54 protein-coding genes and 1 pseudogene (1 of these 55 cut by a window edge) are annotated in these 55,297 nt (G+C 72.7%); 35 read left to right on the top strand and 20 right to left on the bottom strand.

Annotation, left to right across the window (positions count from 1 at the left end):
- Nucleotides 1-431, bottom strand: partial view of a Zn-dependent hydrolase gene (locus tag ACLBXO_RS20100; protein WP_447686453.1) — the 5' portion only. It extends 826 nt beyond the left edge of the window; 431 of the gene's 1,257 nt are visible here — the first part of the coding sequence; it begins with the start codon at nt 429-431; its stop codon lies off the left edge, out of view.
- Nucleotides 432-862: 431 nt separating this feature from the next.
- Here ACLBXO_RS20100 and ACLBXO_RS20095 point away from each other — a divergent pair, with 431 nt between their 5' ends.
- From ACLBXO_RS20095 to ACLBXO_RS20070, 6 genes are all read left to right on the top strand, one after another.
- Complete coding sequence (locus ACLBXO_RS20095; protein ID WP_447686452.1) at nt 863-1,669, top strand: amino acid ABC transporter ATP-binding protein; 807 nt, start codon at nt 863-865, stop codon at nt 1,667-1,669.
- A gap of 34 nt (nt 1,670-1,703) precedes the next feature.
- Nucleotides 1,704-2,387: an amino acid ABC transporter permease gene (locus ACLBXO_RS20090; RefSeq protein WP_331312229.1), complete on the top strand. Its 684-nt coding sequence runs from the start codon at nt 1,704-1,706 to the stop codon at nt 2,385-2,387.
- 63 nt (nt 2,388-2,450) lie between these two features.
- Nucleotides 2,451-3,260 carry a transporter substrate-binding domain-containing protein gene (locus ACLBXO_RS20085; protein ID WP_447686487.1) on the top strand — a complete coding sequence of 270 codons (810 nt, stop codon included), beginning with the start codon at nt 2,451-2,453 and terminating at the stop codon, nt 3,258-3,260.
- Between the two features lie 68 nt (nt 3,261-3,328).
- Nucleotides 3,329-4,009, top strand: coding sequence for a GntR family transcriptional regulator (locus ACLBXO_RS20080; protein WP_447686451.1), 681 nt, complete (start codon nt 3,329-3,331; stop codon nt 4,007-4,009).
- Between the two features lie 37 nt (nt 4,010-4,046).
- On the top strand, nt 4,047-5,213 hold the full coding sequence (locus ACLBXO_RS20075; RefSeq protein WP_447686450.1) for a M24 family metallopeptidase: 1,167 nt from the start codon (nt 4,047-4,049) through the stop codon (nt 5,211-5,213).
- Between the two features lie 181 nt (nt 5,214-5,394).
- Nucleotides 5,395-6,987 carry an ABC transporter substrate-binding protein gene (locus ACLBXO_RS20070; protein WP_447686449.1) on the top strand — a complete coding sequence of 531 codons (1,593 nt, stop codon included), beginning with the start codon at nt 5,395-5,397 and terminating at the stop codon, nt 6,985-6,987.
- A 19-nt stretch (nt 6,988-7,006) separates the two neighbouring features.
- Here the strand turns inward: ACLBXO_RS20070 and ACLBXO_RS20065 are convergent, their stop codons facing one another.
- The gene (locus ACLBXO_RS20065; protein ID WP_447686448.1) at nt 7,007-8,470 is read right to left on the bottom strand and encodes an amidohydrolase family protein; all 1,464 of its coding nucleotides are present in this window, start codon (nt 8,468-8,470) and stop codon (nt 7,007-7,009) included.
- Nucleotides 8,471-8,639: 169 nt separating this feature from the next.
- On the opposite strand from ACLBXO_RS20065, the gene ACLBXO_RS20060 reads away from it, so the two are divergent.
- Both ACLBXO_RS20060 and ACLBXO_RS20055 read left to right on the top strand, forming a co-directional pair.
- Complete coding sequence (locus tag ACLBXO_RS20060) at nt 8,640-9,320, top strand: aspartate/glutamate racemase family protein (protein WP_331312628.1); 681 nt, start codon at nt 8,640-8,642, stop codon at nt 9,318-9,320.
- 13 nt (nt 9,321-9,333) lie between these two features.
- A complete protein-coding gene (locus ACLBXO_RS20055) occupies nt 9,334-10,653 on the top strand; it encodes a dihydroorotase (RefSeq protein ID WP_447686447.1) in 1,320 nt (439 codons plus the stop codon).
- Between the two features lie 11 nt (nt 10,654-10,664).
- Here the strand turns inward: ACLBXO_RS20055 and ACLBXO_RS20050 are convergent, their stop codons facing one another.
- On the bottom strand, nt 10,665-11,951 hold the full coding sequence (locus ACLBXO_RS20050) for a hydantoinase/carbamoylase family amidase (RefSeq protein ID WP_447686446.1): 1,287 nt from the start codon (nt 11,949-11,951) through the stop codon (nt 10,665-10,667).
- Between the two features lie 226 nt (nt 11,952-12,177).
- Between ACLBXO_RS20050 and ACLBXO_RS20045 the strand changes: the two genes are divergently transcribed.
- From ACLBXO_RS20045 to ACLBXO_RS20035, 3 genes are all read left to right on the top strand, one after another.
- On the top strand, nt 12,178-13,194 hold the full coding sequence (locus tag ACLBXO_RS20045; protein WP_447686445.1) for an LLM class flavin-dependent oxidoreductase: 1,017 nt from the start codon (nt 12,178-12,180) through the stop codon (nt 13,192-13,194).
- A 162-nt stretch (nt 13,195-13,356) separates the two neighbouring features.
- Nucleotides 13,357-13,875 carry a nuclear transport factor 2 family protein gene (locus ACLBXO_RS20040; protein WP_447686444.1) on the top strand — a complete coding sequence of 173 codons (519 nt, stop codon included), beginning with the start codon at nt 13,357-13,359 and terminating at the stop codon, nt 13,873-13,875.
- Nucleotides 13,872-14,351, top strand: a complete 480-nt coding sequence (locus tag ACLBXO_RS20035; protein WP_447686443.1) for a YidB family protein — start codon at nt 13,872-13,874, stop codon at nt 14,349-14,351. Before ACLBXO_RS20040 ends, ACLBXO_RS20035 begins: the two co-directional genes overlap by 4 nt.
- A gap of 48 nt (nt 14,352-14,399) precedes the next feature.
- Here the strand turns inward: ACLBXO_RS20035 and ACLBXO_RS20030 are convergent, their stop codons facing one another.
- The 4 genes from ACLBXO_RS20030 to ACLBXO_RS20015 form a co-directional block, all read right to left on the bottom strand.
- Nucleotides 14,400-14,738 (bottom strand): MmcQ/YjbR family DNA-binding protein, encoded by a 339-nt coding sequence (locus ACLBXO_RS20030; protein ID WP_331318976.1) that lies wholly within the window; start codon nt 14,736-14,738, stop codon nt 14,400-14,402.
- Between the two features lie 128 nt (nt 14,739-14,866).
- Nucleotides 14,867-15,532, bottom strand: coding sequence for a dihydrofolate reductase family protein (locus tag ACLBXO_RS20025; protein ID WP_331318975.1), 666 nt, complete (start codon nt 15,530-15,532; stop codon nt 14,867-14,869).
- Nucleotides 15,525-16,025, bottom strand: a complete 501-nt coding sequence (locus tag ACLBXO_RS20020) for a VOC family protein (protein WP_447686442.1) — start codon at nt 16,023-16,025, stop codon at nt 15,525-15,527. The genes ACLBXO_RS20025 and ACLBXO_RS20020 overlap by 8 nt, the downstream gene beginning before the upstream one ends.
- Before the next feature lie 13 nt (nt 16,026-16,038).
- Nucleotides 16,039-16,830 (bottom strand): VOC family protein, encoded by a 792-nt coding sequence (locus tag ACLBXO_RS20015; RefSeq protein WP_447686441.1) that lies wholly within the window; start codon nt 16,828-16,830, stop codon nt 16,039-16,041.
- A gap of 99 nt (nt 16,831-16,929) precedes the next feature.
- On the opposite strand from ACLBXO_RS20015, the gene ACLBXO_RS20010 reads away from it, so the two are divergent.
- Nucleotides 16,930-17,622: a winged helix-turn-helix transcriptional regulator gene (locus ACLBXO_RS20010; protein ID WP_331318972.1), complete on the top strand. Its 693-nt coding sequence runs from the start codon at nt 16,930-16,932 to the stop codon at nt 17,620-17,622.
- Nucleotides 17,623-17,731: 109 nt separating this feature from the next.
- On the opposite strand, the gene ACLBXO_RS20005 is transcribed toward ACLBXO_RS20010, so the two are convergent.
- From ACLBXO_RS20005 to ACLBXO_RS19995, 3 genes are all read right to left on the bottom strand, one after another.
- Nucleotides 17,732-19,771 (bottom strand): YgiQ family radical SAM protein, encoded by a 2,040-nt coding sequence (locus ACLBXO_RS20005; protein ID WP_447686440.1) that lies wholly within the window; start codon nt 19,769-19,771, stop codon nt 17,732-17,734.
- A 141-nt stretch (nt 19,772-19,912) separates the two neighbouring features.
- Nucleotides 19,913-22,225 carry a CHASE domain-containing protein gene (locus tag ACLBXO_RS20000; RefSeq protein ID WP_447686439.1) on the bottom strand — a complete coding sequence of 771 codons (2,313 nt, stop codon included), beginning with the start codon at nt 22,223-22,225 and terminating at the stop codon, nt 19,913-19,915.
- A 97-nt stretch (nt 22,226-22,322) separates the two neighbouring features.
- Entirely contained in the window at nt 22,323-22,970 is a 648-nt protein-coding gene (locus tag ACLBXO_RS19995; RefSeq protein ID WP_447686438.1) for a hypothetical protein, read from the bottom strand.
- A 237-nt stretch (nt 22,971-23,207) separates the two neighbouring features.
- On the opposite strand from ACLBXO_RS19995, the gene ACLBXO_RS19990 reads away from it, so the two are divergent.
- Nucleotides 23,208-23,453, top strand: coding sequence for a hypothetical protein (locus ACLBXO_RS19990; RefSeq protein WP_447686437.1), 246 nt, complete (start codon nt 23,208-23,210; stop codon nt 23,451-23,453).
- A gap of 27 nt (nt 23,454-23,480) precedes the next feature.
- Here ACLBXO_RS19990 and bhcR read toward each other — a convergent pair whose 3' ends face one another.
- Nucleotides 23,481-24,329 (bottom strand): HTH-type transcriptional regulator BhcR, encoded by an 849-nt coding sequence (gene bhcR / locus ACLBXO_RS19985; protein WP_447686436.1) that lies wholly within the window; start codon nt 24,327-24,329, stop codon nt 23,481-23,483.
- Between the two features lie 188 nt (nt 24,330-24,517).
- Between bhcR and bhcA the strand changes: the two genes are divergently transcribed.
- The 4 genes from bhcA to bhcD all read left to right on the top strand — a co-directional run bounded on the left by bhcA (nt 24,518) and on the right by bhcD (nt 28,972).
- Nucleotides 24,518-25,708 carry an L-aspartate--glyoxylate aminotransferase BhcA gene (gene bhcA, locus ACLBXO_RS19980; RefSeq protein WP_447686435.1) on the top strand — a complete coding sequence of 397 codons (1,191 nt, stop codon included), beginning with the start codon at nt 24,518-24,520 and terminating at the stop codon, nt 25,706-25,708.
- An 11-nt stretch (nt 25,709-25,719) separates the two neighbouring features.
- The gene (gene bhcB, locus ACLBXO_RS19975) at nt 25,720-26,679 is read left to right on the top strand and encodes a beta-hydroxyaspartate dehydratase BhcB (RefSeq protein ID WP_447686434.1); all 960 of its coding nucleotides are present in this window, start codon (nt 25,720-25,722) and stop codon (nt 26,677-26,679) included.
- Nucleotides 26,680-26,698: 19 nt separating this feature from the next.
- Complete coding sequence (gene bhcC / locus ACLBXO_RS19970; protein ID WP_447686433.1) at nt 26,699-27,856, top strand: 3-hydroxy-D-aspartate aldolase BhcC; 1,158 nt, start codon at nt 26,699-26,701, stop codon at nt 27,854-27,856.
- Between the two features lie 150 nt (nt 27,857-28,006).
- The gene (gene bhcD, locus ACLBXO_RS19965) at nt 28,007-28,972 is read left to right on the top strand and encodes an iminosuccinate reductase BhcD (RefSeq protein ID WP_447686432.1); all 966 of its coding nucleotides are present in this window, start codon (nt 28,007-28,009) and stop codon (nt 28,970-28,972) included.
- Between the two features lie 137 nt (nt 28,973-29,109).
- Here bhcD and ACLBXO_RS19960 read toward each other — a convergent pair whose 3' ends face one another.
- Nucleotides 29,110-30,468 (bottom strand): 8-oxoguanine deaminase, encoded by a 1,359-nt coding sequence (locus ACLBXO_RS19960; protein WP_331319105.1) that lies wholly within the window; start codon nt 30,466-30,468, stop codon nt 29,110-29,112.
- Nucleotides 30,469-30,908: 440 nt separating this feature from the next.
- Here ACLBXO_RS19960 and ACLBXO_RS19955 point away from each other — a divergent pair, with 440 nt between their 5' ends.
- The 6 genes from ACLBXO_RS19955 to ACLBXO_RS19930 all read left to right on the top strand — a co-directional run bounded on the left by ACLBXO_RS19955 (nt 30,909) and on the right by ACLBXO_RS19930 (nt 39,176).
- Nucleotides 30,909-32,300, top strand: a complete 1,392-nt coding sequence (locus ACLBXO_RS19955; RefSeq protein ID WP_447686431.1) for a nucleobase:cation symporter-2 family protein — start codon at nt 30,909-30,911, stop codon at nt 32,298-32,300.
- 11 nt (nt 32,301-32,311) lie between these two features.
- Entirely contained in the window at nt 32,312-35,164 is a 2,853-nt protein-coding gene (locus tag ACLBXO_RS19950; protein ID WP_447686430.1) for a xanthine dehydrogenase family protein molybdopterin-binding subunit, read from the top strand.
- Nucleotides 35,161-35,706 (top strand): (2Fe-2S)-binding protein, encoded by a 546-nt coding sequence (locus ACLBXO_RS19945; protein ID WP_012329913.1) that lies wholly within the window; start codon nt 35,161-35,163, stop codon nt 35,704-35,706. Before ACLBXO_RS19950 ends, ACLBXO_RS19945 begins: the two co-directional genes overlap by 4 nt.
- Nucleotides 35,703-37,046, top strand: a complete 1,344-nt coding sequence (locus ACLBXO_RS19940; RefSeq protein WP_447686429.1) for a cytochrome c — start codon at nt 35,703-35,705, stop codon at nt 37,044-37,046. Before ACLBXO_RS19945 ends, ACLBXO_RS19940 begins: the two co-directional genes overlap by 4 nt.
- A 25-nt stretch (nt 37,047-37,071) precedes the next feature.
- A complete protein-coding gene (locus ACLBXO_RS19935) occupies nt 37,072-38,088 on the top strand; it encodes a hypothetical protein (RefSeq protein ID WP_331313818.1) in 1,017 nt (338 codons plus the stop codon).
- Between the two features lie 158 nt (nt 38,089-38,246).
- Nucleotides 38,247-39,176, top strand: a complete 930-nt coding sequence (locus tag ACLBXO_RS19930) for a LysR family transcriptional regulator (RefSeq protein ID WP_331313819.1) — start codon at nt 38,247-38,249, stop codon at nt 39,174-39,176.
- 10 nt (nt 39,177-39,186) lie between these two features.
- Here ACLBXO_RS19930 and uraD read toward each other — a convergent pair whose 3' ends face one another.
- From uraD to ACLBXO_RS19915, 3 genes are read right to left on the bottom strand one after another with little or no spacing between them, the layout of a single operon-like run.
- On the bottom strand, nt 39,187-39,696 hold the full coding sequence (uraD, locus tag ACLBXO_RS19925) for a 2-oxo-4-hydroxy-4-carboxy-5-ureidoimidazoline decarboxylase (protein WP_447686428.1): 510 nt from the start codon (nt 39,694-39,696) through the stop codon (nt 39,187-39,189).
- Nucleotides 39,693-40,649, bottom strand: coding sequence for an allantoinase PuuE (puuE, locus tag ACLBXO_RS19920; RefSeq protein ID WP_447686427.1), 957 nt, complete (start codon nt 40,647-40,649; stop codon nt 39,693-39,695). Before puuE ends, uraD begins: the two co-directional genes overlap by 4 nt.
- Nucleotides 40,650-40,689: 40 nt before the next feature.
- Entirely contained in the window at nt 40,690-41,955 is a 1,266-nt protein-coding gene (locus ACLBXO_RS19915) for a urate hydroxylase PuuD (protein ID WP_447686426.1), read from the bottom strand.
- Nucleotides 41,956-42,229: 274 nt separating this feature from the next.
- Between ACLBXO_RS19915 and uraH the strand changes: the two genes are divergently transcribed.
- Entirely contained in the window at nt 42,230-42,595 is a 366-nt protein-coding gene (gene uraH, locus ACLBXO_RS19910) for a hydroxyisourate hydrolase (RefSeq protein WP_331315960.1), read from the top strand.
- 51 nt (nt 42,596-42,646) lie between these two features.
- Here uraH and ACLBXO_RS19905 read toward each other — a convergent pair whose 3' ends face one another.
- Nucleotides 42,647-43,546: an AraC family transcriptional regulator gene (locus ACLBXO_RS19905; RefSeq protein ID WP_447686425.1), complete on the bottom strand. Its 900-nt coding sequence runs from the start codon at nt 43,544-43,546 to the stop codon at nt 42,647-42,649.
- A gap of 165 nt (nt 43,547-43,711) precedes the next feature.
- Between ACLBXO_RS19905 and ACLBXO_RS19900 the strand changes: the two genes are divergently transcribed.
- The 9 genes from ACLBXO_RS19900 to urtA all read left to right on the top strand — a co-directional run bounded on the left by ACLBXO_RS19900 (nt 43,712) and on the right by urtA (nt 51,894).
- On the top strand, nt 43,712-44,293 hold the full coding sequence (locus tag ACLBXO_RS19900) for a DUF308 domain-containing protein (protein WP_331315962.1): 582 nt from the start codon (nt 43,712-43,714) through the stop codon (nt 44,291-44,293).
- 160 nt (nt 44,294-44,453) lie between these two features.
- Nucleotides 44,454-45,248 carry an ABC transporter permease gene (locus ACLBXO_RS19895; RefSeq protein WP_447686424.1) on the top strand — a complete coding sequence of 265 codons (795 nt, stop codon included), beginning with the start codon at nt 44,454-44,456 and terminating at the stop codon, nt 45,246-45,248.
- Between the two features lie 156 nt (nt 45,249-45,404).
- Nucleotides 45,405-45,869, top strand: coding sequence for an urease accessory protein UreE (gene ureE, locus ACLBXO_RS19890; protein ID WP_331315965.1), 465 nt, complete (start codon nt 45,405-45,407; stop codon nt 45,867-45,869).
- Complete coding sequence (locus ACLBXO_RS19885) at nt 45,863-46,546, top strand: urease accessory protein UreF (protein ID WP_447686423.1); 684 nt, start codon at nt 45,863-45,865, stop codon at nt 46,544-46,546. Before ureE ends, ACLBXO_RS19885 begins: the two co-directional genes overlap by 7 nt.
- 10 nt (nt 46,547-46,556) lie before the next feature.
- Complete coding sequence (locus ACLBXO_RS19880) at nt 46,557-47,252, top strand: urease subunit beta (protein ID WP_331289182.1); 696 nt, start codon at nt 46,557-46,559, stop codon at nt 47,250-47,252.
- Between the two features lie 10 nt (nt 47,253-47,262).
- The gene (ureC, locus tag ACLBXO_RS19875; protein WP_447686422.1) at nt 47,263-48,975 is read left to right on the top strand and encodes an urease subunit alpha; all 1,713 of its coding nucleotides are present in this window, start codon (nt 47,263-47,265) and stop codon (nt 48,973-48,975) included.
- A 43-nt stretch (nt 48,976-49,018) separates the two neighbouring features.
- Nucleotides 49,019-49,645, top strand: coding sequence for an urease accessory protein UreG (gene ureG, locus ACLBXO_RS19870; protein ID WP_447686421.1), 627 nt, complete (start codon nt 49,019-49,021; stop codon nt 49,643-49,645).
- A 2-nt stretch (nt 49,646-49,647) separates the two neighbouring features.
- A complete protein-coding gene (locus ACLBXO_RS19865) occupies nt 49,648-50,484 on the top strand; it encodes an urease accessory protein UreD (RefSeq protein WP_447686420.1) in 837 nt (278 codons plus the stop codon).
- A gap of 177 nt (nt 50,485-50,661) precedes the next feature.
- Nucleotides 50,662-51,894 (top strand): urea ABC transporter substrate-binding protein, encoded by a 1,233-nt coding sequence (gene urtA / locus ACLBXO_RS19860; RefSeq protein WP_447686419.1) that lies wholly within the window; start codon nt 50,662-50,664, stop codon nt 51,892-51,894.
- 89 nt (nt 51,895-51,983) lie between these two features.
- Here the strand turns inward: urtA and ACLBXO_RS19855 are convergent, their stop codons facing one another.
- The 4 genes from ACLBXO_RS19855 to ACLBXO_RS19840 form a co-directional block, all read right to left on the bottom strand.
- On the bottom strand, nt 51,984-52,403 hold the full coding sequence (locus ACLBXO_RS19855; RefSeq protein ID WP_331315989.1) for a RidA family protein: 420 nt from the start codon (nt 52,401-52,403) through the stop codon (nt 51,984-51,986).
- A 269-nt stretch (nt 52,404-52,672) separates the two neighbouring features.
- Nucleotides 52,673-53,608 (bottom strand): site-specific integrase, encoded by a 936-nt coding sequence (locus tag ACLBXO_RS19850; protein ID WP_447686418.1) that lies wholly within the window; start codon nt 53,606-53,608, stop codon nt 52,673-52,675.
- A 133-nt stretch (nt 53,609-53,741) separates the two neighbouring features.
- Nucleotides 53,742-54,047 carry an efflux RND transporter permease subunit gene (locus tag ACLBXO_RS19845; RefSeq protein WP_447686417.1) on the bottom strand — a complete coding sequence of 102 codons (306 nt, stop codon included), beginning with the start codon at nt 54,045-54,047 and terminating at the stop codon, nt 53,742-53,744.
- A complete protein-coding gene (locus tag ACLBXO_RS19840) occupies nt 54,047-54,331 on the bottom strand; it encodes a hypothetical protein (protein WP_447686416.1) in 285 nt (94 codons plus the stop codon). The genes ACLBXO_RS19845 and ACLBXO_RS19840 overlap by 1 nt, the downstream gene beginning before the upstream one ends.
- Nucleotides 54,332-54,370: 39 nt before the next feature.
- On the opposite strand from ACLBXO_RS19840, the gene ACLBXO_RS19835 reads away from it, so the two are divergent.
- Both ACLBXO_RS19835 and ACLBXO_RS19830 read left to right on the top strand, forming a co-directional pair.
- Nucleotides 54,371-54,493: a hypothetical protein gene (locus ACLBXO_RS19835; protein ID WP_447686415.1), complete on the top strand. Its 123-nt coding sequence runs from the start codon at nt 54,371-54,373 to the stop codon at nt 54,491-54,493.
- A gap of 109 nt (nt 54,494-54,602) precedes the next feature.
- A pseudogene (locus ACLBXO_RS19830) lies at nt 54,603-55,297 on the top strand (hypothetical protein); the annotation flags it as partial.

Here is a 55,297-nt window from a genome sequence, read left to right as displayed (position 1 = left end):
CCGAGCGCGGCCCGGCTGCCGACATAGGAGGCGGGGAACCACACGCTCTCCTCGGCCCGGAACACCGCCACCGTCACGGGACGCGCCGGCACGATCCCCGCCCGGCGCAGGGCCCCCACGGCCGCGAGGCCGCCGATCACGCCCGCCGCCCCGTCGAAATTGCCGCCGTGGGGCACCGTGTCGACGTGCGACCCGACCATCCAGGGCGCCAGCGCCGGGTCGCGGCCCGCCATCGTCAGGAACAGGTTGCCGGCCGCATCGGTCTCGGCGGTCAGCCCGAGCGCCTGCCCGGTGGCCCGCATCAGGGCGTGGGCGCGCTCCTCGCCCGCGCCGTAGGCCGCCCGCGTCACGCCGGGGGCGTCCTGGCTGAAGCTCAGGAGCTCGGCGAACAGGCCGGCACAGAAATTCGGGTCGATCGCGAGGCCGGTCATGCCGGCCGTCCGCTGCGCGCGGCGCCCGACCGTCGCCGATCCCCGGCATCCAATTCGGCGCGGATCGCGGGACCGCGGCCGGTGCCGGCCCGGGATTCCACGGCCGCAACCCGCCGACGCGCCGGTCCGACCCGGTCCAGCGGCTGAACAATGAGGCACGCGCCCGGCACTGTCGCGAAGGGAATACCGGGATCCAGGGGGCGGATGACCATGTCGGAGGCAGCCATGCTCAAAAATGCCGCTTGAATGCCGGCGGTATACCGGTTTTGCTAAGACATCGCGCCAGTCTTGGCAACGCAAAACATCACCGGACCTGAAATAAAAATCTCCTCCTCGAGAGATTTTATGAGTCCATAGCCAGATATTGACGGCATTCGCGCGCGGTTCCGAGCGAAGATCCGCGAGATGATCGCATCACATCAGGTTCGACGATGGCTCAGATCGAGACGGCCGCGCCTCCGCTCCTGAAGATCAGGAAGCTGCACAAGAGCTACGGCGCCAACGAGGTCCTGAAGGGCATCTCCCTCGACATCCACGAGGGCGAGGTCGTGTCGATCATCGGCGCGAGCGGCTCGGGCAAGAGCACGTTCCTGCGCTGCCTGAACCTCATGGAGACGCCGACCTCCGGCTTCATGGATTTCGAGCGCTTCGCCTTCGACTACGAGCAGGGCGCCCGCCGGCAGCCGACGCCGCAGCAGCTCTGCGAGCTGCGCGCGCGGATCGGCATGGTCTTCCAGAGCTACAATCTCTGGCCGCACATGACCGTGCTGGAGAACGTCATCGAGGCACCGATCCGGGTGCGCCGGCTGCCGCGCCGACAGGCGGTCGCGGAGGCCGAGGCGCTGCTCCAGCGCATCGGCCTCTACGAGAAGCGGCACGCCTACCCGTCGAAGCTCTCCGGCGGGCAGCAGCAGCGCGTGGCGATCGTGCGCGCCCTGGCGATGGCGCCCAAGGTGATGCTGTTCGACGAGGTGACCTCGGCCCTCGACCCGGAACTGGTCGGCGAGGTGCTGGCGCTGATGGGTTCCCTCGCGGCAGACGGGATGACGATGCTGCTCGTCACCCACGAGATGGCGTTCGCCCGGGATGTCGGGACCCGCACCCTGTTCTTCGACGGCGGCGTGATCGCCGAGGACGGGCCGCCGGACGACATCATCGGCGCGCCCCGGAGCGAGCGGCTGCGCCAATTCCTCCGGCGCGTGCTGCATCAGCCCGCCGTCAGCGGACAGACGGCGTGAGCCGCCGACCCATCCTCGAGGAGATCGGACGGCGATGAGCGGCACGGCGTTGCAGGAGTGGTGGCTCACCCTCTCGGACGAGGTCGTCACCTACGGCCCCGGCTTCCTCTCGGCGACCCTGGTGGTGCTCGGCGTCACGGTGGCGAGCATCCTGGTGAGCTGGGTCTGCGGCCTGCTCGGCGCGCTGGGCAAGCGCTCGTCCTTCGCGCCGTTCCGGGCGCTGGCCAGCTTCTACGTCTGGTTCATCCGCGGCACGCCGACCCTGATCCAGGTCTTCATCGTGTATTTCGGCATGCCGCAGATCGGGGTGAAGCTCTCGCCGATCACGGCCGGCATCATCGCGCTGGGCGTCAGCAGCGGGGCCTACGTGGCCGAGACCATCCGGGCCGGCCTCGCGGCGATTCCCCGGGGCCAGATCGAGTCGGCGCTCGCGCTGGGCATGAGCCCGCGGATCATGATGGTGCGGATCGTCCTGCCGCAGGTCTTCCGCATGATCCTGCCGTCGCTGACCAACGAGGCGATCTCGGCGGTCAAGAACACCTCGCTCCTGTCGACGATCACGGTCGTGGAGCTGACGCTCTACGCGCAGCTCATGATCGCCACGACCTTCCGGCCATTCGACTTCTACATCGCGGCGGCGCTGATCTACCTCGGCCTCACGTCGATCCTGTCGCAGCTCTCCGCCTATTTCGAGCGGCGCTACGCCCGCCTCTCCTGAGCCCCCGCCGCGGGACGGGCCGCGGCCGACCCCTTCAGCCCCGTCCCGAGACCGGAGATGACCATGAACCGCCGCCACGTCCTCGCCCTCGCCGCCCTCTGCGCCAGCCTCGGCACCGGGCTCCTCGCCGCCCCCGCGACCCGCGCGGCCGAGGGCAAGCTGGAGCTGATCGAGCCCGGCAAGCTGATCGTGGCGACGGACAGCACTTTCGCGCCCTTCAGCATGCGCACGCCGAGCGGCGAGCTCGACGGCCTGGAGGTCCGGGTGATGCGCGAGGTCTGCCGGCGGATCGGGCTCGCGTACAGCCCGGTCAACATCAAGTTCGACGCCCTGCTGGTCGGCCTGATGGCCGATCAGTACGACATCACCAGCGAGTCGATGGACATCACTCCGACCCGGCAGAAGCAGGTCGCCTTCGCGGACGGCTGGCTCGAATCCGGCGCGCGGATCGTCACCCGCAAGGATACCGGCATCAAGGGGCCGGAGGATCTTAAGGGCCGCAACGTCGGGGCCCTCTCGGCCTCGACCTTCGGCAAGCTCGCCGAGGAGCACGGTGCCACCCTGAAGAGCTACAAGACCGCCGCGGACGCCATGCAGGATCTCGTCGGCGGCAACATCGACGCGGTGATCAACGACGCGGTGGCCGGCAATTACGCCATCCAGGCGCGCAAGCTGCCCCTGGTGATGATCGAGACCCCGCTGAGCACGGTCCAGAAGGGCTTCGCCATCAAGAAGGGCAAGCCGAACCTGCACGCGGCCGTCAACAAGGCCCTCGCCGAGATGGTCGCGGACGGTACCTACGCCAAGCTCGTCACGCCGCTGATCGGCTATGACCCGGCCCCGAAGGCGCCGATCCACACGCCCGCCATGTAGGCGGCTGCGGCGGACGCCGGAGAACGAGAAAATGGGGGCGGCCCGGGCGGCCGCCCCGGGAGGACGCCATGAAGAACCTCGACGCATCGTCGTACACGACGGCGCTCAGTGCCCGGCGCGAGCAGAGCCTGGGCCAGATGGCCTACGACCGGCTGCTGGACATGCTCGTCCGCCGCGACCTTCCGGCCGGCACCGTGCTGCACGAGCGCCGCCTCGCCGAGATGCTCGACATCTCCCGGACCCCGACCCGCGAGGCGATGTCGCGGCTGGAGACCGAGGGGCTGATCGAGCGGCAGCCCGGCGGGATGCTCGTGGTCAAGGAATTCTCCCTGCGCGAGCTGATCGAGATCCTGCATGTCCGCCGCCTGCTCGAGCGGGAGAGCGTCGCGCTGGCCACCGGCCGGATCGCCGACGCGGTGCTGGCGGACCTGCAGCGGCAGATGGAGGCGCTCCTGGCGGCGGGCGACCCGGACGCTCCGGGCAACTGGGAGGTCGACCGGCGCTTCCACGACCTGATCGCCGACCACAGCCACAACGCGATCCTCGCCAAGACGATCAAGGACCTGCGGCTCAAGACCCAGATGTTCAACCTGAGCCGGATGCCCGAGCGGTTCGAGGCGGTCCATCGCGAGCACCTCGCCGTGGTGGCCGCCCTGCGGGCCCGGGACGCGGCGGCCGCGGCGGACGCCATCGCGGCCCATCTCGAGAATTTCAAGCAGGGCATCATCCGGCGGCTGAGCGAAGTCTGAGCGGAGTCTGGCCGGGATCCGGGGCGAGGGCGGCGCGATGCACGAATTCACCCACCTGCGCGGCCGCGAGGCGGCCTTCCCGGAGGCGGAGTTCGCCGCCCGGCAGGCGGCGGCCCGGACCGCCATCGCGGCCGCCGGCCACGACGCCCTCGTGGTGACCGGCCCGGAGACGATCTACTGGCTGACCGGCCGCCAGACGGCGGGCTACTTCGCCTTCCAGGCGCTCCTCGTGCCGGCCGAGGGCGACCCGGCCCTCCTGGTCCGGCAGCTCGAACTGCCGGGGGCGGCCGCCAACACGTGGCTCGACGACATCCGGGCCTATCCGGACGGCGCCGACCCCGCCGAGGTCCTGGCCGCGCTCGTACGCGGGCGCGGGCTCGCCCGGCCCGCCCTGGAGCGGGACGGCTGGTTCGTCGCCCCGGCGCTCGCGGCGCGGATCGAGGCGGCCCTCGGATGCGGCCCGCTGCCCGACGGCTCCGGCCTGCTCGCCCCCTTGCGGGCGGTGAAGTCGGCGGCCGAACTCGCGGCGATCCGGGCCGCAGCCCGGTACGCGCAGGCCGGACTCGCCGCGGGGCTCGACGCCTGCGCGGCGGGCACCGACGAGAACGCCGTCGCGGCCGCCATGCTGGCCGCGGCGACGGCCGCCGGGTCCGAGGCCATGGCGATGGAGCCCCTGGTCGCGTCGGGACCGCGCAGCGGTCTGCCGCACATGACGTGGCGGCGGCGCCGGCTGGAGCCGGGCGACGCGGTCTTCCTCGAGCTCGCCGGCAGCCACGCCCGCTACCACGCGGCGCTGATGCGCAGCGTCTGGATCGGCCCGCCGCCGGTCGAGGCGTCGCGGATGATGGACTGCGCCCTGCGCGCCCTCGACGCGGCGCTCGCCGCGATCCGCCCCGGCCATCCCTGCGCCGCCCCGCACGCGGCGGCGCAGGCCGTCATCGACGCGGCGGGCTACGGCCCGGCCTTCCGCAAGCGGATCGGCTACTCGATGGGCATCGCCTTCGCCCCGGACTGGGGGGAGGGCGCCCTGCTCTCGCTCTTCACCGGACAGGACCGGCCGATCGAGCCCGGCATGGTCTTCCACCTGCCGGCCACCCTCCGCCGCTACGGCGCCTGGACGGTCGGCGCCTCCGAAACCGTCATCGTCACCGCCAGCGGGGTCGAGCCCCTGTCCGACCTGCCGCGCACCCTGTCGCTGCGGTGAGGCGTCGCTTTCACAAGCCGGAGTTGGACCGACGGGCCACCCCGACCGCGTCCGCGGACCCGGCCCGCCCGGCGGCCCCGAGCGGGAGCCGGCCCCGTTCCTGCAAGCGATACCTTGCCGGGCTCCTCGCGGGGGCCCGGCCCGCCGTCGCGCGGTGCTGGAGCGGAGCGGGAGGTCTCGGATGAAGCGACGCAGGCTGTTGCAGGGAGCCGGCGCCCTGGTCGCCGGCGCCGTCGCGACGCCGGCCCTCGTCCGCGCGGAGGCCGCCCGGACCCTGCGCTTCATCCCGCAGCAGGATCTGGTCACCCTCGATCCGGTGACGACCTTCGCGTACATCACCCGCAACCACGGCTACATGGTCTTCGACACCCTCTACGGCATGGACGGCGCCTATCGCGCCACGCCGCAGATGGTCGAGGGCCACCGGGTCGAGGCCGACGGGCGCCGCTGGGACCTGACCCTGCGCGAGGGCCTGCGCTTCCACGACGGGACGCCGGTGCTGGCCCGCGACTGCGTCGCCTCCCTCCGGCGCTGGGCGAAGCGCGACCCGTTCGGCGGCTCCCTGATGGACGCGACCGACGAGCTCGCCGCGCCCGACGACCGCACGATCCGGTTCCGCCTGAAGCGCCCGTTCCCGCTGCTGCCGATCGCGCTGGGCAAGGCGTCCGTCCCGGTCTGCGCCATGATGCCGGAGCGCCTCGCCGCCACCGACCCGTTCCAGCAGGTGCCGGAGCTCATCGGCTCGGGCCCGTTCCGCTTCAAGGCGGACGAGCGGGTACCCGGCGACCGGGTCGTCTACACGCGCTTCGAGGGCTACGTGCCGCGCCCGAACGGCCCGCCGACCTGGACCTCGGGTCCGAAGGTCGTCCACTTCGACCGGGTGGAGTGGCGCGTGATCGGCGACACCGCGACGGCGACCTCCGCGCTGATCGCCGGCGAGGCGGACTGGCAGGAATACGCCTCGCACGACCAGCTCGGGCTCCTGCACGCCGCCAAGGGCGTGAGCACCCGCGTCCTCGACCCGACCGGCTACGTGACCATGCTGCGGGTCAATCACCTGCAGCCGCCCTTCAGCAACCCGGCGATCCGGCGGGCGCTCTGGGGCGGGATCGACCAGACCGCCTGCATGCAGGGGATCGTCGGCGCCGAGGATCCCGGCCTGTTCCACGTGCCCCTCGGCTTCTTCTGCCCGGGCACGCCGATGGCCTCGACGGACGGGCTGGAGCCGCTCACACGTCCGCGCGATCCGGCGCGGGTGCGCGCCGATCTCAAGGCGGCCGGCTACAACGGCGAGACCGTGCTGCTGATGGTGCCGTCGAACTCTGCGCCGCTGCTGGCGCTCGGCCAGGTCGCGGCCGACCTGCTGCAGCGCGTCGGCATGACGGTGGAGGTCTACGCGGTCGAGTTCAACGCGATGCTGCAGCGGCGCAACCGCAAGGGGCCGGTCTCCGAGGGCGGCTGGAGCGCCTTCGTCACCAACTGGTCCGGCATGGATTGGCTCAACCCCGCGGGCTACATCGCCCTGCGCGGCACCGGCGAGACCGGCTACGCCGGCTGGGCCACGACCCCGCGGATCGAGTCCCTGCGCGACGCGTGGCTCACCGCCCCGGACGAGGCGACGCGCGCCGCCCTGTGCCGGGACATCCAGCTCCAGGCGATGCAGGACGTGCCCTACTACCCGCTGGGCCAGTACCTGCAGCCGACCGCCTACCGCTCCCGCCTCACCGGGATCCTCGACGGGTTCCCGACCTTCTGGAACGTCCGGCCCGCCTGAGGATCACGACGCGGGGACCTCACAGCCCCGGGAAGGTCGGCGGCGCGATCGCGTCGGGGCCGCGCCCGGCCCAGTCGAGCTGCCGGATCTGCGCCAGGGCGCGGCCCTGCGCCTCCTCCAGCGCCGCCGCGGCGGCGGCGTAGTCGATGGTGAGGGCGCGGCCGTCGCGCACGATCTCACGGCCGCCGACGAAGACCTGCCGGACCGCGCGGTCGCCGGCCGAGTAGATGAGCGACTGCACGGGATCGCGGCACGGGCGCATGGCCGGGTGGGCGCAGTCGACGAGGACGAAGTCGGCCTTGCAGCCCGGCGCGAGCCGCCCGATGTCGGTGCGCCCGAGCGCCCTGGCGCCCCCCACCGTGGCGGCGTGGAACACGTCCGCCGCGCGGGTATCGCGCGGGCTCTCGGCCACGACCCGGGCGAGGTACGAGACGAGGCGCATCTCGTCGAGCATGTTGTGCGGGTAGACGTCGGTGCCGATGCCCATGTTGACGCCGGCCTGCAGGTAGCGCCCGAAATGGTGGAGTGCGATGCCCCGGCGGGCGAAGACCGTCGGGCAATGGGCGACCGTGGCGCCGCGCTCGGCCAGCCGGCGCAAGTCCGAGCCCGGGCTGTGCCAGTGGGTCCAGGGATGGTCGTCGAGGAAGATCCCGTGGCCCACGATGGTCCGCTCGGTGAGCACGCCGAGATCGTCGAGCCACTCGATCGGCGTCATCCCGGTGCGGCGGGTGATCTCGTGGAACTCCGACAGGGACTGCGCCGCGTGGGTGTGGAAGCGCAGGTCGCGCGCGACCGCCTCGGCGTGGGCGTCCCGCAGCAGCTCCGCCGTGCAGGTGTCGACCTGCGCCGGACAGAGCATGCCGGAGAGGCGGCCGCTCGGGTGCCCCTCCGCCGCCGCGATCTCGGCGAGCGCCTGCTCCAGGCCGCGCTGGCCCGCCGCCGCGTCCCATTCGTACTCGACGCTGTGGCCGTTGCGGGTGAGCCAGCGACCCGAGCGGAACATCGGGGCGATGCAGACGCGCAGGCCCGAGGCACCGAGGAGATCGAGCCAGCCCTCGCTCGGCAGGGCGAGGTCGCAGACGGTGGTGACGCCCGACAGGGCGAGCTCCGCCAGGGCCACCCCGTAGGCGGCCCGCGTCCCCTCGGCGTCGGGTCGCAGGATCGGGAGATACTCGTAGAGCGAGGTGTTGTAGAGCCGCTGGCTGCCGACCTCGTCCCACATGCCCTTGTTCATCGGCTCCGAGAACAGGTGCGTGTGGATGTCGACGAGCCCGGGCATGACCATGCAGCCCGAGGCGTCGACGGTCCGGGCCGGCTCGGGACCCGCGTAGCCCGGCCCGACATGGATGAGAGCGCCGTCCGCGAAGGCGATGTCGGCACCGGTGCGGTAGACGTGACCGCCGCTGTCCGGATCCCAGGCGACGACCCACCGGGCCCCCTTCACCAGGGTGACGGCGGTGGCGTCCGGAGCTTCGTCGTGCATCGGTCACTTCTCCCTTGCGTCGGCGGGCGGGCAAGAACGGTGCCTCCCGGTCGGATCGGCGGCCCTCCGGCCCGGGTTTCGCTTGGCCCCATCCGCGGTCACGATGGGTCGGTCGACGTCGCGGCACCGGGGTCGGTCCGGGTCGAACGGTATTCAGAGGGAAGGCGCCGTGCAGCCTGGCGATACCACCGCGCCCCCGCGCATCCTCGTCATCAACCCGAACGCGTCCCGGGCGGTGACGGCCGCCATCGACGACGCCCTGGCACCGCTGCGCCTGCCGGGCGGCCCCATCCTGGCGGTGACCGACCTGCCGGAGGGCCCGGAGAGCATCGCGACCCAGCAGGACGCGGACTCCGTGGTGATGCCGCTCGTGCGGCGCGTGGCGGACGATCCGTCCGACGCCTTCGTCATCGCCTGCTTCAGCGATCCGGGCCTGCACGCGGTCCGGGAGGCGGCAAGCGGTCGCCCGGTGATGGGCATCGCCGAGTGGGGGATCCTGCGGGCCCTGACGCTCGGGGAGCGCTTCGGCATCGTGGCGCTGTCGGAGGGCAGCGTCCGGCGGCAGCGCCGTGCGGTGCGGCAGATGGGACTCGCGGATCGCTACGCCGGAAGCCGGCCCGTGGAGGCGCGGGCCTCCGAGACGGCCGACGCCGCGATGGGCCCGCGCCTGATCGCCGCCGGTCGGACCCTGGTCGAGCGCGACGGCGCCGACGTGGTCGTGCTCGGCTGCGCCGGCATGGCGCGCCACCGGGGCGCCGTGGAGGCCGCGATCGGGTGCCCCGTCATTGAGCCCTGCCAGCAGGCGGCCGCCGCGGCCCTCGGGGCCGTGCTGCTCCGGGCGGCCCCGTGAGAAGGAAACGGTCATGCACTACGACCTCCTGATCCGCGGCGGCACCTGCGTGACGCCCTGGGGCTCCGACGCGGTGGATGTCGGGGTCCGCGACGGGCGCATCGCGGCCCTCGGGGTGCCGGCCGGTGCGACCGGGGAGGCGGTGATCGACGCCGCGGGCCTGCACGTCCTGCCCGGCCTGATCGACAGCCACGTCCACCTGCGCGATCCCGGCGACCCGGCGGTGGAGACGATCGAGACCGGCACGCGCGCCGCGATCCTCGGCGGGATCGCCACGCTGTTCGACATGCCCAACACCGTCCCGCCGATCGCCGATGCCGGGCGCGTCGCCTGGAAGCGCGACTACGTCGCGGGCCGCAGCTGGTGCGACATCGGCCTCTACGTGGCCGGGACCAAGACCAACATCGACGCGCTCGCTGCCCTGGAGCGCGAGGCCGGGGTCTGCGCCGTCAAGGTCTTCGCCGGCAGCTCCACGGCGGCGCTGATGATCGAGGACGACGCGCATCTCGAGCGGGCGATGCGCGCCGGCCACCGGCGCATGGCGTTCCACAGCGAGGACGAGTACCGGCTCCAGGCGCGCAGGCCGCTGTTCAGCCGGGGCCAACCCTACCGGACCCACATGGAATGGCGCGATCCGGAATGCGCCTTCCTGGGGACGCGGCGGCTCATGGCCCTCGCCCGCAAGACCGGCCGGGCGACCCACATCCTGCACGTCTCGACCGCCGAGGAACTCGCCTACCTGCGCGACTTCCGCGACGTCGCCACCGTCGAGGTGCTGGTCAATCACCTGACCCAGGTGGCGCCGGACTGCTACGACACGCTGGGCGGCCTCGGCGTGATGAACCCGCCGATCCGCGACGCGCGCCACCGGGCGGCCGCCTGGGCGGCCCTTTGCGACGGCACCGTCGACACGGTCGGCAGCGACCACGCGCCCCACGCGCGGGCGGCCAAGGCGCAGCCCTGGCCGGACTGCCCGGCCGGCCTCACCGGGGTCCAGACGCTGGTGCCGGTGATGCTCGACCACGTCGCGGCGGGGCGGCTGTCCCTCGCCCGCCTCGTCGACCTGATGGCGGCCGGGCCGGCCCGCGTCTACGGGCTCCTCGGCAAGGGCCGCATCGCCGCCGGTTACGACGCGGACTTCACGCTGGTGGACCTGAAGGCCCGCCGCAGGATCGAGGAATCCTGGATCGTGTCGCCCTGCGGCTGGACGCCCTTCGCGGGCGTCGACGTCACCGGCTGGCCCGTCGCCACCATCGTGCGCGGGATCCCCGTCATGCGCGACGACGCGGTGCTGGGCGAGCCCGTCGGCCGCCTCGCGCGCTTCGCCGCCTGACGGGGCGCCCGTCAGGCGGTGCAGGTCTCCGCCACGAGCCACGCCGTGAGGATCGCCACGGCATCGAGCAGGTCGTCGATCGCCATGGCTTCTCGGGGATTGTGGCTGCCGTTGGCGTTGCGCACGAACAGCATGGCCATCGGCACGCCGGCCTTGGCGAAGGCGGCGGCGTCGTGGGAGGCCGGGCTGCCGAGGGGCCGGGTCGCGATGCCGAGCGCGTCCGCGGCCGCCGCGAACCCGTCGCGGATCCGCGGCGCGACGGCGCCGACGCCCGCCTCGGCGCGCGGGCCCAGCGTCACCGTCACGGCGCGGCGCGCCGACACCTCCGCGACGGCCGCCAGGAACGCCGCCTCCAGTTCCGCCAGCACCTCGGCCGCGTAGGCCCGCATGTCGAGGCTGAACCGGAACTCGCCCGGGACCGTCGTCAGGCCGTGCGCCGCGGCGTCGGTGTGGAACCGGCCGAAGGTCACGGCCATCGGGCAGCCGGCCGCCTCGCGCTCCGCCCAGACCCGGTCCAGAGCCAGGGCGATCTCGGCCCCGGCCATGGCCGCGTCGCGCCGGAAGCGGCGCGGCGTCCCGACATGGTCGTAGCGGCCGGCGATGCGGACGTCGGGATAGCGGACGTTACCGGGGATCCCGGTGCACAGCCCGACCGGGATCCCGGCTTCCTCCAGGCTCGGCGCCTGCTCGATATGCACCTCCAGGAAGGCGTGGATCGCGGCGGCGTCGAGGGCCGCCGGTCCGCGGGTGAGCGCGTCCGGGTCGCCGCCCTCCCGGGCGATGTGGGCGGCGAGGCTGAGGCCGGTGTCGATCCGGGCCGCGTCGAGCGCCCCGTCCGGCAGGGCTCCGAGCGCCGCGCGGCTCCCGATGTACGAGACCTGGAACCAGACGCTCTCCTCGGCGCGGATGCCCAGGACGGTGATGTCCCGCTCCGGCTCCAGACCGAGCCGGCGGATGGCCGCGACGGCGGCGAGCCCGGCCACGACGCCGGCGGCCCCGTCGAAGTTGCCGCCCTGGGCCACGGTGTCGAGGTGGGAGCCGATCAGGATCGGCGGCAGGGTCCGGTCCCGCCCGGGCAGCGTCATCGCGGTGTTGGCGGCGGCGTCCCGGCCGATCGCGAGGCCGAGATCCGCCGCGCAGCGCGCCACCGCCGCGTGCGCCGCGGTCTCCTCCGGGCTGTAGGAGGGCCGGGTGAACCCGGGCTCCGTCCGGCCGCACCAGGCCAGCTCGGCGAACAGGGCCTCGACCCGGCCGCGCTGCGCGCGCACGGCGGCCTCGATGGCGGATACGCGGTTCATCACGACGCCTCCCCGGGCGCGGGTTTCCAAGTCGGGCCCGCCGGTGCCCCTGCCACTTCCGTGCCGGCCCGCCGGAACACCGGGCCCCGTCACCGAGACCGAGTCTGCCGGATCGCCGGCCGCGCGGCCAGCCGCGCGGGTCAGCCCCGCGGCGCGGGATCGTTGTCCGACAGGGCCCCGGCGGCTATCGCCGGTCCCGGCAGGCGGGCGGGCAGGGGTTCTGCGGATGAAGACGATCGGGTTCCTGTCCTTCGGGCACTGGTCGCCGGCCGGCGGGTCGGCGACGCGCAGTGCGGCCGACACACTCCTCCAGTCGATCGACCTCGCGGTCGCCGCGGAGGAGCTCGGGGCGGACGGCGCGTATTTCCGGGTCCACCATTTCGCGCGCCAGCTCGCCTCGCCCTTCCCGCTGCTGGCGGCGGTCGGCGCCCGGACGAAGCGCATCGAGATCGGCACCGGCGTCATCGACATGCGCTACGAGAACCCGTTCTCCATGGTGGAGAATGCCGGCGCGGCGGACCTCATCGCGGGCGGACGCCTGCAGCTCGGGCTCAGCCGGGGCTCTCCCGAGCAGGTCATCGACGGCTGGCGGCATTTCGGCTTCGCCCCGGGCGAGGGGGAGACGGACGCCGATATGGGGCGCCGGCACGCGGAGACCTTCCTCGATCTCCTGAAGGGAACGGGGTTCGCCGAGCCCAACCCGCGGCCGATGTTCGCCAACCCGCCGGGGCTCCTGCGCCTGGAGCCGCATTCCGAGGGGCTGCGGGACCGGATCTGGTGGGGATCGGCCTCCGACGCCACCGCGATCTGGGCGGCGCGGCAGGGCATGAACCTGCAGAGCTCGACCCTGAAGGCGGACGAGACCGGCGAGCCGTTCCACGTCCAGCAGGCCCGGCAGATCCGCCGCTACCGGCAGGCGTGGCAGGAGGCGGGGCACGCCCGCGCCCCGCGAGTCTCGGTCTCGCGCTCGATCTTCGCGCTCGTGAACGACCGCGACCGCGCCTATTTCGGGCGCGGCGCGAGCAGCGACCAAGTCGGCATCATCGACAACATGCGGGCGGTGTTCGGCCGCTCCTACGCCGCGGAGCCGGACCGGCTGATCGACGAGCTGCGCGACGACGCGGCCATCGCGGAGGCCGACACCCTGCTGCTGACGGTCCCGAACCAGCTCGGCGTCGCCTACAACGCCCACCTCATCGAGAGCCTGCTCACGCACGTGGCACCCGCGCTCGGGTGGCGCTGAGCCGCCCTGCGGACCGGGCCGTCGCGGCGCGAGACGGGCGCGGGCCAGGCCCGTCCCCGGCCCGTCAGCCTACCCATCGCCGCGAGCGTGCGGTAGCCTCCCCGTCGGCCCGGCGAGCGGCGCCGGCGCACCCAAGTCCCGTGCCTGAAGGGGTTCCCGGGGATGTCGCACGCCCTCGACTGGGCCGCATTCGCCGACGCGTGGTGCGCCGCCTGGAACGCGCACGATGTCGAGCGGGTGCTGACCCACTTCCACGACGACGTCGTGTTCACCTCGCCGGGCGCCGCGCGCATCGTCCCCGCTTCGGGCGGAACGGTGCGGGGCAAGGATGACCTGCGCGCCTACTGGACGGAGGCCCTGCGGCGCATCCCGGATCTCCGCTTCACGGTGGAGCAGGTCTTCGCGGGCATCGACACGCTGGTGATCCAGTATCGCAACCAGACAGGCGTGAGCGTCAGCGAGGTGCTCGTCTTCGAGGATGGCCGCGTCCGGGCGGGGCACGGCACCTACCCGATCGGTGTCGACAACCCGTCGGTGCCGCGGCGGGCTAGGGCCGTTCGCGATGCGGCCGCGCCGGCCACGGCGGGGCCGCCCGCATCGCAACCGGGTCCGTGCGCGTTGGTTGGCGTCGCGTGGCGAACGGGCGCGGGCCCGCTGCCCGCAGCGGGAGACGAACCATGAGTGATGGCTACCCCTCGATGACGGCGCTCCTGGGCCTTCTCGCCCTGGCAGGCTACCAGAATCGCGACAAGCTCGCGGACCTGCTGGGCGGCGCCGGTCAGACCGCGCCCGCGGGCCCCGGCGGCCCGGCGGGTGGCTCCAGCGGCGGCTCCGGTGCCGGCCTGGGCGGTCTCCTCGGCGGCCTGCTGGGCGACCGGCGCGGCGAGGCTCCCGGCGGGTTCCTGCACAGCGGCCTCGGCGAGATGCTGGACCGCTTCCAGCAGGCCGGTCACGGGGCGGCCGCCCAGTCCTGGGTCAACCCGGGACCGAACCAGGAGATCGCGCCGCACCACCTGGAGCAGGCGATCGGACCCGACGTCCTCGCGGCCCTCACCCAGCGGACGGGACTGTCCCGCGATGAGCTGCTCTCCCGGCTGTCCCGCGAGCTCCCCAGGGCCGTCGACCGCTACACGCCCGACGGACGGATCCCGGCCTGAGGTCAGGCCGGCGGACGGATCCCGGCCCGGCCCCGTGGGCCGGGACCGTCACGGTCGGCGGGGCGTGCGCGGCTTCGGCGCGGCGAGCCGGTGGGCCGCCGTCAGGGCCGACATCAGGGTCGCCTCGTCGACGATCGCGAGGTCGCACCGCGTCGCGCCCATCCGGCCCCAGCCGCCCGGAACGGGGCTGAACGCCGCCGGCACCTGCTCGCAGAAGAAGTCGCGCAGGTCCGGGTCGAACATCAGGTTGATGTCGTGGGCGACCGCGTCCAGCGTCGCGAAGGTCTTGCGCGGCGTCCGGAAGGCCGTCCTATGGAAGTGGGGGGCGGAGGTCACCGCCTCCAACGTCGCGATGAGCGCCCTCACGCGCGCGATATCGACGCCCATCGCGAGCCTCCTCCCCCGGTCCGGCGCTCGCGGAACCGCGGCCGGTATCCGAACGGACCCGCTGCCTCCGGCACCCTCGCCCGAGGGCGCTGGCTCGAGGGCCGGCCCGTCGCCCCCTGAGCGATACTCTACCAGCGGCCCGCCGCCTGGCGCGCGCGGAGCGCGAGCTCGTCCGCGCTCGGGGGTTTGCTGGCGAAACTGCCGGTCTGGACCGCCCCGTCCCGTGCGAGCACCGCGACGTGGACGCCCTTCGGCGAGTGGCTCTGCTCGACCAGCGTCCAGGTGCGGGCCGCCGCCGGGTCGTCCGCGTACCAGCGCTTCCCGCGGCCGAGCATGACCGGGAAGGTGATCAGGACGATCCGGTCGACCAGGCCCGCCGGGAGCAGCGCCGGGTAGAGCATGCTGCTGCCCTGGATGAGGAGGTCGGGTCCGTCACTCTCCTTGAGGCGCGCGACCGCCGCGACGGGATCGCCGGCGAGACGGTGGCTGTTGGTCCAGCCGAGCGCTTGGTCGGACGCGGTCACGACATGCTTGCGGATCGCGTTGAAGGTCGCGCCGATCGGCTGGTCGGCGTTGTGCGGCCAGTAGGCGGCGAAGATCTCGTAGGTTCGCCGGCCGAGCAGCAGCTCGTAATCGCCTCCCAGCAGCTTGCCCATCGGCCCGGCGAGCGACGCGTCGAAGTACGGGAAGGTCCAGCCGCCGTGCGCGAAGCCGGTCTGATCCTCCTCCGGACCGCCCGGTGCCTGGATCACGCCGTCGAGGGACTGGAAGAGGGAGCCGGTGATCTCACGCATGGGCGGAGTCTCCGCGGAGGGCGGCCTCGATCCGGGCGATGTCGATCCGGCGCATGGTCATCATGGCCTCGAACGCGCGCCGGGCCGCGGCCCGGTCGGGGTGGCTGTTCGCGTGCAGGAGCGCGCGCGGTGTGATCTGCCAGGAGAAGCCCCAGCGGTCGGTGCACCAGCCGCACGCGCTCTCCGCGCCGCCGTGGCCCACGATGGCGTCCCAGTACCGGTCGGTCTCCGCCTGATCGTCGGTCAGCACCATGAAGCTGACCGCCTGGTTGGCCCGGAAGGCGGGGCCGCCGTTCAGGCCGACGAACGGCCGGCCGAGGACCGTGAACGCGACCGTGAGTTCGTCGCCCGCGGACCCGCCGGGGAAATCCGCGGGGGCGTTCATGGGTGCGCCGACATGGCTGTCGGGGAAGGTCGCGGCGTAGAACTCCGCGGCCTTGCGGGCCTCGCCGCGGTCGAACCACAGGCAGGTCGTCAGCTTGTCGCTCGTCATGGCCGGACGCTCCTCACGCGGCTTGCCGCGGGCCGGCGAGGCCGAGCTGGTGGCCCCCCGGATCGGCGATGTTGGCCGCGTAGCTGCCGCCGGGGATCGGGTCGGGCCCCTGGAGGACCCTGCCGCCCCTGTCCCGGACCGTCGCGAACGCGGCGTCGATGTCGGCGACGTGGATGTACCAGTTCCAACGCGCCGGCGCGCCGGTGGCCGCGCTCGACATCACCGCGCCGGGGCGCAGATCGCCCCGCCCGATGAAGGCGTACTCGCCCATCTCGCCCATCGGCATGGCGCCGAGCTTCTCCCAGCCGAGGAGCGCCCCGTAGAAGGCGATGGCCGCCGCGGGGTCGGGGGTCGCGAGCTCGATCCAGACGCCGTGGCCGCGGGTCTGCTCGGTCCCGAGCGGCACCGGCCCGAAGGCCCGGCTCTCCCTGGGATGGGCCGGGTCCATCGCGGCGAAGACCGCGCCCTGCGGGTCGCTCACCATGGCGAAGCGGCCGACATGGGGGATGTCGACGGGTCCGAACCGAATCGCGCCGCCGAGATCGACCGCGCGGGCCACCAGGGCGTCGACGTCCCGCGTCGCGAGGTAGATGGCCCAGCCCGGAAGGCCGGGCGCCTCGGGCATCGGCCGCCGGATCCCGGCCACGGGCGCCCCGTCGGCCTCCGCGATCCGGTAGCCGCCGTGCTCGGGCATCGGCGACGGCGCGACGCGCCAGCCGGCGACCGGCTCGTAGAAGGCCTGCGCGGCGTCCGGGTCGGCCGCGTTCAGCTCGAACCAGATGGGGGTCCCCTCGGCGGGTGGCATCGGGCGCTCCTCCGTGACAATCGGCGCTACGGCCGCTGCGCGGCGCCCCCTAAGGCTCCGCTTTGCCCAGGCTCGCATCCTCGGTTACACAATGCAACCATGAAGTCAGAAAAAATAACCGAACGGGCGTCCGGAGCGCGCGAGCGCCTGTACGACGATGCCTGCGGCACGGCCCTCGCGCTGGAGTTCATCGGCGAGCGCTGGTCGCTGCTGATCATGCGGGAGCTGGTCTACGGCCCCCGGCGCTTCGGCGAGATCCGGGCGAACCTGCCGGGGATCAGCGCGAACGTGCTGACGCAGCGCCTGGAGAGCCTGGAGGCGGTGGGCATCGCCCTGCGCTACCGGCTGCCGTCGCCGGCCAACGTGCAGGTCTACGATCTCACCGAGTGGGGCCGCGAGGCCGCGCCCCTGATGCGCGACCTGGGCCGGTGGGCCGCCCGCTCGCCGCGGCACGACCCGAGCCTGTTCATGTCGGCGGCGTCGGCCATGATGTCGCTCGAGGCCCTCATCGACCGCGGGCGGGCGGCGGCGCTGTCGGCGACGGTCGCGTTCCACTTCCCCGGCGAGAATTTCGTCGCGACGGTGGCCGGCGGCGGGATCCGCGTGCGCCGGGGCGTCGCGGAGGCGCCCGATCTCGCCTTCACCGGCGACACGATGGCGATGCGCCGCACGATCTACGGCAAGGCGCCCCTGGACCGGGATGGCGCCGGCGGCACGCTCGCCGTCGCGGGACCGGTCGACCTGGCGCGGTCCTTCATCGACCTCTTCACCCTGCCGATCAAAGCGGGCTGACGCGCCCGTCCCGCGGCTCGCGCGGGTGGCGCAGGAACGGTCCCCGACGGCGCGCCGGGGGGCGTGCCGGGTCGGGGCAGGATTCATGGAGGCCCGGCGCGCCGGGCCGTCACTTGCGCAGCGGCACGCCCTTCGTGGTGAAGCGCTGGCCGCCGCCCGTGTAGCGGGGTCGCGGCTGGCCGCCCGTCCGGCCCGCACCGGCGCCGGTTCCCGGCGGCTGCGAGAACGGCACGAGTTGGTCCGGCCGCGGCCCGATGAGATCGGCACGGCCCATCTCCCGCAGCGCCTCGCGCAGCAGCGGCCAGTTCTCGGGGTCGTGGTAGCGCAGGAACGCCTTGTGCAGCCGGCGCTGGCGCAGGCCCTTGATCGCCTCGACCGACTCGCTGCCGCCGCGCTTCACGCCCCGCAGCGTGTTGATCTCGGTGTGGTACATCGCCGTGGCGGTCGCCATCGGCGAGGGCAGGAAGGTCTGGACCTGGTCGGCGCGGTAGTTGTTCTTCTTGAGCCAGAGCGCGAGGTGCATCATGTCCTCGTCGGTCGTGCCCGGATGAGCCGCGATGAAGTACGGGATCAGGTAGTACTTCTTCCCCGCCTCCTTGGCGGCGGCGTCGAACATCTCCTTGAACCGGTCGTAGGTGCCGATTCCCGGCTTCATCATCTTGTCGAGGGGGCCGCGCTCGGTGTGCTCGGGCGCGATCTTCAGGCGGCCGCCGACGTGGTGGGTGACGAGTTCCTTGATGTATTCGGGGCTCTTCACCGCGAGGTCGTAGCGCACGCCGGAGGCGACCATCACCTTCTTGACGCCCTTCACCTCGCGGACCTTGCGGTAGAGCCGGATCAGGTCGTCGTGCGAGGTGTTCAGGTTCGGGCAGACGTCCGGGAAGACGCAGGACGGAAGCCGGCAGGCCGCCTCGATCTTCGGATCCTTGCAGGCCATCCGGTACATGTTCGCCGTCGGCCCGCCGACATCCGAGATCACGCCCGTGAAGCCCGGGGTCTTGTCGCGGATCCGCTCGATCTCGCGCAGGATCGAGCCCTCCGAGCGGTTCTGGATGACGCGGCCCTCGTGCTCGGTGATCGAGCAGAAGGTGCAGCCGCCGAAGCAGCCGCGCATGATCGTCACCGAGAACTTGATCATGTCCCAGGCGGGGATCTTCGCGTCGCCGTAGGACGGGTGCGGGGCGCGGGCGTAGGGCAGGTCGTAGACCGCGTCCATCTCGTCGCTGCTCAGCGGGATCGGCGGCGGGTTGAGCCACAGGTCGCGGTCGCCGTGGCGCTGGACGAGCGGGCGCGCGTTGCCGGGATTGGCCTCCCGGTGCAGCACGCGCGAGGCGCGGGCATAGGCCTCCTTGTCGTCCTTGACCTCGTCGTAGGCGGGGAGCCGGATCACGGTCTCGCCGGCCCGGCGTGTGGCGGCCTCGTCCGTCGAATCGAGGTCGTCGGCGGGCAGCTCGGTGTAGTGGGCCGGCACACGGCGGAACAGGGCGACGCCCCGGATCGCGTCGAGCTGGTGCGGCGCCTCGCCGGCCGCGAGGCGGTTCGCCACCTCGACCACGGCGCGCTCGGCGTTGCCGTAGATCAGCAGGTCCGCCTTGGCGTCCGCCAGGATCGAGCGGCGCACCTTGTCGGACCAGTAGTCGTAGTGGGCGATCCGGCGCAGCGACGCCTCGATGCCGCCGAGCACGACCGGCACGTCCTTGAAGGCCTCGCGGCAGCGCTGCGTGTAGACGATGGTGCAGCGGTCCGGGCGCCGGCCGCCCTCGCCGCCGGCCGTGTAGGCGTCGTCGTGGCGCAGCCGCCGGTCCGCCGTGTAGCGGTTCACCATCGAATCGAGGTTGCCGCCGGTGACGCCGAAGAACAGGTTCGGCTTGCCGAGCGCCTTGAACGGCTCCGCCGAGTGCCAATCGGGCTGGGCGATGATGCCGACCCGGAACCCCTGCGCTTCGAGCAGCCGGCCGATGATGGCCATGCCGAAGCTCGGGTGGTCCACGTAGGCGTCACCCGTCACCAGAACAATGTCGCAGGAATCCCACCCGAGCGCCGCCATCTCGGTGCGGCTCATGGGCAGGAACGGCGCCGCAGGCCCGCGCGGCGACGGCGTGCGGACGGGGGGCGCCAGAGGGCGGTCGGCGGTCGCTTGCAGGTCCATGGTGTCCCTGCATAGGCCTCCGGGGCCGCGATCTCAACGAATGGCAGGGCGGCGGTGGCCGCGGCCGTGCCGCCCGAGGTCGCCCTGCGCCGATCCGGCGCAGGTCCGGGAGCGCCCGTGGGCCGCCGATGCCCGCCGCGTTCAGCGCGCGATCATCTCGCGGATGCGGGCGGCCAGGGCCTCCACGGCGAAGGGCTTGGTCAGCACGGCCATACCGGGCTCGAGACGCCCGTCGCCCGGCAGCGCGGTCTCGGCGAAGCCGGTGATGAACAGCACCCTCAGGTCCGGTCGGCCGACCCGCGCGGCGTCCGCCATCTGGCGCCCGTTCATGCCGCCGGGCAGGCCGACATCCGTGACGAGCAGGTCGATCCGGGCGCCCGACTGCAGCACGCTGAGCCCGCCCGCGCCGTCCGCGGCCTCGATCGCCGTGTAGCCGAGGTCGCTCAGCACGTCCGTCACCAGCATGCGCACCGTCGGCTCGTCGTCCACGATCAGCACGGTCTCGCCCGCCTCGGCCGGCGCCATCCGGCCTCTGCCCGGGTCGGGCCCGTCCGCGTCCGCCTCTCCGAAGTGCCGCGGCAGGTAGATGCACACGGTCGTACCCTGGCCGACCGTCGAGGTGATCCGGACCTGACCGCCCGACTGCTTGGCGAAGCCGTAGATCATCGACAGGCCGAGGCCCGTGCCCTCGCCCATCGGCTTGGTGGTGAAGAACGGGTCGAACGCCCGGGCGACAATCTCCGGCGGCATGCCGGTGCCGGTGTCGGACACGCAGAGCGACAGGTACGGCCCCTCCGGCATGTCCTGCGCCTCGGCCTGCTGCCGATCGATCCAGCGGTTGTCCGTCTCGATGGTGATCCGGCCGCCCTCCGGCATCGCGTCCCGCGCGTTGATGCAGAGGTTCAGGAGCGCGTTCTCCAGCTGGGACGGGTCCGCCAGGGCGGCCCAGAGCCCGTCCGCACCGACGTGCCGCACCTCGACGCCCGGCCCGACCGTGCGCTGGATCAGGTCGAGCATCCCGCGGACCAGCCGGTCGGCGTCGATGGCCTTGGGCGCCAGCGTCTGGCGGCGCGAGAACGCGAGCAGGCGGTGGGTCAGCGCCGCGGCCCGCCGGGCGGCGCCCTGGGCGGCGGCGATGTACTTGCCGACATCCTTCGACCGGCCCTGGTTGATCCGGGCCTCGATCAGCTCCAGCGAGCCCGAGATGCCCGCCAGCAGGTTGTTGAAGTCGTGCGCCAGCCCGCCTGTGAGCTGGCCCACCGCCTCCATCTTCTGCGACTGGCGCAGCGCCTCCTCCATGCGCGCCCGCTCCTCTCCGGCCTGCCGCAGCCGGTCTGCCGCCGACTGGAGATCGCGCGTCCGCTCCTCGACGCGGACCTCCAGCGACGCGTTGAGCTGGCGAATCTCGTCCTGCGTGCGGCGCTGCCGGTAGGCCGCGAAGGCCAGGAGGGCAGTGGCGAACAGGCCGCCGCCGCAGACGAGCCAGATCTCCGGCAGCGCCGAGCCGCGCCGGGGCGAGACGCGCTGCGCGAACGCGACGGTCCAGGTGCGGCCGCCGAGCTCGAGATGCGCCTCGCGGGTGAGGCGCCCGGCCCCCGCCGCGGAGGCCCGCGCCGAGCGGTGCAGCAGGGTCGCCTCGCTCGGTGCGCCGTCGTAGATGGCGAAGGCCGCGTCCTCCTCGGCCTCCGCCGCCACGATGCTGTTGAACAGGTCGTCCGCCCGGAAGGCGCCGAAGACGAAGCCCAGGAAGCGCTGCCGCCGCGCCTCGAGGTCCGGCGGGACGGCGCCGCCGGCATAGACAGGCATGGCCACGAGGAAGCCCGCCTGCTTGTTCGCGTCGATCTCCTGGACGAGCTGGATCCGCGCCGAGGCGGCCGGCCGGCCCGTGTCGCGGGCGCGCTCCACCATGTCACGCCGCACCGGGTCCGACATCACGTCGTAGCCGATGGCGGCGAGGTTGCGCGGGTTCGGCGGCTCGGCGAACAGGACCGGGCTGATCATCGGGTTGTCGGTCGGCGGGCGCACCCGGGCATTCTCGACGCCCAGGGCCGCGGCCCGCGCGGCGAACGACTCGCGCGCGGCGGCGGGCAGGGTCGGCGTGAAGCCGATGCCGAGGAAGCCGGGATAGAGGCGCTGCAGCTCGATCCGCTGCACGTAGGCCCGGAACTGGGCCAGCGTGACCGTGTCGCCCTCGGCGGCGAACAGGCCGGCGGCGCCGCGCAGCAGGGCCGTGTAGGTGCGGAACTGGTCCTCGACCGTGCGCAGCTCGATCTCGGTGGCGTGCTCGAAGGTCAGGCGGTCGCGCAGCGCCGCCGCCTGCCACGTGAGGGCGGTGCTCAGCCCGGTCGCCAGCAGGCCGGCGGCCAGGATCGCGGGCGCGATCCACCGCGCCGCGCCCGCCCCGCGGCGGGCCGCGGTCGCGACAGGACCCTGCGATGAGGAGAGGTGGGGCAAAGGGCGAGACCGGACTTCGACAGCGGCCCAGCGACGCGGGCCTGCCCCGGGATGCAAGGCTATGGTGGCGTCACAGGGGCGGTTCTGCGCGGCGCGCTCAGGGCGCGCGGCACTCCATCGCCGACGCGGCCTCGATCACGCTGAGCGCCCGGCGCCGCACTTCCAGCGCCGCGTCCGGGCTGTCCGAGACGGCGGAGGCCTCGCGCTTCAGCGCCGCGTCGCAGCCGCACGAACGGTATCCCGCCGCGTCGTAGCAGGCGTCGTGGCGCATGCACGCCGCGTCGAGGGCGTCGGTCGGCGGCAGCCCCTCACCGCGCTGCCCCGTGCCGCAGTAATTGCCGTGGAACAGCTCCTTGCCGGCGATGACCCGGCCCAGGTCGCCCTTCGGCGGTGCCGGGGCCTCGGCCTTCCCGCTCGGGTTCAGATCGTTGGCCGGCCCGCCCGCCTTCGCCCCGGAGGAGCGCAGGGCCTTCGGGATGCCGGAGCGCTCGCCGGGCTCGTTCAGGGCCTCGCCGGCCCGGCCGTTCGGGTCCGAGATATCCGGGAGCGGCGGGGGCGGCCCCGGGCGGGGCTCGCCCGGCTCGACGGTCGCGGCGGGCAGGTCCCGGACATCCCGCACGTCCTCGGCGCTCCGGACGCCCTGGACGCCCTGAACCCCTTGCGGGTCCCGGAGACCCTGCGCCCCGGACGCGTGCGGGCAGACGACGAGCAGCAGCCCGAGCGGTGCGAGGAGTGACAGTCTCACGGATGGCCCCCGATTCAGCCGCCCCTCAACTCGAAGCTCGGCTTTACCGTTCCGGGATTTCGCCCGCCACGGTTACGGCGGCCTTGCGCGGGGACGCAGGACCGCGGGTCGGCGCGGTCCCGTGCGCGGGCGCACGGGGGTCCGTCCCGCCTGTTGGACCGCGGGTTCGCGGCTCCCACATCGCGGGGTAACGCGGCCGGGATGATCCCGGCGACGGATCAACGCTGGACCTCCGCCATGACCTCTCGTCTTCTGATCGGCGCCGTGATCGGAATCGGCCTGTCCGGGCCCGCCCTGGCGCAGAGCTTCACCGCCCCCGCCGGCATCCCGGCCGTCACGGCGCCCGGCGGTCTCCAGGGCCGCGCGACGCCCGCGGATCTGCGGACCGCGCCGGCCGGGCGCGCCGGTGTCCTCGACGCTGACGGCAGGCCCGCGTCGGCGATCGGAACCGTCGATCCGCGGCGCCCGCATCCCCCGCGCTAGGGCGCGCCGCGCCGGGGGCTCGCCGGATCAGTCCCGGCCGGCCTCGTCCGGCGCGGTGATCGCCTTTGCGGGCGCGCCGAGGGCGCGCGAGACCGCGGCGGCGCCCTTTCGCACCCGCTCGCCGATCGCGCGCAGCTTCTCGTCGGACAGCCGGTGCGTCGGCCCCGACACCGAGATCCCCGCGATGGCCTCGCCGTGGACGTTGAGGATCGGGGCGGCGACACAGCGCATCCCGATGCTCCGCTCCTCGTCGTCGATCGCGTAGCCCCGGCGGCGGGTCGCCTCGACGTCGTCGCGCAGCCCCTCCATCGAGCCGATGGTCTTGTCGGTGAACCGCGCGAAGGTCTTCCCCCGGAACAGGCGCTCGGTCCGTGCCGGCGCGTAGGTGCTCAGCAGCGCCTTCCCGATGCCCGACGCGTGCAGCGGCGACAGGGAGCCCGGGGGGAAGAAGGCGCGGATCGTCTCGTGGGTCTCCACCTGGCTGACGAACAGGACGTTGCCGTCCTTCTCGACGCCGAGATTGGAGGTCTCGCCGGTCTCCTGCATCAGCGTCCACATCATCGACCGGCTCCGCTCGACGACGTTGTGGCGGCGCAGGAACGCCGATCCGAGCCGGTAGGCCTCCGCGCCGACGTGCCACTCCTGCTTGTCGGCGCTGATCTCGACGAGGCCACGGCGCTCGAGCGTCGCGAGCACCCGGTGCATCGTCGCGACCGATTGCTCGAGCCGGCCGGCCAATTCCGACAGCGTCAGCCCGTCGCCGCCCGCCAGGACGTCGAGGACGTCGAGGGCGCGGTCGAGCGCCTGGATGGTCGCCGCGGGCTTGGCGCCGCCGAACCCCTTCGGCCTCCCGCGGCGCCGACTTCCCGAATCCATGGCGTCCCCACCCTCGCCGATCCCGGCCACTCCGTAGGGTGAAAAATTTTTTCTCACAACGGAAAAAGGTAAAGCCCTGCCGGGTCGCGTCTTTTCGCGCTCCACGCATCGCTGAAAAAGTTTTTCAAGAAAATATCAAACCGGTTCCGGCGGTGCTATCGTTCCCGTATTGGAGGAGAGCGCCGCCGATGTTCGCACAGAATCCCGTCTTCATTCCCGGTCCGACCAATATGCCGGAAGTGCTTCGCCGCGCGGCCGACATGCCGACTCTGGATCACCGGTCGCCGCTCTTCGCGCAGATCCTTCATCCGGCCCTCGCCGGCGTGAAGAAGGTCCTGAAGAGCGATGACGCCGAGGTGTTCATCTTCCCTTCGACGGCGACGGGCGGTTGGGAGACCGCGCTCTCCAACACGCTCAGCGCCGGCGACGCGGTGCTGGCGGCGCGCCACGGCATGTTCAGCCACCGCTGGATCGACATGTCCCGCCGCCACGGCCTCGATGTCCGGGTGATCGAGGCCCCGTGGGGCGAGGGGCTTCCGGCGGACCGCTTCGCCGAGGCCCTCGCGGCCGACACCGCGCACCGTATCCGGGCCGTGCTGGTCACGCACAACGAGACGGCGACCGGTGTCCGCTCGGACGTCGCCGCCGTGCGCCGCGCGCTGGATGCCAGCAACCACCCGGCCCTGCTGCTGGTCGACGGCGTCAGCTCGATCGCCTCGATGGATTTCCGCATGGACGCGTGGGGCGTCGATGTCGCCGTGACCGGCTCGCAGAAGGGCTTCATGCTGCCCGCGGGCCTCGCTATCGTGGCGTTCTCGCCCAAGGCCATGGCCGCCACGGCGACGGCCACGCTGCCGCGGACCTATTTCGACATCCGCGACATGGCGAAGGGCTACCCGAACGGCGCCTATCCCTACACGCCGGCGGTCGGGCTCCTGAACGGCCTGAAGCTGTCGACGGAACTGCTGCTGGCCGAGGGGCTCGACACCGTCTTCGCCCGGCACCGCCGCATCGCGGACGGGATCCGCGCCGCCGTCGCCGCCTGGGGCCTGGAGCTCTGCGCCGCGCGCCCGGACCTCTACTCGGACACGGTGAGCGCGATCCGCACCCCGGAGGGCTTCGACGCGACCCGGATCGTCACCCACGCGGCGCGCCACTACGACGTCGCCTTCGGGGTCGGCCTCGGCGAGGTCGCCGGGAAGGTCTTCCGCATCGGCCATCTCGGCAGCCTGACGGACGTGATGGCGCTGTCGGGGATCGCCGCGGCCGAGATGGCGATGGCCGATCTCGGCCTGCGCATCGAGCTGGGATCGGGGGTCGCGGCCGCGCAGGCGGTGTACCGCCGCGGCCCGGCCGCCGGCCTGCGCGCGGCCGCCTGAGGGAGAGCGCCATGGACAGCGCCCTGATCACGCCCACCCTCGACGACGTCCTGGCCGCCCACGAGCGCATCCGGCCCTACATCCACGAGACGCCGGTGCTGACCTCGCGGATCATCGACGAAGCGGCCGGCGCACGGCTGTTCTTCAAGTGCGAGAACCTGCAGAAGGCCGGCGCCTTCAAGGCGCGGGGCGCCTCGAACGCCGTCTTCAGCCTCACCGACGCGCAGGCCGCGCGGGGGGTGGCGACCCACTCCTCCGGCAATCACGGTACCTGCCTGTCCTACGCGGCGGGCCGGCGCGGCATCCCCTGCACGGTGGTGATGCCGCGCACCGCGCCCCAGGCGAAGAAGGACGCCGTGCGCGGCTACGGCGGCCGGGTGGTGGAGTGCGAGCCGTCCACCTCCTCCCGCGAGGCGGTCTTCGCCGAGGTGGTCGCCGAGACCGGCGCGGAGTTCGTGCACCCCTACAACGATCCCCGGGTCATCGCCGGGCAGGCGACCTGCGCCCGCGAGCTGATCGCGCAGGTCCCGGGTCTCGACGCGGTGATCGCCCCGATCGGCGGCGGCGGCATGGTGTCGGGCACCTGCCTGACGCTCGCCGGGCTCGCCCCGCAGATCGCGGTCTACGCGGCAGAGCCCGAGCAGGCCGACGACGCCCATCGCAGCCTGAAGGCCGGTCGGATCATCGCCGACGACGCGCCGGTGACGGTCGCGGACGGGCTCAAGGTGCCGCTGAAGGACCTCACTTGGCACTTCGTCCGCCACCACGTCGCGGATATCCTCACGGTCTCCGAGGCCGAGATCGTCGCGGCGATGCAGCTGATCTGGAAGCGGCTGAAGATCGTCATGGAGCCGTCGAGCGCCGTCGCCCTGGCGGCGGTGCTGAAGAACCGCCCCGTCTTCGCGAACAAGCGGGTGGGCGTGATCATCACGGGCGGGAACGTCGATCTCGACGCGCTGCCCTGGCAATAACGGGAGGTCCACGATGCACATGAACGCCCGATCCGCCGATCTGGAAGTCGGCTTCGACGTCCCCGCGCTGCCCGGCATGCGCGAGGACGAGATCCAGACGCCCTGCCTGATCGTCGATCTCGACGCGCTGGAAGGCAACATCCGCAAGATGGGCGACTACGCGAAGGCGCACGGGATGCGCCACCGTGCCCACGGCAAGATGCACAAGTCCGTCGACATCCTGAAGCTCCAGCAGAGCCTCGGCGGCGCCTGCGGCGTCTGCTGCCAGAAGGTCTCGGAGGCGGAAGTCTTCGCCCGCGCGGGCATCAAGGATATCCTGGTCTCGAACCAGGTGCGCGACCCGGGCAAGATCGACCGTCTGGCGCGGCTGCCGCTCCACGGCGCCCGCATCATCGTCTGCCTCGACGACGTCGCGAACGTCGCCGACCTCTCGGCGGCGGCGCAGCGGCACGGCACGCAGCTCGACTGCTTCGTCGAGATCGATTGCGGCGCCGGCCGCTGCGGCGTGAGGACCACGCCCGAGGTGGTGGCGATCGCAAAGGCCGTGGCGGCCGCGCCGAACCTTCGCTTCGCCGGACTCCAGGCCTACCAGGGCGCCATGCAGCACATCGACGGCTACGAGGAGCGGCGGGCCAAGCTCGACGCGGCCATCGCCCAGGTGCGCGACGCCGTCGAGGCGCTGAACCGGGAGGGCCTCGAGCCGGAACTCGTGAGCGGCGGTGGCACCGGCAGCTACTATTTCGAGGCCGCATCCGGCGTCTACAACGAGCTGCAATGCGGCAGCTACGCCTTCATGGACGCCGATTACGGTCGCATCCGTGACCGGGACGGCAAGCGCATCGACGCGGGCGAGTGGAAGAACGCCCTGTTCATCCTCACCAGCGTGATGAGCCACGCCAAGGCCGACAAGGCGATATGCGACGCGGGTCTGAAGGTGCAGTCGGTCGATTCCGGCCTGCCGTTCGTCTTCGGCCGCGACGACGTGACGTACATCAAGTGCTCGGACGAGCACGGGGTGATCGAGGATCCCGAGGGTAAGCTGAAGGTCAACGACCGTCTGCGTCTCGTGCCAGGCCACTGCGATCCGACCTGCAACGTCCACGACTGGTATGTCGGCGTGCGCGGCGGCCGGGTCGAGACGCTCTGGCCGGTCTCGGCCCGCGGCAAGGCCTACTGACGCACCCTGCACACTGTCCGTCATCGCGAGCGCGGCGCAGCGATCCGGCGAGGCGCCGCGCCTGGACGGGACCCGCTGCCCCGGCTCGCCTCGCTCCGCCCGCGATGACGGAGGCGACATGCCGGCTCATGAACCGAGGACACATCCGCGATGATCATCGTTCCCGAGCACGCGATCGACGGGCTCTTGACCGAGGCGGAGTGCTTCGGCGCCGTCGAGCAGGTCTTCGCCTCCATGGCGCGGCGGCGGGCCGGCAACTTCCCGGTCGTCCGGGAAGCCATCGGCCACGCCGACGCGCTCTACGGCTTCAAGTCGGGCTTCGACCGTGACAGCCTCGCGCTCGGCCTCAAGGCCGGCGGCTTCTGGCCCGGCAACGCCGCGAAGGGCCTGACCAACCACCAGTCGACGGTGTTCCTGTTCGACGCCGATACCGGCCGCTGCCGGTCCGTGGTCGGGGGCAACCTCCTCACGGCGCTGCGCACGGCCGCGGCCAGCGCCATCTCCATCCGGCACCTCGCCCGTGAGGACGCGCGCGTGCTCGGCATGATCGGCGCAGGCCACCAGTCGGCGTTCCAGCTGCGGGCGGCGCTGGCGCAGCGGCCGTTCGAGCGGGTCCTCGCATGGAACCTGCATCCGGGCATGTTCGGCCGGATGGAGGCGGTGGCGCGGGAGCGCGGCGTGCCGTTCGAGGCGGTGGACCTCGACCGGCTCGGGGCCGAGGCCGACGTCGTCGTGACGATCACGTCCTCGTTCGCGCCGATCCTGAAGGCCGCGCAGGTCCGGCCGGGCACGCACGTCGCCTGCATGGGGACGGACACGCGCGGCAAGCAGGAGGTCGAGGCCGAACTGCTCGCGGGCGCGACGGTCTTCACCGACGAGGTCGCGCAGTCGGTCAGCATCGGCGAGGCGCAGCACGCCGTCGCGCGGGGGCTCCTCGCCGCGGATTCCATCGTGGAGATCGGGGCAGTGATCAACGGCGATCATCCCGGCCGCGTCTCGGAGTCCGAGATCACCGTCTTCGACGGCACCGGGGTCGGGCTGCAGGACCTCGCGGTCGCCGCGGTGGCGGTCGACCGCGCGGTGGCCAAGGGGCTGGCGACGGAGGTGGATGTCTGACCAGCTCGGCGGGCGCCGCCCACGGGTGCGAGAACGCTGACGCCGATGAAGGGCGCGACGCGCCCGATCCTGAAGCTGCGCCGCCGACCCCGATGTCCGAATCCACGAGCCCCTCTGCGGAGGATGAGTAGGGCGGCCTACGCCTCGCCGCGCACCAGGGCCGCCGCGAGGGCGTTGTGGCGGGCGGCCAGCGCCGCGGTGTCGAGGGTGGTCAGGCGGCCCTCCCGCACCACGATCTTCCCGTTGATGACGCTCCAGGCCACCGTCTGCGGCGCGCAGAAGGTGAGGGCGGCGACGGGGTCGTGCAGCGCCCCCGCCATGCCGAGGCCGCGCAGGTCGAAGGCGACGATGTCGGCCGCCATGCCGGGGGCCAGGGCGCCGATATCGTCCCGGTTCAGCACCTTCGCGCCGCCGAGCGTCGCGATCTCCAGCGCCTCCCGCGCCTTCATGGCCCCCGGTCCGGAGCCAACGCGGGCGAGCAGCATGGCCTGCCGCGCCTCGCCCAGCATGTGCGACCCGTCGTTGGAGGCCGAGCCGTCGACGCCGAGCCCGACCGGCACGCCCTCGCACCGCATCTGCCGGATGGGCGCGATGCCCGAGGCGAGGCGCATGTTGGAGCAGGGGCAGTGCGCCACACCGGTCCCGGTCCGGCCGAACAGCGCGATGCCGGCGCGGTCGAGCTTGACGCAGTGGGCGTGCCACACGTCGGGGCCCGTCCAGCCCAGGTCGGCGGCGTACTCCGCCGGGGTCATCCCGAACTTTTCCAGGCTGTAGCGGACGTCGTCGTCGTTCTCGGCGAGGTGGGTGTGGAGCGAGACGCCGTAGTGCCGGGCCAGTTCGGCGGCATCGCGCATCAGGCCGCGGCTCACCGAGAACGGTGAGCAGGGCGCCACCACGATCCGGCGCATGGCGAAGCGCTCCGGATCGTGCCAGCGCTCGATCAGCCGGCGCGTGTCGTCGAGGATCGCCGCCTCGTCCTCGACGACCGAGTCCGGCGGGAGTCCGCCCGCGCTCTCCCCGACGCTCATCGCGCCGCGGGCGGCGTGGAAGCGCATGCCGATCGCCTCGGCGCCCTCGATCGAATCGTCGAGCCGGCAGCCGTTCGGGTAGATGTAGAGGTGGTCGCTCGACGTGGTGCAGCCCGAGAGGATCAGCTCGGCCATCGCGGTCTGCGTCGAGACGCGGACCATCTCCGGCGTGAGCCGGGCCCAGATCGGGTAGAGCGCCTTCAGCCAGCCGAACAGCTCGGCGTCCTGCGCGGCCGGCACCGCGCGGGTGAGCGTCTGGTACATGTGGTGGTGGGTGTTCACGAGGCCCGGCAGCACCGCGTGGCCGCGCATGTCGAGGACGGTGTCGGCCCGCTGCGGCACCTCGGCGGCGGGGCCGACGGCGACGATGCGGTTGTCCTCCACGTAGACCGCGCCGCCGGGGATCTCCCGGCGCTGCGCGTCCATCGTCACCAGGATGTCGGCGTTCGTCAGCAGCAGGGAGGTCATCGCGTCTCTCCGGGTGCGCCCTGGAGGCCGCGCCGGATGGGCCGCGCCGCCTCGCCACGGCCAGATGCCGCCCTCTGGCGGCAGGAACGCCGTGCCGGGCGCACCGTCTCGGGGCCGTCAGCGGGCCGCAGCATACGGCAGCCGCGAGCGCTCACCTTGGCGATTTTTCGCGAAGTGCTTCCGAAATCCCGGCATGGCGTTCGCGGCCAGCCATGCAAGGTTTGAGAGCCAGCCAAGTCGGCAGCGCATGACCCCGGAGCGGCCGCCGAGAGCCCGCTCCCCCGCCCCCGGGTGGGCCGCCACGGCCCGCCCTGCGACTGGCCCCACACCCGCTCCTGGCGGCCCGGACCCGGAAGAGGTCCGGCCACCGCTGCCGGGTCCCTGACGACACCATCACGGGACGACGCCTCGACAGGTCCCGGCTGGCGGAGGACACGCCCATGACGTCTCACGACAGGACGACCCGCGAGGTGGACGCGGTCGACGCGATCCCGCCCCTTCCCAAGCTCCTCGCCTACGGCATGCAGCACGTGCTCGTGATGAGCGCCGGGGCGGTAGCGCCGCCGCTCATCCTCGGCGCGGCGATGAACCTGCCGACCGAGACGGTCGCCTACCTGATCAACTGCGACCTGCTGGTGACGGGCATCGCGATCCTGATCCAGTCCCTCGGCCTGGGGATGTTCGGCATCCGCCTGCCGGTCATCATGGGCGTCAGCTTCGCGGCGGTCGGCCCGATGGTGGCGATGGCGCAGGACCCGACGATCGGCCTGCCGGGCATCTTCGGCGCGACCATCGGGGCGGGTCTGTTCGGCCTGCTGCTCCGGCCGTTCTTCTCCAGGCTCGCGAGCTTCTTCCCGCCGCTGGTCACCGGCACGGTCATCCTGATCATCGGCGTCACGCTGCTGCCGGTCGGGATCAACTGGGCGGGCGGCGGCTTCGGGGCCCCCGATTTCGGCGCCCCGGTCCATCTCGGCGTCGCGGCCTTCGTGCTGGCGGTGATCCTGGTGGTCAGCCGCTTCGCCACCGGCTTCGTCGCCAACGTCGCCGTGCTGATCGGCCTCGTCGCGGGCCTGTGCCTCGCCTGGCCGCTCGGCCTGTTCCGTCTCGACGGGCTGGCCGAGCGCCCGCTCATCGCCCTCGTCACGCCGTTCCACTTCGGCTGGCCGACCTTCCACCTGACGGCCGTGGCGGCGATGTGCATCGTCATGATGGTCACGCTGGTCGAGTCGACCGGCATGTTCCTGGCGGTGGGCGACATCGTCGGGCGCCCGGTGGACAGGCGGACCCTGACCCGCGGCCTGATGGCGGACTCCCTCTCGACGCTGATCGCGGGCTGCCTCAACACCTTCCCGCACACCTCGTTCTCCCAGAACGTCGGCCTCGTGAACATGACGCGGGTGCGCAGCCGCTACGTCACGGTCGCGGCGGGCTTCATCATCCTGGGCGTCAGCCTCCTGCCCAAGGTCGCCTTCGCGGTGGCGTCGATCCCGCCGGCCGTGCTCGGCGGCGCCGGCATCGTGATCTTCGGCATGGTCGCGGCGGCGGGCCTCAAGATCGTGGAGGGCGCCGATCTCGGGGATCGCCGCAACCAGATCGTGGTCGCGGTCAGCATCGGCCTGAGCCTGATCCCGATGGCGGCGCCGAAGCTCTTCGCCGCCACGGCGCCGGACTGGGCCGGGCCGATCCTGCACAGCGGGATCACCCTCGGCGCCATCGGGGCGATCGTCCTCAACCTGCTGCTGAACTCGGACCGTCTCGGCGCCGGGGCCGAGCACCGCGTCGCTGACGCGGAGCCCGCCTTCCCGCACGCGGCCGCCCTCGACCGGGCCTGAGGGGACACGCCATGAGGAAAGACGCCGTGTCGGCCGAGACCATGAAGGCGCTCTCGCGGCGCCACTTCCTGAAGGCCGGCGCGGCGGCGGGCGTCGCCGTGAAGGTCTCCTTCCTGGCGCCCCCGGCCCGGGCGCAGCTCGCCGAGACCGGCCCGTCCGCCGGCTTCCCCTGGGCCGCGCCGGGCCGGCCCCGCTACCGCCTCGACGCCGTCGCCAAGGTCACGGGCGCCAAGACCTTCTCCCGCGACTACCGGGCCCGCGACCTCGCCGGCTGGCCCGACGGCCAAGCCCACGCCTTCCTCGTCGCCGCGACCCGCGCCGACCGCCGCTTCACCGGCCTCGACCTGTCGCGGCTCCCGGCCGCCCTGCAGCCGGACCGGATCGTCCGGCACGAGGATCTGGTGGCGGACGGGGTCTCGGTCCCGCACGCCGACTTCTTCGGCGACTGGTTCCTCGTGCCGCAGGGCGAGACGCCGCGCCTGCTCGGGCAGCCGGTGGCGATCCTGATCTACGCCGACTTCCCGCGCTTCGCCGCGGCCAAGCGCGCCCTGCGCTTCGCCGACGACGTCGTGCGGTACGGCGCCGAGACCGGTCCCAGGCCGCCGGCCCATTACGGCGCCTCGCGCTGGGTGCGGATCGAGGGCGACGCGCCGGACGCGCCCGACCGGTTCTCGCCGTTCGAGCAGTCCCCGATCTTCGCCGGCTTCTCCGGCGACGAGCCCGCGTGGCCGAAGGCCGGCGACGACGGCCCCTTCGCCCGGGGCATGGCGGCGGCGGCCGCCATCGCCGCCGAGATCGACGGCGCCGGCGCGGACGCCCTGGTGATGCGGCGGACCTACCGGTCGCAGTCGACGGACGCCTCGGCCATGGAGGCCGACAACGGCAACGTCTGGTACGATCCGGCCACCGGCACGCTGCGCCTGATGATGGCGACGCAGTCGCCCTACGACGTGGCCGAGGCCGCCGCCGCGCTGGTCTCGAAGTCCCGGTTCCCGCTCAGGGAGGTCGACCTCAAGGTCGGCTACACGGTCGGGTACGGGACGAAGGACCACCACATCTTCCCGTTCCTCTGCGTCGTGGCCGCGCTCTACGCGGGCGGCCGGCCGGTGCGCCTCGCCAACGACCGGTTCGAGCAGTTCCAGAACGGGCTGAAGCGCCACGCCTTCCGCATGGACAACGTCCTGCTGGTGGACCGGGCCAGCGGCCGGTTCCGGGCCATGACCGGGCGCTTCGCCTGCGACGGCGGCGGGCGCCCCAACTACTCCGTCGCGGTCTCCTTCGTCGGCGCCACCGCGGCGCAGTCGATCTACTACCTGCCGAAGAGCGACTTCCAGGCGATCGCCCTGGCCTCGCGGGCCGTGGAGGCCGGATCGACCCGGGGCTTCGGCACGCTCCAGACCATGTCGGCCACCGAGATGATGGTCGACGAGGCGGCGGCGCTCCTGGACATCGACGCGATCGAGCTGCGCCTGCGCAACGTGCTCCGCTCGGGCCAGCGCAACAGCCAGGGCGCGGTCCCGGCCGGGGCGCTGCGCAACGCGGAGATCCTGACGAAGGCCGCCGCGCACCCGCTCTGGCGGGATCGGGCGGCGCGCAAGGCCGCCTACGAGGCCGCCCACCCCGGCCGCCGCTACGGCGTCGGCTTCGCGCAGGTGCACAAGGATTACGGCACGGGCGCCGAGGCGGCGGTCGCGTCTCTGGAGCTCGACCCGCGGGGCCGCCTGAGCCTGCGCCACGTCGCCCACGAGATGGGCCCGGGCGTCACCACCTCGCAGGCGGTCATGGTGGCCGAGATCCTCGGCCGGGTGCCTTCGGAGACCGCGTTCGGCGTGGTGCGCTGGCCCGAGATGCCCCTCGAGACCTCCGACCAGCCCTACACGATGCCCCAGGCAGAGGAGGACCGCCGGGCGCAGAACCCCCGCTGGACGCCGCGCTTCACCTCGCCGATGAGCGCGACCAACTCGGCCTACTACCTCGGCCACGCCACCCGGACGGCCGCGCGGTTCCTCGTCGACCACGCCGTCTGGCCCGCCGCCCGCGCGCTCTGGGCGCGGGGCGGCGGCGGCGGGGCGCTGGCCTCCTACCACGTGGTCGCCCGCGACGAGCTGCGGCTGGTGGACGGCCGGGTGCTCGGTGGCGGTCTGCCGCCGCTGTCCCTGGAGGAGGTGGCCGCCGAGGCGCACCGGCTCGGGCTGCCGGTGGGCGTGACCCTCCACACCTTCAACCGCTGGCAATGGGCCGAGGCCGAGTTCGACCTGCCCGGGACGGGCCGGACGCGCCTGCCGATCGACGCCCTGTCGGTGCGCTACGGCGCCGGGGCCCCGCCCGAGCGCCGCGCCCTGATGGCGGATGCGGGCTGGTACTTCGTGCCCCGGGCGGCGGTCTCCTACCCGCCGACCCAGCGCAACAATGTCGGCACGACCTACTACGCGCCGATGGCCACCCTGGCGGAGGTCGCGGTCGACACCGCCAGCGGCGACGTGACGATCCTGTCCCACCACTCGATCCTCGAGTGCGGCCGCCAGATCGTGCCCGAGCTGGTCTCCGGCCAGGTGCAGGGCGGCCTCGCCATGGGGATCGGCCACGCCCTCAAGGAGGTGCTGCCCCTCTACGAGGACGGCCCCGGCGACGGCACGTGGAACTGGAACCGCTACGAGCTGCCCCGCGCCCGCGACGTGGCCCCGTGGAACCAGACGGTGGAGATCCTGCCGCCGCTCTCCGAGACCGATCCGCCCAAGGGCATCGCCGAGGTCGTGATGATCGCCGTCGTCCCGGCGCTGGCCAACGCCGTCGCGCACGCGATCGGCCACCGCTTCCACGAACTCCCCATCCGGCCCGAGCGCATCCGCGAGGCACTGGCATGAGCGCCGCCATCGAGATCAAGGACCTCTCGCTCCGCGTGAACGGCGCGGCCGTCGGTCCGATCCCCGTCCCCGTCGGCACGAGCCTGCTCGACGTCCTGCACGAGTGGCTGGGCCTCACCGGCAGCCGCATGGGTTGCGGGCAGGGCATCTGCCACGCCTGCACGGTGATGCTGGAGGAGGCGGCCGGCCCGCGGGAGATGCGCGCCTGCATCACCGGCGCCCACTGGTTCGAGGGGCGGAGCATCCGCACCGTCGAGGGCCATGCCCGCACCGCGCCGGACGGCACCGTCGTGCTCTCGCCGGTCCAGCAGGCCTTCATCGAGAACTTCGCGTTCCAGTGCGGCTACTGCACGCCGGGCTTCGTCACCGGGGCGAGCGTGCTGATCGAGCGCCTGCGCCGCGAGCCGATCCGCCGCGACGAGGTCGAGCGGGTCGTCACCGAGGCGCTCGACCGCCACATCTGCCGCTGCACCGGCTACGTCCGCTACCATCAGGCGGTGCGCGACCTCGTGCTGGCGACCCCCGGTCTGGTGACCGCGTGAGGCGCGCCGTGCGGATCCCGTCCCTCTCCACCCCCGCCCGGCGCGTCGGCGCCGGGCTCGCGGCCGCGGCCCTCGCGGTGGCCGTCTCGGCGGCCGGCCTCGTCGCCTCCGGCGCCCTGGAGCGCAGCGTCGTCGGCCGCGACGTCGAGACCCCGCTGAGCGCGGAGGCCCTGCGCGGCCTCGCCCCCCGCGGCGCCAAGGTCGCCGCCGCGGCCGACTGCTTCGCCTGCCACACGGCCCGGGGCGGCGCCCCCTGGGCGGGGGGACTGCCCCTGGAGACGCCCTTCGGCACGATCCACGCCACCAACATCTCGCCGAGCCCGCAGGGCATCGGCGGCTGGAGCCGCGCCGACTTCCACCGGGCCCTGCGCGACGGGATCGCGCCGGGCGGCCGCCACCTCTACCCGGCGATGCCCTACACGTCGTATCGCGGCCTGACGCCGGAGGATGTCGACGCCCTCTACGCCTACCTGATGACCCGCGCGCCGGTGGCGGTCGAGAACAGGGCCAACACCCTCGCCTTCCCGTTCGACCAGCGCTGGACCCTGGCGGCCTGGAACCTCCTGAGCCTGCCGGCCACGGTCGCCGCGCCCGATCCGGGCCGCTCCCCCCTGTGGAACCGGGGCCGCTACGTCGCCGACGCCCTCGGCCATTGCGGCGAGTGCCACACGCCGCGCACCGTGATCCAGGCCATGCGCCCGGACGCCGTCTATCGCGGCGCCGCGATCGAGGGCGTCGAGGCGCCCGACATCACGCCGACGGGCCTCGCGCGGATGGGCTTCACCCCGCACGGCCTGCGCGACTTCATGCGCACGGGCCTCTCGGCCCAGGGCGGCGCGACGCACCAGATGTTCGACGTCGTGCATTTCTCGACGCAGCACATGGACGCGGCCGACCTCACGGCCCTCTCCGCCTACCTGTTCGACCGCGACGCCCTGCCGGCCGAGCCCGAGACGCCGGTCGCCGCCACCCCCGCGGCGATCCCCGCGGCGGTCGCGGCCCGGGGACGGGCCAGCTACGCCGGCCTCTGCGCCGGCTGCCACGGCGGGGCGGGGGAGGGGATCCCCCACGTCTCGGTGCCCCTGCGGAGCAACGCCGCGATGCGGGTCGCGGGCGCGGGCGGCCTCCTGCGGGCGATCCTGGTCGGGCTCCCGGCGCAGCGCTTCCCGGGCAACGAGCGGATGGAGGCCATGCCGCCCTTCGCCGCCCTGATCGACGACGCGGCGCTCGCCGACCTCGCGACCTGGATGCGGGCCGAGTGGGGCGGGCAGGGTCGGGCGGTCACGCCGGACGAGGTCGCGCGCCAGCGCGCGGGTTTGCGGGCCGACGCTTCGCACTGAAGGCGGCCGGGAGGAGGGGGTGGACATGATAATGGCTTGTCGGATCGCGGCCGCGCTGCTGCCGCTCGGGATGACTTGCGCGGCGGGGGCGCAGGACCTCGGGACGGCCTCCTCGGCGCCGGTGGCGCCCGAGGCCACGACGGTGGTGGAGGACGGCCCGTTCTTCCTCTTCGCCGACACCCAGATCAGCTACCGCTACCAGTTCCCCGCCGTCTCGCCCGGAATCCAGATCCAGCGCCCCGACGGCAGCTTCGTCTCCCGCGCGGCGCCCAAGCACATCCTGAACATCTCCCACGCCGATGCCTGGGCCTACGGGACGAACTTCTTCTCCCTCGACATCCTCAAGTCCGGGTCCCAGTTCCCGGCCGGCACCACCAACGCGCCGGGCTCCGTCGCCGCCCCGTTCTTCGCCGATTACGGCAACACCGAAGCCTACGGGCTATATCGCGGCACGCTGAGCCTCAACGCGCTCACGGGCACGAAGGCCTTCACCGTTCCCGGCCTCGTCAAGGAGGTGTCGCTCGCCTTCGGCTTCGACGCCAACGCCCAGAACGACGCCTTCGGCTCGAAGAAGCGCGACATCGTCGGCGGCCTGAACTTCGCCTTCGACGTGCCGGCGGGCTTTCTCAACCTGTCCGTGCAAGCCTACAAGGAGTGGAACCGGAACGGGTTCAATCTCCAGCCGGACCGCGACCAGAGCTTCGACACGGTCCCGGAATTCGAGCTGGTCTACAACTTTCCCCTGACCTTCACGGGGCTGCCGCTCAGCCTCGTCGGCTTCAACAACATCGTGCTGCCGAAGGGGCGGGGCGTGAGCAACCCGGCCGCCTACGCCTTCAACCCGCCCCGCGGGCTCGAAGTCCTGTCGCGCACCAACCTCGTGCTCGATCTCGGCAAACTCGTCTACGATCGGCCCAACCGGGTCGATGTCTTCGTCGGGTTCCAGTACTGGCACAACAAGTTCGGGAACGTCGAGACCGCGACCTTCAAGGGCACCGAGGAGAAGAGCGTCCTCGCCGGCGTCGCGTTCCACGTCTTCTGATGCCGTTTCGGTCGATCAGATCGGTTCCGCCGTCTCTGCGAGCCGGCTGCACCGACCGAAGCGTCGCGCCGCGCGGGGGATGATCGGGTCGGACGCCGGGTTCACATTGTCGGGACAGTCCGTTGACAGTTCCGAACCGCTCCTGACGATCCCCGCCCATGATTTCCCTGGAAAGCATCCGCATCTTCCTGCGCTCGGCGGAGACGGGGAGCTTCTCGGCCGCCGGCCGCTCGCTGCGGCTGTCCCCGTCGGTGGTGAGCTACCGGATCCAGACCCTGGAGGAGCATCTCGGCTGCCTGCTGCTGACCCGGACGACGCGGCGCATGAGCCTCACGGAGGCCGGCCGGATCTTCTACGACCGCTGCCTCGACATCACCGCGGCGGTCGAGCAGGCGGAGAAGAGCGTCGAGACCGCGGGCGCGGTGCCCCGCGGGGTGCTGAAGGTGACGGCCCCGCTCGGTCTCGGCCGCCGGGTCGTCGCGCCGCTCGTGCCGCGCTTCCGCGCCCGCCACGGCGAGACCGATGTCCGCCTGCGCCTGTCGGAGCACCTCCTCGACCTCGTGCAGGAGGCGGTCGACGTCGCGGTCCGCCTGTCGCAGATGCGCGATTCCACCTTCACCCTGCGCAAGGTCGCGGAGATCGAGCGGGTCCTGTGCGCGGCACCGGCCTACCTGGCCGAGCACCCCGCGCCCGCCGAGCCGGCGGACCTGCTGCAGCACGATTGCCTGCTGCTGCGCTATCCCGGCGCCGAGCAGTTCCGCTGGACCCTGGTCGACGGCCAGGAGACCGTGACCCTGCCGGTCACGGGGCACATCGACGCCGACGACGGCGACACGCTCACCGCCTGGGCGCTGGCCGGCGAGGGCATCGTCCTGAAGCCGCTGTTCGAGGTCGCGGCGCATCTCGCCGAGGGCCGGCTCGTGAAGGTCCTCGAGCACACCCCGCCGACCAGCGTGACGCTCGGCCTGCTCTACCCGTCCCGCAAGATGCTGTCGGCCCGGACCAAGACCTTCGTCGACATGACGCACGAGGCGCTGCGCCAGCACGTGAGCGAGCAGCTCGCCCTGGTCGGCGGCCGGGCCGCCTGACGCCGGCGCGTCAGGCCGCGACGAGGGCCTCCAGGCGCAGGGCGGCGATCCGTCCGACCTGCCGCAGGGCCTCGGCCCGCTCGGTCTCCGGCGGGTTGCCGATCCGCTGCTCCAGGCGGGCGAGGATCGCGTCGCGGTCGAGGCCCCGGACCGCGATGATGAACGGGAAGCCGAAGCGCTCGGCGTAGGCCCGGTTGAGCTCCTGCAGCCGCGCCACCGCGGGGGAGGGGCCGCCCAGCAATCCGCTTCCGGCCTGCTCGCGGCTGGAATGCGCGGTGAGCGCGCCGCGCTGGGCGGCCGGCCCGGCGAGTTCGGGATGGGCCCGCAGCAGGGCGAGCTGGCGGACCCGGTCGGCGCCGGCCACCGTCGCCTCCATCGCCGCGTGCAGGTCCGCGCGCGCCGCGAAGGGCCCGCGGTCGAAGGCCGCCTCGGGGACCCAGGGGGAATGCTCGTAGACCTCGGCGAGGAGGTCCACGAAGGCGTCGCGCGCGAGCGCGTTGAGCGCGGCGATGGTGATCACGGGCCTGTCCTCTCCGGGGTCGGTCCCGCCGCCGAAGCGGCGGCGGGATGGTGGGCCGCCCAGTGCCGGGCGATGTCGATCCGCCGGGTCACCCAGACGTCGGGACGGGCCAGGACGTGGTCGAGGAACCGGGCGAGGGCCGGCAGGCGGGCGGGACGTCCGACGAGGCGGCAATGCAGCCCGATCGACAGCATCTTCGGAGCGCTCGCCCCCTCCTCGTAGAGGCAGTCGAAGGCGTCGCGCAGGTGCGCGAAGAACTGCTCGCCCGACGGGAAGCCGCCGGGGATCGAGAAGCGCATGTCGTTGGTGTCGAGGGTGTAGGGCACCACGAGGTGGTCCCGGCCGGCGACGCGGACCCAGTAGGGCAGGTCGTCGGCGTAGCTGTCCGAATCGTAGAGGAAGCCGCCCTGCTCGACCACGAGCCGCCGCGTGTTCGGGCTGTCGCGGCCGGTGTACCAGCCGAGCGGCGTCTCGCCGGTCAGGCTCCGGATCGTCTCGACCGCGCGGGCGAGGTGGTCCCGCTCGATCGCCTCCGGGACGTCCTGGTAGGGCAGCCAGCGCCAGCCGTGACCGGCGATCTCGTGGCCGTCGCGGAGAAAGGCCTCCACGGCGGCCGGGTTGCGGGCGAGCGCCTGCGCGACGCCGAAGACCGTGAGAGGCACGCCGCGCTCGCGGAACAGGCGCAGGATCCGCCAGACGCCCGCGCGCGCGCCGTACTCGTAGAGGCTCTCCATGCTCATGTGCCGCGCGGGGAAGGGCGTGGCCCCGGCGATCTCGGAGAGGAAGATCTCGGCGTGGGGGTCGCCGTCGAGGACGGAGCGCTCGCCGCCCTCCTCGTAGTTCAGCACGAACTGGACGGCGACGCGGGCACCGCCGGGCCAGCGGACGGCGGGCGGCGCCGCGCCGTAGCCGACGAAGTCGCGCGGGGGGCCGTCTGTATCCGGTGCGGTCACGGGCGGGATCCTGCGTTGGCGCGGAAGCGGGGGCCGACGGTTATCGCGCGGCGAGCCAGCGGGCGAGCGCCGCGCGCTCCTCGGGCTGCATGTCGGTGATGTTGTTCGGCGGCATCGCGTGGGTCAGGACGGCCTGCAGGCGGATGGCCGGCGCGAAGCGCGCCACGTGCTCGGGGCTGTCGAGGAGCACGCCCTTGGGCGGGCTCGTCAGGTCCGGCCACAGGGGCTCGGCGGCGTGGCACATGGCGCAGCGCGTCCCGACCACGGCCATCACGGCATCGTCGGCCGCGGGGCCCTCGAGGGCGCCCGTCCCGGCCGCCGCGAGGCTGATCGCCGGGGCCGGGGCCGAGGCCGGGGCCGCCTCGGCGGCGGCCGAGAGGCCGATCCGCTCGCGGGCGCCCGGCGACGAGGCGACGCTGATCGCCACCGCCGCCGCCACGCAGGCCGTCGCGACGCCCCAGGTCCACCAGCGGTCGCCCCCACCGGCGTTGCGCACGTTGAAGTAGTGCCGGACCACGCCGCCCGCGATCACCACGAGGCCGACGATGCTCCAGCTGTAGGGTGAGGACCACGCCATCGGGTAGTGGCCGGACAGCATGAAGAACAGCACCGGCAGCGTCAGGTAGTTGTTGTGGGACGAGCGGTTCTTCGCCTGCTTGCCCCAGGCGGGGTTCGGGACCCGGCCCGCGACCAGCTCGGCGATCGCCTTGCGCTGGTTGGGCATGATGACGAAGAAGACGTTGCCGGTCATCCAGGTCGCGATCACCGCGCCGGTGTGCAGCATCGCGGCGCGGCCGGAGAAGACCTGCTGGAAGCCGTACGCGAAGGCGACGACCGTGAGGAACACGGCGGCCGCGAGCAGCGGCGGCCGGTTGGCCAGGGGCGAGCGGTTGAGCCCGTCATAGATCAGCCAGCCGAGGGCGAGGGCGCCGAGGCCGATGGCCGCCCCGGTCATCGGCGTGATCGCGCGGACCGCCGGATCGATCAGGTAGAGGTCGGCCTGACCGTAATAGACCCAGCACAGCAGCGAGAAGCCCGACAGCCAGGTCGCGTAGGATTGCCATTTGTGCCAGATCAGGTGCTCCGGCATGCGGTCGGGCGCGACGAGATACTTGCGCACCTGGTAGAAGCCGCCGCCGTGCACCTCCCAGGCCTCGCCGCCCTTGCCGGTCGGGATTGCCGGACTGGCGCGCAAGCTGGCGTCGAGATGCATGAAGTAGAACGACGCGCCGATCCAGGCGATCGCGGCGACGACGTGGGTCCATCGAATGAGGAACCCGCCCCACTCGTGCAGGATCGGATACATGGGACGGATCCTCCGCGATCTGTCGGGGGCCGGGTTCGGCCTCGATCGCGGCTCGTGGTTCGGCCCGAGCCGCTGCCCCGGGTGTGCCCGGAACCGGGGCCGGCCGCGACCCGCCCCGTCACCAAGGACCTTCAAAATCGTTCGGAAGGTGCCGGGCGCTTTCCGGGTTGTCCGAGCCCCTGCCGCGTGCTCCTCTTCCCCGTCTCCTTCAGCCCGACGGACCTTCGCCCGCAGCGGGCGGCAGGCGCGGGCCTCTCCGTCCGGGAGGACGCCGATGGGCCATCTTTCGACACACGTCCTCGACACGGCCGCGGGCAAGCCGGCGGCCGGGGTCACGGTCGAGCTCCGGCGCCTCGCCGGGGACGGCACCGGGGACGGTCCCGGGGAGACCGTCGCGTCGGCCACGACCAACGGCGACGGGCGGACCGACGGCCCGCTGCTCGCGGGCGACGCCCTGACGCCAGGGACCTACGAACTCGTCTTCGCCGTCGGCGCCTATTTCGCCGGGACCGGCGCCGGCGCCGAGCGACCGTTCCTCGACCGCGTGCCGGTGCGCTTCTGCGTCTCGGACCCGGACGCCAAGTACCACGTCCCGCTGCTCATCACCCCGTGGAGCTACGCCACCTATCGCGGGAGCTGACACGGGATCGGCCGGCATCGGCCCAGGCGGAGCCTGCCGGAGCGCCGGACCTCAGCCTTCCGGCCGCGCTCCGGCGGCGCGACCGGCCGCCTCCCGGGGCGAATGGCCGAACAGCGCCTTGTAGGCCCGGCTGAACGCCGCCTCCGACTCGTACCCGACGCGCAGACCGATCTCGCCGACGCGCCCGTCGCCCGCCGCGAGCATGTCCCGGGCGAGGTTCAGGCGCCACTCGTTCTGGTAGCGCAGGGGTGAGCGACCGACGAGCGCGTTGAACCGCTCGCAGAAGCTCGATCGCGACATGCCGGCGACGTCCGACAGAGTCTCCACGCTCCAGCGCTGCAGGGGCTTCTCGTGCATGACCTTGAGGGCGCGGGCGATGCGGGGATCGGCCAGGCCGGCGAGCCACCCGGACGTCCGGCCGAGATGAACCCAGGTCCGCAGCGTGCGTATCACCGCGAGGTCGATGATGCGCGAGATCATCAGGGCCGCGCCGGGCTCGGCGTCGGTCGTCTCGACGAGCAGGAAATGCACGAGGCCGTCGAGCCACCCGGCGCCTTCCGCGCGCCGGATGCAGATGTGCCGCGGCAGGAGGGCGATCATGCTGCGGAGACTGTAGGGATCGAACCGGAACCGGCAGACGACGACCTCCGCGTCCTCGACGGCGACCAATCGCCCGGCGCCCAGGCCGTGGGGCAGGAACAGCAGGTCGCCGGCGCCGACCGCGAGCGGCTCGCCGTCGCCGTCGAGACGGAGGGCGCCCGCGACCACCACGAGGACGTGACCTGCGCCGACATCCAGATCCAGGCATCCGCCCGGTGCGACCGGCCGGGTCTCGACGCGGTCCCCGGTGAGGCGGATCTGGGCGAGCACGTGTGACAGCAGATCGCCGGTGGCCGCGCCGCGCGGTCCGCCCTCCGGAAGATCGGTCAAGTTTTCCAGCGTTTCCGACATGGCCGGCCCCGGCTCCCGATCCTAAACGTGGACCCGTTGAAGCGCGTATCCACTCGGCGCATCCGGATCTACGAAGCTATTAATCGGCATCTATCGTGTCCATCTGCCTTGTTCACGAATAGATCTAGCCCGTCGAGCCGCGCTCAGTACACGAAGGAGCCGACGATGAGAACCGACCCGCAGCGCGATCGCGGTCCTGCCTTGCCCTGGCTGAGCGCCTACTACTGCGTGCGGGCCGGCGTCGCCGCCGCCTGGGTGGGCGCCGCGCTCGCCTTCGGCCGAGGCACGCCGGCGGTCGCCGCGACGCTCCTGGTCGCCTACCCAGCCTGGGACGCGCTGGCCAACCTGGCCGACGCGCGGCGCAACGGCGGCCTCGCGGACAATCCCAGCCAGGCCCTCAACGCGGCGATCAGCGCGGCGACCGCGATCGCGGTCGCGGTCGCGCTCGGACGGGGCCCGAACGCGGTGCTCGCGGTGTTCGGCGCCTGGGCCATCCTCTCGGGCCTGTTCCAGCTCCTCACTGGCGCGCGCCGCTGGAGCGCCGGCGCTCAGTGGGCCATGGTCCTGAGCGGCGCGCAATCGGCGCTCGCCGGCGGCTTCTTCGTCAGGCAGGCGGCCGGCGCCGCGGTCCCCGGGATCGCGGATGTCGCGCCCTACGCGGCGTTCGGCGCCTTCTACTTCCTCGTCTCCGCGGTCTGGCTGACGGTCACGCGCATGCGGGGCGCGTCGCGGGCGCGCGCCGCCTAGGCGGTGCGACCGGGCGGATCCGGCCTCGATCATCGGCCCGGCCCGTCGGGGCACCGCGCCGAGGGACGGCGGTCGGACTGCCGTCGCACCCGCGAGAGCCCTCGGACATCCGCACCGTCATCCCCTCCGACCGCCGTCGGACCAGCAGAGGCCATGTTCCATGGGCGAGCGACCGAGCGCGAACCCGCGCAGGAGTCCGATCGAGGCCTACCTGCACGTCCTGCACGCGCTGATCCTGCGCGACATGCGCACCCGCTTCGGCGCGTCGATGTGGGGCTACGGGGTCGTCGTCCTCTGGCCGTGCGTCCACGTCTTCGCGCTGATCACGATCTACACGGTTCAGAAGCTCGCCGCGCCGCTCGGCGACGACAGGGCCTTGTTCTTCGCGACGGGCGCCGTTCCCGTGCTCGTGTTCCAGTACATCTCGCGCGAGGTCATGAAGTCGGTGATCACCAACCGGCCCCTGACCTACTACCCGCAGGTCAGGCTGTTCGATCTGGTGTTCTCCCGGGTGCTCGTCGAGATCGTGACCGGCTTCCTGGCGCTGCTGGTCGTGAGCGCCGTGCTGGTCGCGCTCGGCACGAACCCGATCCCGGCGGACCCTCTGACGGCGGTGTGCGGCTATCTCGCCGCGATCACGCTCGGGATCGGGATCGGCACGATCAACGTCGCGATCATCGGCTTCTTCCCCGGTTGGCTGATCGGCTACGCCCTGTTCAGCATCGTCCTGTACGTCTCCAGCGGCGTCCTCTTCCTGCCGAGCTACCTGCCGGAGAGGTTGTACTACTGGGCCAAGTTCAATCCGGCCCTGCAGGTGGCGGAATGGATGCGGTCGGCCTACTACCCGGCCGCCGGTCTTCGCGTCGACCATCTCTACGTGGTCATGTTCGGCCTGACAGCGGCGAGTGTCGGCCTGTGCCTCGTCGTGCGCGGCGGCGGCCGGCTGCAGGGCTGAGCGGGGAACGCTCGCCGGAGCGCCCGTCCTCGAGCGTCGCGCGGCCCCGACGATGCCGGCCCGACCCGCGGGCACCGCGGCGCCCGGACCGTCGACGGACTCGGTCTTGCTAGGCGCTCCCGAGAACGGATCCGAGCGGGGGGAAGAGCGGCTGACATGCGCGTCATTCATCGCATCCTGGGCAGCCGGCAGGACGCCGAGATGGCGCATCGCCTGCACCATCTCGCGCATCACGGGGCGGTGGACGTGCTCGTCGTGTCGAGCACAGACGTCGCCCGGCGGCGGATCCGCGCGACCACCCAGTCCGGCGAGGAGGTCGCCCTGGCCCTGCCGCGGGACGAGCCGCTCTTCGACGGGGCCGTGCTGGCGCTGGAGGCGGACCGCGCCCTCGTCGCCCGGGTCGGCACCGAGCGCTGGCTCCGCCTCGTCCCGGACAGCCGGGCCGCCGCCCTCGAACTCGGCTACCACGCCGGCAACCTCCACTGGCGGGTACGCTTCGCCGACGGGGCGCTCCTCGTGGCCCTGGACGGGCCGGCCGACGACTACCTCGTCCGCCTCGGCGCCCTCGTCACCGACCGGCAGGTGACCCACACGATCCTCGACGAGGCGGCGCCGTGCTGAGCCGGCTCCTGTCCTTCCAGCAGGCCGACGCCGCGTTCCCGAGCGGCAGCTTCGCCTTCTCCAACGGGATCGAGGGCCTCGTCGCGGGCGACCCGGCCTTCGACACGGAGAGCCTGACGCGGACGCTCACGGCCCTCGTGCGCTTCCGCTGGGCGGAGAGCGACCGCGTTGCCCTGATCCTCGCCCACCGCGCCGGCCCCGATCCGGTCCGGCTCGGCCGCATCGACGCCGCCGTGGAGGCGGCCACGCTCGTCGAGGCGATGCGCACCGGGAGCCGGCGCAACGGCGCCTCCCTGCTGACCACGCACGCGCGGCTCGCGACACCCGGTGCCGAGGATATCCGCGCCGCCATCCGGTCCGGGCTCATGCTGGGGCACCTCGCCACGGTGCAGGGCGCCCTGTGGCGCGCTCTGGACCTGTCGGAGCCGGAGGCGGCGGCCATCGCCGGCTACCAGCTCGTCTCCGGCCTGGTCTCGGCCACGGTCCGGCTCGGTCAGGTCGGCGCCATCCAGGGCCAGCAGGCCCTCCGGGCGGTGCTGCCGCTCGTCGCGGAGATCGCCGAGCGGCCGGTGGCGGACGACCCCGACGGCGCGATCGTGCTCACGGGCTTCACGCCGCTGATCGAGGTCGCCGCGATGCGGCACGCGCGCGCCGACCTGCGCCTGTTCGCCAATTAGGGAGCGCGCGATGCTGCTCACGCCCACCGAGCTCGAACGTCTCACGATCTTCACCGCGGCCGAGCTCGCCCGCAAGCGCCGGGCCCGCGGCCTCAGGCTCAACCACCCGGAGGCGGTGGCCCTCATCACCGACGAGATCCTGGAGGGCGCGCGCGACGGGCGCAGCGTCGCCGACCTCATCGGCTGGGGCTCCACGATCCTGTCGACCGAGGACGTGATGCCGGGCATCGCCGCGATGCTGCCGATCCTGCAGGTCGAGGGCGTCTTCCCGGACGGGACCAAGCTCGTCACGGTCCACGAGCCGATCCGCGCCCGCGCGGGCGCCCCCGCCGACACCCTCGAGCCCGGCGCGATCCTGCCGGCCGACGGCGCGATCGAGCTCGCCGCGGGCCGCCCGCGGGTCACCCTCGACGTCGTCAACACCGGCGACCGCCCGGTCCAGATCGGCTCGCACTACCACTTCTTCGAGGTGAACCGGGCGCTCGACTTCGACCGGGCGGCGGCCCTGGGACACCGCCTCGACATCCCGGCCGGGACGGCGGTCCGCTTCGAGCCGGGCCAGCGCAAGACCGTGACGCTGGTCGGCTTCGGCGGCGCCCGGGAGCTGACCGGGCTCAACGACCTGACGCAGGGAACCCTGCCCGACGACGCGGCGCGGGCGGCGGCCCTCGCCCGCGCCAAGGCCCGCGGCTTCAAGGGCGCCTGAGGAGAGTGCCATGGTGACGATCCCGCGCCGCGACTACGCCGCCCTCTACGGGCCGACCACCGGGGACGGGGTGCGGCTCGCCGACACCTCCCTGGTGGCGGTCGTCGAGCACGACCACGCCGTCTACGGGGACGAGTGCCTGCACGGCGGCGGCAAGACCCTGCGCGACGGGATCGGGATGGCGCCCGGGGTGACCGCCGCGCAGGGGGCGCTCGACTTCCTCCTCTGCAACGTCGTGGTGATCGACCCCGTCCTCGGCATCCAGAAGGGCGATCTCGGCATCAAGGACGGGCGGATCGTGGCGCTCGGCAAGGCCGGCAACCCGGCGATCATGGACGGCGTCGACCCGCGCCTGATCGTGTCGGCCGGGACGACGGTGCGCGACTGCGAGGGCCTGATCGCGACGCCCGGGGCCATCGACGTGCACGTGCACTTCGATTCCGCCGGCCTGCCGGACCACGCGATCGCGTCCGGCGTCACCACCCTGCTCGGCGGCTCGCTCGGGCCGATCACGGTCGGCATCGATTCCGGCGGCCCGTTCAACACCGGCCGGATGCTCCAGGCCGCCGAGGCCTGGCCGGTCAATTTCGGCTTCCTCGGGCGCGGCAACACCCACCGGCCGGCTGCCCTGAAGGAGCAGCTCGAGACCGGCGTCCTCGGCCTCAAGATCCACGAGGACTGGGGCGCGATGCCGGCCGCGATCGACGCCTGCCTGGGCTTCGCCGACGAATACGACTTCCAGGTCCAGCTCCACACCGACACGCTGAACGAGTCGGGCTTCGTGGAGGACACGCTGGCGGCGATCGGCGGCCGCACCATCCACATGTACCACACGGAGGGGGCCGGGGGCGGTCACGCGCCGGACATCATCCGGGTCGCCGGGCTGCCGCACTGCCTGCCGTCGTCGACGAACCCGACCAACCCCTACACGGTCAACACCTTCGACGAGCACCTCGACATGACGATGGTGTGCCACCACCTCAACCCGGCCCTGCCGGAGGACGTGGCCTTCGCGGAGAGCCGCATCCGCGCCCAGACCATCGCGGCCGAGGACGTGCTCCACGATATCGGGGCCATCGCGATGCTCGGCTCCGACAGCCAGGGCATGGGCCGGATCCACGAGGTCATCTGCCGGACCTGGCAGCTCGCCTCGAAGATGAAGGACCAGCGCGGGCCGCTTCCCGAGGAGAGGCCGGGCTTCGGCGACAATGCCCGGATCAAGCGCTACATCGCCAAGTACACGATCAACGCGGCGCGCACCTTCGGCATTCAGGACCATATCGGCTCGCTGGAGCCCGGCAAGATGGCCGACATCGTGATCTGGCGGCCGGCCTTCTTCGGGATCAAGCCGGAGCTCGTGATCAAGGGCGGCTTCATCGCCTGGGGCGCGATGGGCGATTCCGCCGCCTCGCTGATGACCTGCGAGCCGGTGCTGATGCGCCCGCAATGGGGCGCCTTCGGGCGCGCCAAGCAGGCGCTCTCGGCCTGCTTCGTCCACCCCCTGGCGATCGAGGCCGATCTCGGCGGCCGGCTCGGCCTGCGCAAGGCGCTCCTGCCCGCCCGCGGGACCCGCACGCTGACGAAGGCCGACATGCTCTGGAACGACGCCTGCCCGGAGATCCGCGTCGACCCGCAGACCTTCGACGTCTTCGTCGACGGCGTGCTCGCCACCTGCGAGCCGGCCCGGACCCTGCCGCTCGCCCAGCGCTACATGCTGCGCTGAGCGGCGCCGAACCCCGTCCCCCCCTCTCACGGCCCAGCTCCGCATGACCGACGTGACTCCCGCGAACGCCGCCCGGATCGGGATCGGCGGCCCGGTCGGATCCGGCAAGACCGCGCTGATCGAGCGGCTGATCCCCGTGCTGCAGGGGCGGGGCGTCGATCTCGCGGTGATCACGAACGATCTCGTCACCAAGGAGGACGCCGAGCGGCTCCGCCGCTCCGGGCTGATCGATCCGAGCCGCGTCGAGGCGGTGGAGGCCGGGGCCTGCCCGCACACGGTGATCCGGGAGGATCCGACCCTCAACATCGCCGCGGGCGACGCGCTGGAGGCGCGCTTCCCGGGCCTGCAGCTGCTCGTCTTCGAATCCGGCGGCGACAACCTCGCCTCGACCTTCTCCCTCGACCTCGTCGACTGGTGGATCTTCGTGATCGACGTGGCCGGCGGCGACGACATCCCGCGCAAGCGCGGCCCGGGCGTGCTGCGCTGCGACCTCCTCGTGATCAACAAGATCGACCTCGCGCCGCATGTCGGCGTCGACCTCGACGGGATGCTGGCGGAGGCCGCGCGGGTCCGGGGCGGCAAGCCGGTCATCGCCACGAACGCCCGCGCGGGCCTCGGCATCGACCGGGTGGCGGACGCCATCGGCCGGGCCGTGCTGTTCACGCCCTAGCCGTGCCCCCCGACATCCAGACCGGCCGCCGCGCGACGGCCCGCCTCGGCTTCGTGCGCGGCGGCGGGACCAGCGTGCTCGCCGATCAGCACGTGCCGTACCCGTTCCACATCACGAAGCCGTTCCGCCTGTATCCGCAGCGGCCGGAGCTGATCACCCTGTACCTGCAATCGGCCTCCGGCGGCCTCTACCGCGGCGACCGTCTCGGCCTCGACATCGCGATGGGCCCGGGCTCGGCGGCGCACGTCACAACCCAGGCCGCGACGGTCGTCCATCGCAGCGCCGACCAGCCGGCCCGCCAGGACACGCGGATCCGCGTCGGCGCGGACGCCTTCCTGCACTGCGTGCCCGACCCCCTGATCCTGTTCCCCGGCGCTGCCCTCTCCGCCTCGACCCGGATCACGCTCGAGCCCGGGGCCCGGGCCGTCGTGTCCGAGAGCATCGCCTGCCACGACCCGGAAGGCCGCGACAGGCCCTTCGAGCTGGTCGAGCTCGCCCTCGGCATCGAGACGGCGGCGGGGGCCGTCCTGGTCCGCGAGCGGGCCCGGATCGCCGGCGCCGCGTTCCAGGATCCGGCCTCGCCGCTCGGCCCGTGGCGGGCCTACGGCGCCCTCGTCATCCTCGGTCCGGCCCCGTCTCTGCCGGATCCCGGGGACGTCCAGGCCGCGGCCGACCGCACCGGCTGTCGGGCCGGGCTCAGCCCGCTGCCGAACGCGGCCGGACTCGGCCTCCGGCTCCTCGCGCCCGACGGCGGGACCCTGGCGGCGGGGCTGGAAGCGGCCGCCGGTTGCGCCTTCGCGGCGCTGACCGGCCTCGCGCCGGCGCGCCGCCGCAAATAGGAGGCCGGCGTCCGGGCACGCCGCCGCCGATATGGGCAGGCTGCCGATGTTTTCATCTTGAGGAAATTTATTTTCTTTGGAAGAAATGTGCTGAAGGAGACGATCCCGTGCGTGACGGCTGATCCGGTGCGGATGGGGCGGCCCACCTTCTCGAACGCTCTGAAGGATTTGCCCGCCATGGCGACAGACGACCCCGCGCACTTCACCCTTCGCCGGCGCCTGCTGCTCGGGCTGGCGGCAGCGCCGCTCGCGGCAGCGCTGCCGCGCGGCGCGGCGGCCGCCGAGGCCGGCGGGCTGGCGGTGACCGACAGCGAGGTGACGGTCGGGATCCTGCACTCGATCACCGGCACGATGGCGATCTCCGAGACCGGGCCGAGCCAGGGCGAGAAGCTCGCGATCCAGCAGATCAACGACGCCGGCGGCGTGCTCGGCCGCAAGATCAAGGTCATCCAGGAGGACGGCGCCTCCGACTGGCCGACCTTCGCCGAGAAGGCCAAGAAGCTGCTGGTCAACGACCACTGCGCCGCCGTGTTCGGCTGCTTCACCTCGGCGTCGCGCAAGGCGGTGCTGCCGGTGTTCGAGCAGTATAACGGCCTCCTGTACTACCCGACCTTCTACGAGGGCCTGGAGCAGTCGAAGAACGTCTTCTACACCGGCCAGGAGGCAACCCAGCAGATCCTCGCCGGCCTCGACTGGGTCCACAAGGAGAAGGGCGGCGACAGCTTCTACTTCATCGGCTCGGACTACATCTGGCCGCGCACCTCCAACAAGATCGCCCGCAGGCACATCGAGACCGTGCTCAAGGGCAAGGTCGTCGGCGAGGAATACTTCCCCCTCGGCCACACGCAGTTCAACTCGGTGATCAACAAGATCAAGCTCACCAAGCCGAAGGTGATCTTCGCCACGATCGTGGGCGGCTCGAACGTGGCGTTCTACAAGCAGCTCAAGGCGGCGGGCATCGACCTGTCGAAGCAGGTGCTGATGACGCTGTCGGTCACCGAGGACGAGGTCGACGGCATCGGCGGCGAGAACATCGCCGGGGCCTACTCGTGCATGAAGTATTTCGAGTCGATCCAGAACGAGAACAACAAGGCCTTCGTGGCCGCGTTCAAGAAGATGTGGGGCGAGAAGACGGTCATCGGCGACGTGACGCAGGCGGCCTATCTCGGGCCGTTCCTGTGGAAGATGGCCTGCGAGAAGGCCGGCTCGTTCGACGTCGACAAGGTGGTGGCGGCCTCGCCGGGGCTGGAGTTCAAGGGCGCGCCCGAGGGCTACGTGAAGATCGACGAGAACCATCACCTCTGGTCGAAGACCCGGGTCGGCCGGGCCAAGACCGACGGCCAGTTCGAGATCGTCTACACCAGCCCCGAGCTGATCAAGCCCGACCCGTTCCCGAAGGGCTACCAGTGAGGCCCGCGGCCGGGTGATCCGGCGAGGGCGGGGAGGCCGGGTCGAACGGCATCCCCGCAGGCCATCGTCCGCCGCACGGGCGACGCGGCTCAGTCCTCGCGCGCGTCCGACGGCGACGAAATCGCGCCGCCGCGATGGGCGATGAGGTCGATCTCGACCAGGGCGTCGTAGGCGAGCCCCGTCGTGCCCACGCAGGTCCGGGCCGGCAGCCGGTCGGGCGGGAAGAAGGACTTGTAGGTGTCGTTGAAGGCGGCGTAGTCGCGCTTGAACTCCGTCAGGAACGCGCGCGCGACGACGACATTCTCGAGGCCCAGGCCGAGGCCGGCCAGGACCGTTCCGAGATTGGCCATCACGTTGCGGGTCTGCGCCTCGATCCCGTCGGGCAGGATTCCGGGCCTGTCCGGAGTGTCGGGCATCTGGCCGGTGACGAAGACGAAACCGTCGACCTCGACCGCGTGGCTGAACGGGGCGACCGGCTGCGGCCCTCCGGAGACCATGTGGAACAGCATGGCTGACGAGGCTGAGTGGGGCTGCGGCACCGCGATCTCCCTTCCGACGGGCTCGACCGGCCCGATCTCCGTGATCCAGGTCCGCGACCGTAGGGTGACGATCCGGCCGGGGATAGTGCCGGATTCCGCGGCGGGATCTGAGCCGCCCCGCGCGGATCGGACAGCCTGCGGGGCGGGCGGTGATCCGGCTGATCCGGCCCCTGGAAACGCACGCCGCGGCGTCGCGGGGGCGATCGCGGGCCTCCTGAGAGCCCGACGCGCCGCTCGCGCTAGAGGCCGAGGTTGCGGCCCGGATGCGCGTCGGCGAGCTTGGCCCGGCGGACGTAGCCGCGCATGGTCTTGAGATCCCGGTGACGGGAATGCGCCATGATCTCCTCGTCGCGCGAACCGCGCTTGTACGCCTCGGTGATGAAGCCCGCGCGGAACCCGTGGGCGGAGATGCGCTCCCGCGGTCCGGCGACGAGGCCGGCCTCCGCCGCGCGCTTCTGAACGATGCGACCGACGGAATCGGGATGCAGCCCGTCGTCCATCACGGTGCCGTCCGCGCGGACGGCCCGGAAGACGTGACCGTCGGCCGGGGCCGCCTGCAGCCAGCGCCGGAGCGCGGCGACCGGACAGGATGCGGGGGTCCGGCCAGCGAGAACGCTCACGATCGTGCCCTCGCCGTCCTGATCACCTTTCGAATACGGCAGGAACACGTCGACGGCCCCGTCCCGGAAAGCGAGGTCTTCGAACCGGATCCGCGCGACCTCGGAGCGTCGGAACGCGCCGGCGAAGCTCATCAGGAACAGGGCGCGGTCCCGGAGAGCAGCGACCGTGCCTTCGCAGACTGACACGATTCGAATGGTCTCGGGCACGCCGAGCGCGGCGGCCTGCTTCCGCGGCCGGCCGTAGCGCCGGAACATCCCGCGCAGGGCCGCCCGCACGGCCGGATGGGCCGGGATCCACGGCAATCCCTGGAGTTTGTGGGCCTGACCGATCGTGACGAGCCGACGCTCGATCGTCGCGCGCTTGTGGGTCTCGGCCATGGATGTGAGGTAGCTCGCCACCTGCTCGGGACCCGCGGGCAGGGGCGCGAGGTCGTGGCCGCGGCACCACTGCGTGTAGTGCTGCCAGTCGGCGCGGTAGGCCCGGCGGGAATTCTGCGAGAGCGCCTCATCGGCGAACGCGCGGGCGCGGGCAGCCAGCGTGGCGGGCAGCGTCATACGTCTCTCCCTCGATCCGGCCCGAGCGTGACCCAGCGTCTGATAAGAAAGGGTTATCAGACGCTGGGCGATGCGCGCGGAGCCAATGGCTGCTGCCGCCGGCGGTGAGGACGCCCGCTCATGGCACTGCGGGTCACGACGGGCTGCGCGCTTCCGCCGGATCCCCGGGCAGGAGCACGAGGCGGAGGGCCGGGACGACCAGCAACAGCATCACCGGTCCGACGATCATCCCGCCGACGACCACGGTCGCCAGCGGCGTCTGCACCTGCGAGCCGATGCCGCTCGAGAGGGCCGCCGGGAACAGGCCGATGCAGGCCGAGAGCGCCGTCATCAGCATCGGGCGCATCCGCTGCCCGGCGGCGTGGTACATCGCCTGCCGCACCGGCAGGCCGGCTCGGTGCACCTCGTTGTCGTAGGTCGGCATCAGAATACCGTCCATCACCGACGCGCCGAACAGCGACGCGAAGCCGACGACGTCGCCGGTGTTGAGCCCAGGCGGCCCGCCTTCTCCCGGTCGACGGCAACGGTGAAGCTCGGCCGGCCGAGGACGTGGAAGATCCCGAGATCCTCGACCCCGCGGACCTGGGCCATCTCCGCCCCGATCCGCGCGGCCAAGTCTTCAAGGACCGCGAGGTTGAGTCCGATGATCTCGACCGAGTTCGCGCCCTTCACGCCGGAGATCGCCTCCTCGACGTTGTCCTGGATATACTGCGCGACGTTCAAGGTGATCCCGGGCAGCCCGTTCTCCAGTCGACCCCGTACTTGAACGTCACCCGCCTGGTCGAGGCGGGCTTCCACGTCGACCGGGTGATGCGCAAGATCCAGGTGGCGACCCGCATGCAGGCGACCATCGCCTGCGTCAGGCTCGGCCTGATCGAACCGTGACGCCGCCGAACGCGGCCGCCTAGCGGCAGGGATGTCCGGGGGGACAGGCCGGACGCGGATTGCCGTGGGGCGGCGGCGGTCCCGGACGGGCGGCCGGTGGGGGCGCGGGGTGCGGGGCCGGCTGCGGGCGCGCCATCATCTGCTGCCGCTGGGCCGCCTGCTGCTGGCGAGCGGCCGCCTGCTGGGCGAACTGCGCCTGCAGGGCCTGATGCCGCTGGGCGGCCTGCTGCGCCTGCTGCGCCTGCTGCTGGCGCGCGGCCTGGACCTGCTGTCGGCGCTGTGCCGCCTGGGCCTGAGCGGCGTCACGCCGCGCGAGGGCCTCCTGCCGCTGGCGCGCCATCAGCGCGGCGCCGGGATCGACGGGCGGTCGCGCCGCGGCGCGATCCGGGGCGGGCCCGCGCGGCTGAACGGGGACACCGGATCCGGCGTGGAGGTCCTGGACGCGCGGCGCGCCGGCCGGTCGCGGCGGTTGAGTTTCCCCCGGGCGGAATGCCTGCCGGGACGCGGAGAAGGGCGATGGGGCAGAGGGCAATGCCGCAGCGGGCGCTTGGGCCGCGGGCGGAGCCGCCATCCGCGACGCGCCCGCCGGGAGGGGCCGGCCGCTCGCGCCGGGCAGCGCGTGTCCGGGCGCCGTCTGTCCGGGGGGCGCGGCAAGCGCCGCCTGCGGCGGGGCGGACAGGGGGCCCGACTGAGGCGCGCCCCGTCTCGGTCTCGCCTGGCCACCCGGGCCGGGCAGGGGCATTCCCGGCGGAGGCGCCGCGGCGGCCCGCTGCTGCAGGGCGGCCGGCAGCGCGACCCGCGCGG

The sequence above is a fragment of the Methylobacterium sp. C33D genome (genome assembly GCF_053345825.1).
The sequence above is the reverse complement of the archived record's forward strand: the minus strand, read 5'-3'. Positions and strand labels throughout refer to the sequence as shown.

Coding starts and splice junctions, on each gene's coding strand:
- ACLBXO_RS19945 (WP_012329913.1), top strand. CDS start 35,161: ATGAGCGCCGCCATCGAGATCAAGGACCTCTCGCTCCGCGTGAACGGC.
- ACLBXO_RS20090 (WP_331312229.1), top strand. CDS start 1,704: ATGAGCGGCACGGCGTTGCAGGAGTGGTGGCTCACCCTCTCGGACGAG.
- ACLBXO_RS20085 (WP_447686487.1), top strand. CDS start 2,451: ATGAACCGCCGCCACGTCCTCGCCCTCGCCGCCCTCTGCGCCAGCCTC.
- bhcA (WP_447686435.1), top strand. CDS start 24,518: ATGTTCGCACAGAATCCCGTCTTCATTCCCGGTCCGACCAATATGCCG.
- ACLBXO_RS20040 (WP_447686444.1), top strand. CDS start 13,357: ATGTCGCACGCCCTCGACTGGGCCGCATTCGCCGACGCGTGGTGCGCC.
- ACLBXO_RS20010 (WP_331318972.1), top strand. CDS start 16,930: ATGAAGTCAGAAAAAATAACCGAACGGGCGTCCGGAGCGCGCGAGCGC.
- bhcD (WP_447686432.1), top strand. CDS start 28,007: ATGATCATCGTTCCCGAGCACGCGATCGACGGGCTCTTGACCGAGGCG.
- ACLBXO_RS20050 (WP_447686446.1), bottom strand. CDS start 11,951: ATGAACCGCGTATCCGCCATCGAGGCCGCCGTGCGCGCGCAGCGCGGC.
- ACLBXO_RS20005 (WP_447686440.1), bottom strand. CDS start 19,771: ATGGACCTGCAAGCGACCGCCGACCGCCCTCTGGCGCCCCCCGTCCGC.
- ACLBXO_RS20045 (WP_447686445.1), top strand. CDS start 12,178: ATGAAGACGATCGGGTTCCTGTCCTTCGGGCACTGGTCGCCGGCCGGC.
- ACLBXO_RS19915 (WP_447686426.1), bottom strand. CDS start 41,955: ATGTATCCGATCCTGCACGAGTGGGGCGGGTTCCTCATTCGATGGACC.
- bhcB (WP_447686434.1), top strand. CDS start 25,720: ATGGACAGCGCCCTGATCACGCCCACCCTCGACGACGTCCTGGCCGCC.
- ACLBXO_RS19905 (WP_447686425.1), bottom strand. CDS start 43,546: ATGTCGGAAACGCTGGAAAACTTGACCGATCTTCCGGAGGGCGGACCG.
- ACLBXO_RS19880 (WP_331289182.1), top strand. CDS start 46,557: ATGCTGCTCACGCCCACCGAGCTCGAACGTCTCACGATCTTCACCGCG.
- ACLBXO_RS19855 (WP_331315989.1), bottom strand. CDS start 52,403: ATGCTGTTCCACATGGTCTCCGGAGGGCCGCAGCCGGTCGCCCCGTTC.
- ACLBXO_RS20065 (WP_447686448.1), bottom strand. CDS start 8,470: ATGCACGACGAAGCTCCGGACGCCACCGCCGTCACCCTGGTGAAGGGG.
- ACLBXO_RS19935 (WP_331313818.1), top strand. CDS start 37,072: ATGATAATGGCTTGTCGGATCGCGGCCGCGCTGCTGCCGCTCGGGATG.
- uraH (WP_331315960.1), top strand. CDS start 42,230: ATGGGCCATCTTTCGACACACGTCCTCGACACGGCCGCGGGCAAGCCG.
- ACLBXO_RS20070 (WP_447686449.1), top strand. CDS start 5,395: ATGAAGCGACGCAGGCTGTTGCAGGGAGCCGGCGCCCTGGTCGCCGGC.
- ureG (WP_447686421.1), top strand. CDS start 49,019: ATGACCGACGTGACTCCCGCGAACGCCGCCCGGATCGGGATCGGCGGC.
- ACLBXO_RS19900 (WP_331315962.1), top strand. CDS start 43,712: ATGAGAACCGACCCGCAGCGCGATCGCGGTCCTGCCTTGCCCTGGCTG.
- ureE (WP_331315965.1), top strand. CDS start 45,405: ATGCGCGTCATTCATCGCATCCTGGGCAGCCGGCAGGACGCCGAGATG.
- ACLBXO_RS20095 (WP_447686452.1), top strand. CDS start 863: ATGGCTCAGATCGAGACGGCCGCGCCTCCGCTCCTGAAGATCAGGAAG.
- ACLBXO_RS20025 (WP_331318975.1), bottom strand. CDS start 15,532: ATGCGTGAGATCACCGGCTCCCTCTTCCAGTCCCTCGACGGCGTGATC.
- ACLBXO_RS20075 (WP_447686450.1), top strand. CDS start 4,047: ATGCACGAATTCACCCACCTGCGCGGCCGCGAGGCGGCCTTCCCGGAG.
- bhcR (WP_447686436.1), bottom strand. CDS start 24,329: ATGGATTCGGGAAGTCGGCGCCGCGGGAGGCCGAAGGGGTTCGGCGGC.
- ACLBXO_RS19960 (WP_331319105.1), bottom strand. CDS start 30,468: ATGACCTCCCTGCTGCTGACGAACGCCGACATCCTGGTGACGATGGAC.
- ACLBXO_RS19930 (WP_331313819.1), top strand. CDS start 38,247: ATGATTTCCCTGGAAAGCATCCGCATCTTCCTGCGCTCGGCGGAGACG.
- ACLBXO_RS20080 (WP_447686451.1), top strand. CDS start 3,329: ATGAAGAACCTCGACGCATCGTCGTACACGACGGCGCTCAGTGCCCGG.
- ACLBXO_RS19990 (WP_447686437.1), top strand. CDS start 23,208: ATGACCTCTCGTCTTCTGATCGGCGCCGTGATCGGAATCGGCCTGTCC.
- ACLBXO_RS19895 (WP_447686424.1), top strand. CDS start 44,454: ATGGGCGAGCGACCGAGCGCGAACCCGCGCAGGAGTCCGATCGAGGCC.
- ACLBXO_RS20020 (WP_447686442.1), bottom strand. CDS start 16,025: ATGACGAGCGACAAGCTGACGACCTGCCTGTGGTTCGACCGCGGCGAG.
- ACLBXO_RS19955 (WP_447686431.1), top strand. CDS start 30,909: ATGACGTCTCACGACAGGACGACCCGCGAGGTGGACGCGGTCGACGCG.
- ACLBXO_RS19950 (WP_447686430.1), top strand. CDS start 32,312: ATGAGGAAAGACGCCGTGTCGGCCGAGACCATGAAGGCGCTCTCGCGG.
- urtA (WP_447686419.1), top strand. CDS start 50,662: ATGGCGACAGACGACCCCGCGCACTTCACCCTTCGCCGGCGCCTGCTG.
- ACLBXO_RS20055 (WP_447686447.1), top strand. CDS start 9,334: ATGCACTACGACCTCCTGATCCGCGGCGGCACCTGCGTGACGCCCTGG.
- ACLBXO_RS20030 (WP_331318976.1), bottom strand. CDS start 14,738: ATGGGCGTCGATATCGCGCGCGTGAGGGCGCTCATCGCGACGTTGGAG.
- ureC (WP_447686422.1), top strand. CDS start 47,263: ATGGTGACGATCCCGCGCCGCGACTACGCCGCCCTCTACGGGCCGACC.
- ACLBXO_RS19845 (WP_447686417.1), bottom strand. CDS start 54,047: ATGGACGGTATTCTGATGCCGACCTACGACAACGAGGTGCACCGAGCC.
- ACLBXO_RS20035 (WP_447686443.1), top strand. CDS start 13,872: ATGAGTGATGGCTACCCCTCGATGACGGCGCTCCTGGGCCTTCTCGCC.
- ACLBXO_RS20015 (WP_447686441.1), bottom strand. CDS start 16,830: ATGCCACCCGCCGAGGGGACCCCCATCTGGTTCGAGCTGAACGCGGCC.
- ACLBXO_RS19850 (WP_447686418.1), bottom strand. CDS start 53,608: ATGACGCTGCCCGCCACGCTGGCTGCCCGCGCCCGCGCGTTCGCCGAT.
- bhcC (WP_447686433.1), top strand. CDS start 26,699: ATGAACGCCCGATCCGCCGATCTGGAAGTCGGCTTCGACGTCCCCGCG.